General features: G+C 66.4%; 52 protein-coding genes and 4 tRNA genes. 11 read left to right on the plus strand and 45 right to left on the minus strand.

Annotation, left to right across the window (positions count from 1 at the left end):
• Window positions 1-143: 143 nt before the first annotated feature.
• The 18 genes from fusA to rlmB form a co-directional block, all read right to left on the minus strand.
• Window positions 144-2,267 carry an elongation factor G gene (gene fusA / locus KY389_RS10285; protein WP_219830851.1) on the minus strand — a complete coding sequence of 708 codons (2,124 nt, stop codon included), beginning with the start codon at window positions 2,265-2,267 and terminating at the stop codon, window positions 144-146.
• Between the two features lie 18 nt (window positions 2,268-2,285).
• Window positions 2,286-2,756 carry a 30S ribosomal protein S7 gene (gene rpsG / locus KY389_RS10290; protein ID WP_219830852.1) on the minus strand — a complete coding sequence of 157 codons (471 nt, stop codon included), beginning with the start codon at window positions 2,754-2,756 and terminating at the stop codon, window positions 2,286-2,288.
• 12 nt (window positions 2,757-2,768) lie between these two features.
• Entirely contained in the window at window positions 2,769-3,140 is a 372-nt protein-coding gene (gene rpsL / locus KY389_RS10295) for a 30S ribosomal protein S12 (protein WP_022705687.1), read from the minus strand.
• 257 nt (window positions 3,141-3,397) lie between these two features.
• Window positions 3,398-4,213, minus strand: coding sequence for a glycosyltransferase (locus KY389_RS10300; protein WP_219830853.1), 816 nt, complete (start codon window positions 4,211-4,213; stop codon window positions 3,398-3,400).
• Complete coding sequence (locus tag KY389_RS10305) at window positions 4,210-5,148, minus strand: DMT family transporter (protein WP_219830854.1); 939 nt, start codon at window positions 5,146-5,148, stop codon at window positions 4,210-4,212. Before KY389_RS10305 ends, KY389_RS10300 begins: the two co-directional genes overlap by 4 nt.
• Window positions 5,141-5,992 carry a glycosyltransferase gene (locus tag KY389_RS10310; protein ID WP_219830855.1) on the minus strand — a complete coding sequence of 284 codons (852 nt, stop codon included), beginning with the start codon at window positions 5,990-5,992 and terminating at the stop codon, window positions 5,141-5,143. The genes KY389_RS10305 and KY389_RS10310 overlap by 8 nt, the downstream gene beginning before the upstream one ends.
• 163 nt (window positions 5,993-6,155) lie before the next feature.
• Window positions 6,156-10,364 (minus strand): DNA-directed RNA polymerase subunit beta', encoded by a 4,209-nt coding sequence (rpoC, locus tag KY389_RS10315; RefSeq protein ID WP_219830856.1) that lies wholly within the window; start codon window positions 10,362-10,364, stop codon window positions 6,156-6,158.
• A 50-nt stretch (window positions 10,365-10,414) separates the two neighbouring features.
• Complete coding sequence (rpoB, locus tag KY389_RS10320) at window positions 10,415-14,560, minus strand: DNA-directed RNA polymerase subunit beta (protein WP_219830857.1); 4,146 nt, start codon at window positions 14,558-14,560, stop codon at window positions 10,415-10,417.
• Window positions 14,561-14,797: 237 nt separating this feature from the next.
• Window positions 14,798-15,172, minus strand: a complete 375-nt coding sequence (gene rplL / locus KY389_RS10325) for a 50S ribosomal protein L7/L12 (RefSeq protein ID WP_219830858.1) — start codon at window positions 15,170-15,172, stop codon at window positions 14,798-14,800.
• A 65-nt stretch (window positions 15,173-15,237) separates the two neighbouring features.
• The gene (gene rplJ, locus KY389_RS10330) at window positions 15,238-15,753 is read right to left on the minus strand and encodes a 50S ribosomal protein L10 (RefSeq protein WP_219830859.1); all 516 of its coding nucleotides are present in this window, start codon (window positions 15,751-15,753) and stop codon (window positions 15,238-15,240) included.
• A gap of 243 nt (window positions 15,754-15,996) precedes the next feature.
• On the minus strand, window positions 15,997-16,695 hold the full coding sequence (rplA, locus tag KY389_RS10335) for a 50S ribosomal protein L1 (protein WP_219830860.1): 699 nt from the start codon (window positions 16,693-16,695) through the stop codon (window positions 15,997-15,999).
• A gap of 3 nt (window positions 16,696-16,698) precedes the next feature.
• Window positions 16,699-17,151 (minus strand): 50S ribosomal protein L11, encoded by a 453-nt coding sequence (gene rplK / locus KY389_RS10340; protein WP_219830861.1) that lies wholly within the window; start codon window positions 17,149-17,151, stop codon window positions 16,699-16,701.
• Between the two features lie 86 nt (window positions 17,152-17,237).
• Window positions 17,238-17,774, minus strand: a complete 537-nt coding sequence (gene nusG, locus KY389_RS10345) for a transcription termination/antitermination protein NusG (protein WP_219830862.1) — start codon at window positions 17,772-17,774, stop codon at window positions 17,238-17,240.
• A gap of 175 nt (window positions 17,775-17,949) precedes the next feature.
• Window positions 17,950-18,174 carry a preprotein translocase subunit SecE gene (secE, locus tag KY389_RS10350; RefSeq protein ID WP_425517178.1) on the minus strand — a complete coding sequence of 75 codons (225 nt, stop codon included), beginning with the start codon at window positions 18,172-18,174 and terminating at the stop codon, window positions 17,950-17,952.
• 78 nt (window positions 18,175-18,252) lie between these two features.
• Window positions 18,253-18,328, minus strand: a tRNA-Trp gene (locus KY389_RS10355).
• 112 nt (window positions 18,329-18,440) lie between these two features.
• Window positions 18,441-18,866, minus strand: coding sequence for a CoA-binding protein (locus KY389_RS10360; protein ID WP_425517179.1), 426 nt, complete (start codon window positions 18,864-18,866; stop codon window positions 18,441-18,443).
• A gap of 251 nt (window positions 18,867-19,117) precedes the next feature.
• Window positions 19,118-19,540, minus strand: a complete 423-nt coding sequence (locus KY389_RS10365; RefSeq protein ID WP_246588068.1) for a YHS domain-containing (seleno)protein — start codon at window positions 19,538-19,540, stop codon at window positions 19,118-19,120.
• 90 nt (window positions 19,541-19,630) lie between these two features.
• A complete protein-coding gene (gene rlmB, locus KY389_RS10370; protein WP_219830865.1) occupies window positions 19,631-20,431 on the minus strand; it encodes a 23S rRNA (guanosine(2251)-2'-O)-methyltransferase RlmB in 801 nt (266 codons plus the stop codon).
• A 133-nt stretch (window positions 20,432-20,564) separates the two neighbouring features.
• Between rlmB and KY389_RS10375 the strand changes: the two genes are divergently transcribed.
• Window positions 20,565-20,648, plus strand: a tRNA-Tyr gene (locus KY389_RS10375).
• Between the two features lie 144 nt (window positions 20,649-20,792).
• On the plus strand, window positions 20,793-21,788 hold the full coding sequence (locus tag KY389_RS10380; RefSeq protein WP_219830866.1) for a hypothetical protein: 996 nt from the start codon (window positions 20,793-20,795) through the stop codon (window positions 21,786-21,788).
• 563 nt (window positions 21,789-22,351) lie between these two features.
• Here the strand turns inward: KY389_RS10380 and ileS are convergent.
• Together ileS and queF are read right to left on the minus strand one after the other, a co-directional pair.
• Entirely contained in the window at window positions 22,352-25,258 is a 2,907-nt protein-coding gene (gene ileS, locus KY389_RS10385; RefSeq protein WP_219830867.1) for an isoleucine--tRNA ligase, read from the minus strand.
• 144 nt (window positions 25,259-25,402) lie between these two features.
• Window positions 25,403-25,864 (minus strand): preQ(1) synthase, encoded by a 462-nt coding sequence (queF, locus tag KY389_RS10390; protein ID WP_219830868.1) that lies wholly within the window; start codon window positions 25,862-25,864, stop codon window positions 25,403-25,405.
• Between the two features lie 102 nt (window positions 25,865-25,966).
• Between queF and KY389_RS10395 the strand changes: the two genes are divergently transcribed.
• A complete protein-coding gene (locus tag KY389_RS10395) occupies window positions 25,967-26,365 on the plus strand; it encodes a group III truncated hemoglobin (RefSeq protein ID WP_219830869.1) in 399 nt (132 codons plus the stop codon).
• On the opposite strand, the gene KY389_RS10400 is transcribed toward KY389_RS10395, so the two are convergent.
• The 5 genes from KY389_RS10400 to KY389_RS10420 all read right to left on the minus strand — a co-directional run bounded on the left by KY389_RS10400 (window position 26,362) and on the right by KY389_RS10420 (window position 30,562).
• On the minus strand, window positions 26,362-26,994 hold the full coding sequence (locus KY389_RS10400; protein ID WP_219830870.1) for a trimeric intracellular cation channel family protein: 633 nt from the start codon (window positions 26,992-26,994) through the stop codon (window positions 26,362-26,364). The two genes, KY389_RS10395 and KY389_RS10400, sit on opposite strands and share 4 nt — an antisense overlap.
• On the minus strand, window positions 26,991-27,440 hold the full coding sequence (gene rnhA, locus KY389_RS10405; RefSeq protein ID WP_219830871.1) for a ribonuclease HI: 450 nt from the start codon (window positions 27,438-27,440) through the stop codon (window positions 26,991-26,993). Before rnhA ends, KY389_RS10400 begins: the two co-directional genes overlap by 4 nt.
• The gene (locus tag KY389_RS10410) at window positions 27,433-28,038 is read right to left on the minus strand and encodes a glutathione S-transferase family protein (RefSeq protein ID WP_219830872.1); all 606 of its coding nucleotides are present in this window, start codon (window positions 28,036-28,038) and stop codon (window positions 27,433-27,435) included. Before KY389_RS10410 ends, rnhA begins: the two co-directional genes overlap by 8 nt.
• Window positions 28,039-28,095: 57 nt before the next feature.
• Window positions 28,096-29,052 (minus strand): 4-hydroxy-3-methylbut-2-enyl diphosphate reductase, encoded by a 957-nt coding sequence (gene ispH / locus KY389_RS10415; protein ID WP_219830911.1) that lies wholly within the window; start codon window positions 29,050-29,052, stop codon window positions 28,096-28,098.
• A gap of 79 nt (window positions 29,053-29,131) precedes the next feature.
• Window positions 29,132-30,562, minus strand: a complete 1,431-nt coding sequence (locus tag KY389_RS10420; protein WP_219830873.1) for a cobyric acid synthase — start codon at window positions 30,560-30,562, stop codon at window positions 29,132-29,134.
• A gap of 91 nt (window positions 30,563-30,653) precedes the next feature.
• On the opposite strand from KY389_RS10420, the gene secG reads away from it, so the two are divergent.
• Complete coding sequence (gene secG, locus KY389_RS10425) at window positions 30,654-31,139, plus strand: preprotein translocase subunit SecG (protein ID WP_219830874.1); 486 nt, start codon at window positions 30,654-30,656, stop codon at window positions 31,137-31,139.
• Window positions 31,140-31,291: 152 nt separating this feature from the next.
• Window positions 31,292-32,935, plus strand: coding sequence for a CTP synthase (gene pyrG / locus KY389_RS10430; protein ID WP_219830875.1), 1,644 nt, complete (start codon window positions 31,292-31,294; stop codon window positions 32,933-32,935).
• A gap of 243 nt (window positions 32,936-33,178) precedes the next feature.
• On the opposite strand, the gene KY389_RS10435 is transcribed toward pyrG, so the two are convergent.
• The 4 genes from KY389_RS10435 to KY389_RS10450 all read right to left on the minus strand — a co-directional run bounded on the left by KY389_RS10435 (window position 33,179) and on the right by KY389_RS10450 (window position 37,417).
• Window positions 33,179-33,254: transfer RNA gene (locus tag KY389_RS10435), tRNA-Thr, on the minus strand.
• 142 nt (window positions 33,255-33,396) lie between these two features.
• Window positions 33,397-35,235, minus strand: coding sequence for a heme biosynthesis protein HemY (locus tag KY389_RS10440; protein WP_219830876.1), 1,839 nt, complete (start codon window positions 35,233-35,235; stop codon window positions 33,397-33,399).
• Between the two features lie 10 nt (window positions 35,236-35,245).
• Window positions 35,246-36,658 carry an ABC transporter C-terminal domain-containing protein gene (locus tag KY389_RS10445; protein ID WP_219830877.1) on the minus strand — a complete coding sequence of 471 codons (1,413 nt, stop codon included), beginning with the start codon at window positions 36,656-36,658 and terminating at the stop codon, window positions 35,246-35,248.
• 90 nt (window positions 36,659-36,748) lie between these two features.
• A complete protein-coding gene (locus tag KY389_RS10450; protein WP_219830878.1) occupies window positions 36,749-37,417 on the minus strand; it encodes a uroporphyrinogen-III synthase in 669 nt (222 codons plus the stop codon).
• Window positions 37,418-37,481: 64 nt separating this feature from the next.
• Between KY389_RS10450 and tsaD the strand changes: the two genes are divergently transcribed.
• The 4 genes from tsaD to KY389_RS10470 are packed head-to-tail and all read left to right on the plus strand — an operon-like array spanning window position 37,482 to window position 40,178.
• A complete protein-coding gene (gene tsaD / locus KY389_RS10455; protein WP_219830879.1) occupies window positions 37,482-38,549 on the plus strand; it encodes a tRNA (adenosine(37)-N6)-threonylcarbamoyltransferase complex transferase subunit TsaD in 1,068 nt (355 codons plus the stop codon).
• Complete coding sequence (locus tag KY389_RS10460; protein WP_219830880.1) at window positions 38,546-39,484, plus strand: NAD(P)H-dependent glycerol-3-phosphate dehydrogenase; 939 nt, start codon at window positions 38,546-38,548, stop codon at window positions 39,482-39,484. Before tsaD ends, KY389_RS10460 begins: the two co-directional genes overlap by 4 nt.
• Window positions 39,484-39,756 (plus strand): YciI family protein, encoded by a 273-nt coding sequence (locus tag KY389_RS10465; RefSeq protein WP_219830881.1) that lies wholly within the window; start codon window positions 39,484-39,486, stop codon window positions 39,754-39,756. The genes KY389_RS10460 and KY389_RS10465 overlap by 1 nt, the downstream gene beginning before the upstream one ends.
• Entirely contained in the window at window positions 39,756-40,178 is a 423-nt protein-coding gene (locus KY389_RS10470) for an EVE domain-containing protein (protein WP_219830882.1), read from the plus strand. Before KY389_RS10465 ends, KY389_RS10470 begins: the two co-directional genes overlap by 1 nt.
• Window positions 40,179-40,249: 71 nt before the next feature.
• On the opposite strand, the gene ggt is transcribed toward KY389_RS10470, so the two are convergent.
• From ggt to KY389_RS10525, 11 genes are all read right to left on the minus strand, one after another.
• Window positions 40,250-42,052 (minus strand): gamma-glutamyltransferase, encoded by a 1,803-nt coding sequence (ggt, locus tag KY389_RS10475; RefSeq protein ID WP_219830883.1) that lies wholly within the window; start codon window positions 42,050-42,052, stop codon window positions 40,250-40,252.
• Window positions 42,053-42,134: 82 nt separating this feature from the next.
• Window positions 42,135-42,680, minus strand: coding sequence for a DsbE family thiol:disulfide interchange protein (locus KY389_RS10480; protein ID WP_219830884.1), 546 nt, complete (start codon window positions 42,678-42,680; stop codon window positions 42,135-42,137).
• Window positions 42,673-42,825: a heme exporter protein CcmD gene (ccmD, locus tag KY389_RS10485; protein WP_219830885.1), complete on the minus strand. Its 153-nt coding sequence runs from the start codon at window positions 42,823-42,825 to the stop codon at window positions 42,673-42,675. Before ccmD ends, KY389_RS10480 begins: the two co-directional genes overlap by 8 nt.
• The gene (ccmC, locus tag KY389_RS10490; protein WP_219830886.1) at window positions 42,822-43,547 is read right to left on the minus strand and encodes a heme ABC transporter permease CcmC; all 726 of its coding nucleotides are present in this window, start codon (window positions 43,545-43,547) and stop codon (window positions 42,822-42,824) included. Before ccmC ends, ccmD begins: the two co-directional genes overlap by 4 nt.
• Before the next feature lie 42 nt (window positions 43,548-43,589).
• Complete coding sequence (gene ccmB, locus KY389_RS10495; RefSeq protein WP_219830887.1) at window positions 43,590-44,246, minus strand: heme exporter protein CcmB; 657 nt, start codon at window positions 44,244-44,246, stop codon at window positions 43,590-43,592.
• Between the two features lie 13 nt (window positions 44,247-44,259).
• Window positions 44,260-44,889 (minus strand): heme ABC exporter ATP-binding protein CcmA, encoded by a 630-nt coding sequence (ccmA, locus tag KY389_RS10500; protein WP_219830888.1) that lies wholly within the window; start codon window positions 44,887-44,889, stop codon window positions 44,260-44,262.
• The gene (locus KY389_RS10505) at window positions 44,886-45,239 is read right to left on the minus strand and encodes an Mth938-like domain-containing protein (RefSeq protein WP_219830889.1); all 354 of its coding nucleotides are present in this window, start codon (window positions 45,237-45,239) and stop codon (window positions 44,886-44,888) included. Before KY389_RS10505 ends, ccmA begins: the two co-directional genes overlap by 4 nt.
• Complete coding sequence (secF, locus tag KY389_RS10510; RefSeq protein ID WP_219830890.1) at window positions 45,239-46,240, minus strand: protein translocase subunit SecF; 1,002 nt, start codon at window positions 46,238-46,240, stop codon at window positions 45,239-45,241. Before secF ends, KY389_RS10505 begins: the two co-directional genes overlap by 1 nt.
• Before the next feature lies 1 nt (window position 46,241).
• Window positions 46,242-47,906: a protein translocase subunit SecD gene (gene secD / locus KY389_RS10515; RefSeq protein ID WP_219830891.1), complete on the minus strand. Its 1,665-nt coding sequence runs from the start codon at window positions 47,904-47,906 to the stop codon at window positions 46,242-46,244.
• Between the two features lie 17 nt (window positions 47,907-47,923).
• Window positions 47,924-48,256, minus strand: a complete 333-nt coding sequence (yajC, locus tag KY389_RS10520) for a preprotein translocase subunit YajC (protein WP_219830892.1) — start codon at window positions 48,254-48,256, stop codon at window positions 47,924-47,926.
• 157 nt (window positions 48,257-48,413) lie between these two features.
• Entirely contained in the window at window positions 48,414-49,589 is a 1,176-nt protein-coding gene (locus KY389_RS10525; RefSeq protein WP_219830893.1) for a M20 aminoacylase family protein, read from the minus strand.
• 64 nt (window positions 49,590-49,653) lie between these two features.
• Here KY389_RS10525 and mazG point away from each other — a divergent pair, with 64 nt between their 5' ends.
• On the plus strand, window positions 49,654-50,460 hold the full coding sequence (mazG, locus tag KY389_RS10530; protein WP_219830894.1) for a nucleoside triphosphate pyrophosphohydrolase: 807 nt from the start codon (window positions 49,654-49,656) through the stop codon (window positions 50,458-50,460).
• On the opposite strand, the gene KY389_RS10535 is transcribed toward mazG, so the two are convergent.
• The 5 genes from KY389_RS10535 to KY389_RS10555 all read right to left on the minus strand — a co-directional run bounded on the left by KY389_RS10535 (window position 50,457) and on the right by KY389_RS10555 (window position 55,946).
• Window positions 50,457-51,266: a sulfite exporter TauE/SafE family protein gene (locus KY389_RS10535; RefSeq protein WP_219830895.1), complete on the minus strand. Its 810-nt coding sequence runs from the start codon at window positions 51,264-51,266 to the stop codon at window positions 50,457-50,459. The two genes, mazG and KY389_RS10535, sit on opposite strands and share 4 nt — an antisense overlap.
• A 9-nt stretch (window positions 51,267-51,275) precedes the next feature.
• Window positions 51,276-52,283, minus strand: a complete 1,008-nt coding sequence (gene dusA, locus KY389_RS10540) for a tRNA dihydrouridine(20/20a) synthase DusA (protein ID WP_219830896.1) — start codon at window positions 52,281-52,283, stop codon at window positions 51,276-51,278.
• Window positions 52,284-52,860: 577 nt separating this feature from the next.
• Window positions 52,861-54,150 carry a PQQ-dependent sugar dehydrogenase gene (locus tag KY389_RS10545; protein WP_219830897.1) on the minus strand — a complete coding sequence of 430 codons (1,290 nt, stop codon included), beginning with the start codon at window positions 54,148-54,150 and terminating at the stop codon, window positions 52,861-52,863.
• Window positions 54,151-54,354: 204 nt separating this feature from the next.
• Window positions 54,355-54,431, minus strand: a tRNA-Arg gene (locus KY389_RS10550).
• Between the two features lie 90 nt (window positions 54,432-54,521).
• Window positions 54,522-55,946, minus strand: coding sequence for a sensor histidine kinase (locus KY389_RS10555; RefSeq protein WP_219830898.1), 1,425 nt, complete (start codon window positions 55,944-55,946; stop codon window positions 54,522-54,524).
• 296 nt (window positions 55,947-56,242) lie between these two features.
• Here KY389_RS10555 and rpmH point away from each other — a divergent pair, with 296 nt between their 5' ends.
• Complete coding sequence (gene rpmH / locus KY389_RS10560; RefSeq protein ID WP_042247969.1) at window positions 56,243-56,377, plus strand: 50S ribosomal protein L34; 135 nt, start codon at window positions 56,243-56,245, stop codon at window positions 56,375-56,377.
• The last annotated feature ends 47 nt before the right edge of the window (window positions 56,378-56,424 follow it).

Consider the following 56,424-nt stretch of genomic DNA (forward strand, 5'->3'; position numbering starts at 1 on the left):
GTCTTGCCGTGGTCAACGTGACCGATCGTGCCAATGTTGACGTGCGGTTTCGTCCGTTCAAACTTTGCCTTTGCCATGGAATGGCTCCTTGTTCGTCAATGCGTGTGGGTTAGCGGGGCCGAGGCCCCGCTGCAAGGTCAAGATCAGGCGTATTTCTTCTGGATCTCGTCCGAGATGTTCTGCGGCACGGCCTCGTAATGGTCGAACAGCATGGTGAACACCGCGCGACCCGAAGACATCGACCGCAATGTGTTGATGTAGCCGAACATGTTGGCCAGCGGCACGAAAGCGTCGATGACGTTCGCATTGCCGCGGGTGTCCTGTCCCCGGACCATGCCGCGACGGCTGGTCAGATCGCCGATGATCGAGCCCGTATATTCCTCGGGCGTGACCACCTCGACCTTCATGATCGGTTCGAGCAGTTTGGCGCCGGCCTTGCGCAGGCCTTCACGCATGGCCGCACGCGCGGCGATCTCGAAGGCCAGGACCGACGAGTCGACATCGTGGTAGGCGCCGTCCACCAGCGCAACCTTGAAGTCGATCACCGGGAAGCCTGCCAGCGGACCCGAATCCATGACCGACTTGATGCCCTTTTCGACGCCGGGGATGTATTCCTTCGGCACCGCACCGCCCACGATCCTGGACTCGAACGAATAGCCCTCGCCCGGCTCGGTCGGGGTGATCTCCAGCTTCACGCGCGCGAACTGGCCGGTCCCGCCGGTCTGTTTCTTGTGCGTATAATCGATCTCGGCCGGCTGGCTGATGGTCTCGCGATAGGCCACCTGCGGGGCGCCGATATTCGCCTCGACCTTGAATTCACGCCGCATCCGGTCAACGAGAATGTCCAGGTGAAGTTCACCCATACCCTTCATGATCGTCTGCCCCGATTCAAGATCGGTCTCGACGCGGAACGAGGGGTCTTCGGCAGCCAGACGCGCAAGAGCCAGGCCCATCTTCTCCTGGTCGGCTTTCGACTTCGGCTCTACGGCGATCTCGATGACCGGCTCGGGGAAGGTCATCGTTTCCAGAACGACCGGGTTCGACGGATCGCAAAGCGTGTCGCCGGTCGTCGTCTCTTTCAGACCCGCCAGCGCGATGATGTCGCCCGCGAAGGCTTCGTCGATCTCTTCGCGGTTGTTGGAATGCATCATCATCATCCGGCCGACGCGTTCGCGCTTGCCCTTGGTCGAGTTCAGCATCTGATCGCCCTTTTTCAGCACGCCCGAATAGATGCGCGTGAAGGTCAGCGAGCCAACGAAGGGGTCGTTCATGATCTTGAACGCCAGCGCCGAGAAGGGCTGCGCGTCATCGGCGCGACGCTCGATATTGCGGGTCTCGGTCTCGTCACCCGGCGCAAAGCCCATGTAGGCAGGCACATCCAGCGGCGAGGGCAGGAAGTCGATGACCGAGTTCAACAGCGGCTGCACACCCTTGTTCTTGAACGCGGAACCGGCGGTGACGGGGAAGAACGACAGCGACAGCGTGCCTTTGCGGACAAGGCTGCGCAGGGTTTCCTCGTCGGGCTCGTTGCCCTCAAGATAGGCTTCCATCGCAGCATCGTCCTGTTCGACGGCCAGCTCGATCAGTTTCGAGCGCCATTCGTCGGCCAGATCCTTCAGCTCGTCGCGGATGGGCTGACGAATCCAGCTTGCGCCGAGATCCTCGCCCTTCCAGACCCATTCTTCCATCTTGATCAGATCGACGATGCCTTCCAGCTTGTCTTCGGCGCCGATCGGGAGTGCGATCGGGCAGGGAGTGCCGCCGGTGCGATCCTTGATCATCTTGACGCAGTTGAAGAAATCTGCGCCGATCTTGTCCATCTTGTTGACGAAGACGATCCGCGGAACCTTGTAACGATCGGCCTGACGCCACACGGTTTCGGTCTGGGGCTCGACGCCCGCATTGGCGTCCAGCAGGCAGATCGCGCCGTCCAGAACGGCCAGCGAACGCTCGACCTCGATGGTGAAGTCCACGTGACCGGGCGTGTCGATGATGTTGAACCGGAACTTGGCATCCGACGTCCCTTCGGTGGTCGGATCTTCCTGGCGCTGCCAGAACGTGGTGGTCGCGGCAGACGTGATCGTGATGCCGCGCTCCTGCTCTTGCTCCATCCAGTCCATGGTCGCGGCGCCGTCATGCACTTCGCCGATCTTGTGCGACTTGCCGGTGTAATAGAGGATACGCTCGGTCGTCGTCGTTTTCCCGGCATCAATATGGGCCATGATGCCGAAGTTGCGGTAACGCTGCAGCGGATATTCGCGTGCCATGGTCTGAATCCTCTTGCCTTACCAGCGATAGTGGCTGAACGCCTTGTTGGCGTCGGCCATCTTGTGCGTGTCTTCGCGCTTCTTCACGGCAGTGCCGCGGCCGTTGACGGCATCGGCCAGTTCGCCGGCAAGGCGCTCTTCCATCGTGTTCTCGTTGCGCTTGGCCGCGGCGGCGATCAGCCAGCGGATCGCCAATGCCTCGCGACGGGTCGGGCGCACTTCGACGGGAACCTGGTAGGTGGCACCGCCGACCCGGCGCGAACGCACCTCGACCGAGGGCTTCACGTTGTCCAGGGCTTCGTGGAAGACCTCGATCGGCTCGCGCTTGAGACGGGCCTGAACGCGGTCCAGCGCGTTATAGACGATCCGTTCGGCAACCGATTTCTTGCCGTCAACCATCAGGTTGTTCATGAATTTGGTCAGCACGCGATCGCCAAACTTGGCGTCGGGCAGAACTTCGCGCTTTTCAGCGGCGTGACGACGGGACATTGATGCCTCTCCTTACTTCGGACGCTTGGCGCCGTATTTGGAACGACGCTGACGACGATCCTTGACGCCCTGTGTATCCAGCACACCACGCAGGATGTGGTAACGCACACCCGGAAGGTCTTTCACCCGGCCGCCACGGATCAGCACGACGCTGTGTTCCTGCAGGTTGTGCTTCTCGCCCGGGATGTAGGAGATGACCTCGAAGCCATTCGTCAGGCGGACCTTGGCCACCTTCCGCATGGCGGAGTTCGGTTTCTTCGGCGTCGTGGTGTAGACGCGCGTGCAGACGCCGCGCTTCTGCGGGCAGCCCTGAAGGTGCTGCGACTTCGAGCGCTGCACTTTCGGCTGCCGCGGTTTGCGGATCAGCTGTTGGATCGTCGGCATTCGGTTCCCCGTCTTGCTCTGTCAATACTCGCAACCAGCCGGTTGCGCCACTTCTCGACCGCATCCTGCGCGAATCGCAAAATGCCAAACCCGTCCGGCCCATGAAGGGCTGACGGGCATCATTCCAGAGGATCGGGGCTTTGCAGGGCCCGGATCGTGACCGCATTTGGTTCTGGCACCCGGACAGTCGCCTTCCGGGTAGCGGCGCTATATTGGGAATCGTGCAGAGTGTCAACCGCGCGCCCTGCCCCGCCAAGCTAGCGCAGATCGCGCGCCATTTGCCTGAGATCCGAACGCCGCAAGCCGAAGCGTTGGCGCAACTGGCGCCCTTGCTGATCCTCTGGCAGGTTCCAGGGAAGGCCCGGGCCCATCGAGCCGCTATCGCTGTCACAATGGATCGAACGGATGAACATCAAAGGCCGGTTGATCTGGACCCCCGGCATCCATTGCGCCAGCCTGGAATGGTCGTAATGCAGCGCAGTTTCGGGCGCGTCGGGGCGCAGGAAGATCGTCAACGCCACCCCCATATTGTGGCACAGACGCGGTGTCACGCTGATCTGCCCGGCCTCGACCTTCAGCATCAGGCCGCGCCCGTAATCCAGCGACAATCTGCCTTCGGCCTGCCAGAGGCCCTGGACAAGCGCGAAATCCTCGCGCGTGCGGGCGACGTAATCCAGCGCAACGGCGTCGTCGTCGTCATGCCGGAAATGCCCGATCACCTCGGCCGAAGGGTCGATATGGGGCGCAATCGCCGCATGGCAGGCCGCCAGATGTCGTTCCATCGGGGGGACGAGTTCCAGCCGCAGCTGCGGAATCTGTTGGCACAGATCGCGCAGACGCGACAGATAGGGCTCGGGCAGATCCGGTCCGGTCATCACGACCAGCGTGAAATCCGGGTCCGTCTGCGCGCGCCAACCCGGCAGGGCCAGCCGGGTGAACCAATGCCAGCGCCGCTCCAGCCGGGCGGAATCGTAGAGATAGGCCCGCCTTTCATCGTAACTGGAATGTTCGACCTGATAGCCGCGCAGACCCACATAGGAAAAACGGCACAGGCCCAGCATCTGCACCTTCATGCGCGTCGCCCCAATCTGCCTTCGCGCCAGATCGTGTAGATCCCCGCGCCCACAACAAGCGCCGAACCGGCCCAGGTCCAGGCATCCGGCCATTCACCAAAGACCAGCAGCCCCAGGATGATCGCCGCCAGCAGCGAGGTATAGCGAAAGGGCGCCACGGCCGAGATCTCGCCCACCCGCATCGCAGCGACCGCCGTGACATAGCCGACCGACAGGAACAGCCCGGACAGGCCCAGCAGTGCAAGCTGGCGCAGGCTCGGCGCCTGCCATCCCTGGAACAGGCTGAGCACGAGACCCATCGCCGTGACGGCGGCGGCGGCGTAGAAGGCGATCGTCGCCGAGCCGACCTGCGCGCCGAAGTTGCGCGTCACCAGATCGCGCAAGGCGACCAGCAGCATCGCCCCCAGCGCGACCAGCGACCAGATGCCAAAGGCCCCGGTGCCGGGCCGCAGGATCAGCAGCACCCCCGCCATGCCAACCAGCACCGCCGTCAATCTGCGCCAGCCGAGGCTTTCGCCGAAGAACAGCGCCGCCCCCAGCATGACCGCCAGAGGCAGGGCCTGCATGATCGCGGTCAGGTCCCCGATCGCCATGTGCTGCAAGGCGTTCAGGAACAGCACGGTCGAGCCCAGTTCGCCCAGCAGGCGCAGGCCCATCGGGCGGCGGGCCGTGCGGTCGATCCGCAGCCGCAGCCCGCCCTGGCGCTGCGCGAGCAGCGCGATCAGCGCCATCACGACCATCCCGCGCAGCGCGATCACCTGATAGAGCGGCAGGTCTTGCGACACGAGCTTGACCACCGCGTCATTGCAGGTGAACGCCACCATCGAGGCGCACATCAGCGTGGCCCCGCGCAGATTGTCTCCGGGCTTCAACGGCTCGGGGCGGATCGAGGCGGGCCGCACGCGGCGCAGGGGCGAGATGAGGGCCTTAGCCATTCCTGCCCTGCCCCTGCGCTGCGGCCGCCTTGGAGCCCTCGCCAAGCGCGGCAGCCAGCGCCGCGCGGTCCAGCCCGAAACGACGGCCAAGGATGTCGTCGATCTCGGCATCCTCGGCCTTGAGCCGGTTGCGACCGATCAGATGCCCGCCGCTGTCATTGACGTCGTGATGTCCCCTGATCCACATGGGGCGGTCCGGCATGGACAGGGTTGCGACCTTGGCCCAGACCTTGTCGTGCCGGTAGTTCATCGCGGACCGGACCGTGCCGCCGGTGAAATAGAAGCTCTGCGCCAGCCCCCAGTTCGGGGCCATCTCGCGGTGCAGGCGCAGCCCGCCATGCCGCCATTCGGCCACCAGACCGTTGGTGTAGTTTACCACGACAGGATGATGCGGGTTCAGCAATCGCTCGACCAGCCGGAAATCGGCGCGCACGCGGCGAACATAGTCCAGGGCGACCGCATCGTCGTCGTCCATCCGGAACTGCGCCACCACATCGGCCGACAGATCGGTATGGCGCGACAGGGCTTCGCGGCACATGGCGGCCTGACGGTCCGGGGACAATTGCTCCAGCCGGATCTGCGGGACGGCTTCGGCAATGGCGCGCAGGCGGCCGATCCACGGCTCTGGCAGATCAAGGCCGGTCGCCACGACCAGGGTGAAGTTCTGGTCCTGCTGCCAGATCAGAGGAGGAAGGCACAGGTTCTCGAACCAGGTCATCCGGCGCGACATGCGGTGGTCGTCGTAGAGGATGCGCCGGTTCGCGGCGAGATCGGTGCCCGTCGTCTGGAAATCGCCAGACGCCAGCATCGAGAAGCGGCAGAGCCCCAGAACCTGAATGCGCATGACTCCTCCGCCCTTGTGGTGGCGAGTATTGTCAGCGCGGCCCGAGGGTCAAGACGGGACCGCCGCAACGATAACGAGCCCCTTTCCGCCCGGCCGGCGCGCGACGGGGGTCAGCGAAAAAGGCCCGGCGCGGGGCCGGGCCTTTTGGCATATCCTGACGCGATCAGGCTTCGCTGTCGCTGCCAAACCCGGTCTCGGCCGGGGCCGCCAGAGCCGCCGCGGCCTCGGCCTCGGCGCGGCGCGCCTCGATCACCTTGGCATCGCGCTCCGCAGCGATCCGGCGCACACGGTTGGTCGCGCCGCCTGTGCCCGCCGGGATCAGGCGACCCACGATCACATTCTCCTTCAGGCCCACCAGCTTGTCGCGCTTGCCCTGGACGGCAGCCTCGGTCAGCACGCGCGTCGTCTCCTGGAAGGACGCCGCCGAGATGAAGCTGCGCGTCTGCAGCGACGCCTTGGTGATGCCCAGCAGGACCGGTTCGCCCTGGGCAGGACGCCCGCCGCGGGCCTCGACCTTGGCATTCTCCTCGGCGAACTCGTCACGCTCGACATGCTCGCCCTTCAGCAGCGTGGTGTCGCCGCTGTCGAGGATTTCGATCTTCTGCAGCATCTGGCGAACGATCACCTCGATATGCTTGTCGTTGATCTTCACGCCTTGCAGTCGGTAAACGTCCTGCACCTCGTCGATGAGATAATCGGCCAGGGCCTCGATCCCCATGATGCGCAGGATGTCATGCGGCGCCGGGTTGCCGTCCATGATGTAGTCGCCCTTCTGCACGAAGTCGCCTTCCTGCACCGGGATGTGCTTGCCCTTGGGCACCATGTATTCGACCGGCTCGACACCTTCCTCGGTCGGTTCGATGGTGATGCGGCGCTTGTTCTTGTAATCCTTGCCGAAGCGCACATAGCCATCGACCTCGGCGATGATGGCGTGGTCCTTGGGCCGACGAGCCTCGAACAATTCCGCCACGCGGGGCAGACCCCCGGTGATGTCCTTGGTCCGTGCGCCCTCGCGCGGGATCCGCGCGACAACGTCGCCCGCCCTGATTTCCTGCCCATCATCGACGGAAAGGATCGCATCGACCGACATCGGATAGCTGACCGGGTTGCCCTGGTCGTTGCGGACCGGCTCGCCGTTTTCATCCATGATGATGATTTCGGGCTTCAGGTCGCTGCCGCGCGGCGCGGAACGCCAGTCGGTCACGATCTTCTGGGTCATGCCCGTGGCTTCGTCGGTCTCATCGCGGACCGACAGACCCGACAGCAGATCCACGAAGCGCGCGATCCCGGCCTTTTCGGCGATGATCGGCAGGGTATAGGGATCCCATTCGAACAGCTTGAGCCCGCGCGTGACCTTGTCGCCTTCCTTCACGAACAGCTTCGAGCCGTAGAACAGCTTGTGACTGGCGCGCTCTTGCCCCTGCTCGTCAAGGATCCGCAACTGCATGTTGCGCGACATCACGATCTGTTCGCCATTGGCGTTGGTCAGAACGTTCTCGTTGCGGAAGGCAACGGTGCCTTCGTGCGAGGCGCTCTGGAAGGATTGCTGGCCGCCCTGCGCAATGCCGCCGATGTGGAAGGTCCGCATCGTGAGCTGGGTGCCAGGCTCGCCGATGGACTGGGCGGCGATGATGCCGACAGCCTCGCCGATATTGACCAGCGTGCCGCGGGCCAGGTCGCGGCCATAGCAGAGCGCGCAGATCCCGTCCTCGGATTCGCAGGTCAGGGCCGAACGGATGCGCACGCTCTGCACGCCCGCGGCCTCGATGGCGTCGGCCTTGCGTTCGTCGATCAGCTCGTTGGCGCGAACGATAATCTCGTCCGTGCCGGGGACCAGAACGTCCTCGGCCGCCGTTCGGCCCAGAACACGTTCGGCCAGCGGGCTGATCACCTCGCCGTCATTGACCGCCGCCGAAGCGGTGATCGCACGGTCGGTGCCGCAATCATGTTCGCGGATGATGCAGTCCTGCGCCACGTCCACCAGACGCCGCGTCAGATAGCCCGAGTTCGCCGTCTTGAGCGCCGTGTCCGACAGACCCTTGCGGGCGCCGTGGGTCGAGTTGAAGTATTCAAGAACGGTCAGACCCTCCTTGAAGTTCGAGATGATCGGCGTCTCGATGATCTCGCCCGAGGGCTTGGCCATCAGACCACGCATCCCGCCCAACTGCTTCATCTGGTTGACCGAACCGCGAGCGCCGGAATGGGCCATCATGTAAACCGAGTTCGGCTCCATCTCGGCGCCGTTCTCGTCCTTCTTGGTGGCCGAGATCGTCGCCATCATGGCCTCGGTCACGCGGTCGTTGCATTTCGACCAGGCGTCCACGACCTTGTTGTATTTCTCGCCCTGGGTGATGAGACCGTCGAGATATTGCTGCTCGAATTCCTTCACCTGCTCCTGGACTTCCTCGACGATCGACCACTTGTTGTCGGGCACGACCATGTCGTCCTTGCCGAAGCTGATGCCGGCGCGGAAGGCCTCGCGGAAGCCCAGACCCATGATCTGGTCGCAGAAGATGACCGATTCCTTCTGACCGCAATAGCGATAGACGGTGTCGATGACGTTCTGGATGTCCTTCTTGCGCAGCAGGCGGTTGACCAGATCGAAGGGCGCCTTGGCGTTCAACGGCAGCAGGGCACCCAGACGGATGCGGCCCGGCGTCGTCTCGTAGCGCTTGAGCACCTCGTTGCCGTTCTCGTCGATCTGCTTGATGCGCGCGGTGATCTTGGCGTGCAGATGCACCTCACCCGCGGCAAGAGCGTGTTCCACCTCGTCGATATTGGCGAAGGCCATGCCCTCGCCCTTCATGCCCTCGCGCATCATCGTCGTGTAGTAGAGGCCCAGAACCATGTCCTGCGACGGCACGATGATCGGCGCGCCGTTGGCGGGCGACAGCACGTTGTTCGTGGACATCATCAGGACGCGCGCTTCCAGCTGCGCTTCCAGCGACAGCGGCACGTGCACGGCCATCTGGTCGCCGTCGAAATCGGCGTTGAAGGCCGAACAGACCAGCGGGTGAAGCTGGATGGCCTTGCCCTCGATCAGGATCGGCTCGAAGGCCTGGATGCCAAGACGGTGCAGCGTGGGCGCCCGGTTCAGCAGGACCGGATGCTCGCGGATGACCTCGTCCAGGATGTCCCAGACCTCGGGGCGTTCCTTTTCGACCAGCTTCTTGGCCTGCTTGACCGTGCTGGACAGACCCTTTGCCTCAAGCCGCGAATAGATGAACGGCTTGAACAGCTCCAGCGCCATCTTCTTCGGCAGACCGCACTGATGCAGCTTCAGTTCCGGGCCGGTCACGATGACCGAACGGCCCGAGAAGTCCACCCGCTTGCCCAGAAGGTTCTGGCGGAAGCGGCCCTGCTTGCCCTTGAGCATGTCCGACAGCGACTTCAGCGGGCGACGGTTGTTGCCGGTGATGACGCGGCCGCGACGGCCGTTGTCGAACAGCGCATCGACCGATTCCTGCAGCATCCGCTTTTCGTTGCGCACGATGATGTCGGGCGCGCGCAGTTCGATCAGGCGCTTGAGGCGGTTGTTGCGGTTGATGACCCGGCGATAGAGGTCGTTCAGGTCCGAGGTCGCAAACCGGCCGCCATCCAGCGGGACCAGCGGGCGCAGTTCTGGCGGAATGACCGGAATGACCGTCAGCACCATCCATTCCGGACGGTTGCCCGACTCGAGGAACGACTCGACGATCTTCAGGCGCTTGATGATCTTCTTGGGCTTCAGTTCGCCCGTGGCCTCCTTGAGATCCTCGCGCAGTTGCTCGGCCGTGGCCGCCAGGTCGATATTGGCCAGCATTGCGCGGATCGCCTCGGCGCCGATATCCGCCTGGAAGGCGTCGGCGCCATACTGGTCCTGCGCGTCAAGGAATTCTTCCTCGGTCAGAAGCTGGCCATAGGTCAGATCGGTCAGACCCGGCTCGATGACAACGTAGTTCTCGAAATAGAGGATCCGCTCGAGATCGCGCAGCGTCATGTCCAGCATCAGGCCGATGCGCGAGGGCAGCGACTTGAGGAACCAGATATGCGCGACAGGCGCGGCCAGTTCGATATGGCCCATGCGCTCGCGGCGGACCTTTTGCAGCGTGACTTCCACGCCGCATTTCTCGCAGACGAGGCCGCGATACTTCATGCGCTTGTACTTGCCGCACAGGCATTCGTAATCCTTGATCGGGCCGAAGATGCGCGCACAGAACAGGCCGTCACGTTCGGGCTTGAACGTGCGGTAGTTGATGGTCTCGGGCTTCTTCACCTCGCCATAGGACCAGGCGAGGATTTCCTCGGGCGAGGCCAGCGAGATCTTGATTTCGTCGAACTGCCGCGGTTGGGCCAGCGGGTTCAGCGGATTGGTGGCAAGTTCCTGGTTCATTTTTCAATCCTTGAAAGGGGGCAGAGGGGGGTGGAGGAGGGCCTGCGCCCTCACTCCTCTTCCTCCGCATCCAGGAGTTCCATGTTGAGGCCCAGACCCCGGACCTCCTTGACCAGCACGTTGAAGCTTTCGGGGACGCCGGCCTCGAAATTGTCCTCGCCCTTGACGATGGATTCATAGACCTTGGTCCGGCCGGCCACGTCGTCCGACTTGACCGTCAGCATCTCTTGCAGCGTGTAGGCGGCGCCATAGGCTTCCAGCGCCCAGACTTCCATCTCACCCAAGCGCTGACCACCGAACTGCGCCTTGCCGCCCAGAGGCTGCTGGGTGACCAGGCTGTAGGGACCGGTCGAACGCGCGTGCATCTTGTCATCGACAAGGTGGTGCAGCTTGAGGACATATTTCATCCCCACCGTCACCTTGCGCGCGAACTGCTCGCCCGTGCGGCCGTCGAAGACCACCGACTGGCCCGAGGTGTCGAAGCCCGCCCGCATCAGCGCGTCGTTGACGTCCGCCTCCTTGGCCCCGTCAAAGACCGGGGTGGCAATGGGAACGCCCGTCCGCACGGTTTCGGCGTGCTCGCGTAGCGTCTCGTCATCCATGTCCGCGAAGGTTTCGGCATACATTTCGTCGCCGTAACCGTTCCGCATGGCGTCGCGCACAGGGGTCATGTCGCCGCTGCGCCGGTATTCCTCCAGCGCCTCGTCGATCTTGATTCCCAAGCCGCGCGATGCCCACCCCATATGGGTCTCAAGGATCTGCCCGACATTCATCCGCGAGGGCACGCCCAGAGGGTTCAGCACCAGATCGACGGGCGTGCCGTCGGCCAGGAAAGGCATGTCCTCGATCGGCACGACCTTGGAGACGACGCCCTTGTTGCCGTGACGACCCGCCATCTTGTCGCCCGCCTGCAGCTTGCGCTTCACGGCGACAAAGACCTTGACCATCTTCATCACACCCGGCGGCAGGTCGTCGCCCTGACGGACCTTCTCGACCTTGTCCTCGAAGCGCGCTTCCAGCAGCTTCCTCTGGGTGTCGTATTGCTGGTTCAGCGCCTCGACTTCCTTGGCCACATCCTCTTCGGAGACGGCAAGCTGCCACCACTGGCCGCGCGACAGCGTGCCCAGCAGTTCTTCGGTGATCTCGCTGTTCGGCTTGACGCCTTTCGGTCCCTTCACCGCAGTCTTGCCCAGGATCAGCGACTTGAGGCGCGCATAGATGTTGCGGTCCAGGATGGCCTGCTCGTCGTCCCGGTCACGGGCCAGACGCTCGACTTCCTCGCGCTCGATCTGCAGCGCGCGCTCGTCCTTGTCCACGCCGTGGCGGTTGAAGACGCGAACCTCGACGACCGTGCCATAAGCCCCCGGCGGCAGACGCAGCGAAGTGTCGCGCACATCGCTGGCCTTTTCGCCAAAGATGGCACGCAGCAGCTTTTCCTCGGGCGTCATCGGGCTTTCGCCCTTGGGGGTGATCTTGCCCACCAGGATGTCGCCCGGGCCGACCTCGGCGCCGATATAGACGATGCCGGCCTCATCCAGATTGCGCAGCGCCTCTTCGCCCACGTTCGGGATGTCGCGGGTGATCTCTTCCGGCCCCAGCTTGGTGTCGCGGGCCGCAACCTCGTATTCGTCGATATGGATCGAGGTGAACACGTCGTCGCGGTGGATCCGCTCGGAAATCAGGATCGAGTCCTCGTAGTTGTAGCCGTTCCACGGCATGAAGGCCACGACCACGTTCCGGCCGATGGCAAGCTCGCCCTGATCGGTCGAGGGACCATCCGCGATGACCTGACCCTTGACGACCTTTTCGCCCACCTTGACCAGCGGACGCTGGTTGATGGTCGAAGACTGGTTCGATCGCTTGAACTTCCGCAGACGGTAGATGTCCACGCCCGCGTCACCGGCGCCCAGATCCTCGGTCGCGCGCACGACGATCCGCTGCGCGTCTACCTGGTCGATGATGCCGCTGCGGCGTGCCATGATCGCGGCACCCGAGTCGCGGGCGACAATCGCCTCCATGCCGGTGCCGACAAAGGGCGCCTCGGCCCGCAGCAGCGGGACCGCCTGACGCTGCATGTTCGAGCCCATCAGCGCACGGTTGGCATCGTCGTTTTCGAGGAACGGGATCAGTGCTGCGGCCACCGAGACAAGCTGCTTGGGCGAAACGTCGATCAGATCGACGGCATCGACCGGATTCAGCATGAATTCGCCCGCCTGACGGGTCGAGATCAGCTCATCCACGAAGCGGCCTTCGGCGTCCAGTGTCGCGTTGGCCTGCGCCACCGTGTGGCGCATTTCCTCGGTCGCGGACATATAGACGACCTCATCGGTCACCCTGCCATCGACCACCTTGCGGTAGGGGGTCTCGATGAAGCCATATTTGTTCACGCGGGCATAGGTGGCCAGCGAGTTGATCAGGCCGATATTCTGCCCTTCCGGCGTCTCGATCGGGCACATCCGTCCGTAATGGGTCGGGTGCACGTCGCGGACCTCGAAGCCCGCGCGCTCGCGCGTCAGACCGCCCGGCCCAAGCGCCGAGAGGCGGCGCTTGTGCGTCACCTCGGACAGCGGGTTGGTCTGGTCCATGAACTGGGACAGCTGGCTCGAACCGAAGAATTCGCGCACGGCGGCCGCCGCGGGTTTGGCGTTGATCAGGTCCTGCGGCATGACGGTGTCGATCTCGACGCCCGACATGCGCTCGCGGATGGCGCGTTCCATGCGCAGCAGGCCGACGCGATACTGGTTTTCCATCAGTTCGCCGACCGAGCGCACCCGGCGGTTGCCCAGGTGGTCGATATCGTCGATCTCGCCCTTGCCGTCACGCAGTTCCACAAGGCCCCGGATACAGGCCACGATATCCTCGTGGCGCAGGGTGCGCTGCGTATCGGGCGCATCCAGGTCAAGCCGCATGTTCATCTTGACCCGACCCACGGCCGACAGATCGTAACGCTCGGCATCGAAGAACAGGCTGTCGAACAGGGCCTGCGCGGCTTCGACGGTGGGCGGCTCGCCCGGGCGCATGACGCGATAGATGTCCATCAGCGCGCCATCGCGGTTCATGTTCTTGTCGGCCGCCATCGTGTTGCGGATATAGGGGCCGACATTGACATGGTCGATGTCCAGAACCGGAACCTCGGTGATGCCGTTATCCAGCAGCACCTTCAGCAGGCCGCCCGACAGGTCGCCGTCCTTGTTGAATTCGGCGGTGATCTCATCACCGGCCTCGGCGTAGATAAAGCCGGTCTGATCGTTCACGATGTCCTTGGCGATGAAGCGGCCGACAATGCGGTCGAAGGGCAGCAGCAGGTTCACCTGCTCGCCCGAATCCAGCAGCTTCTTGACCAGACGCGGCGTCACCTTGTCGCCCGCCTTGGTGATCACCTCGCCGGTATCGGCATTGACCAGGTCAAAGGCCGGACGGGTGCCGCGCACGCGCTCGGGGAAGAAGCGCGTGACCCAGCCCTGCTCGCGCCCCGCGCGGCGCAGGGAGTAGTTCACCGTCTGATAGAAGGCATCCATGATGCCTTCCTGGTCCATGCCCAGGGCATAGAGCAGGGTCGTCACCGGAAGCTTGCGGCGGCGGTCGATGCGCGCAAAGACCAGATCCTTGGCGTCGAACTCGAAGTCCAGCCACGAGCCGCGATAGGGGATGATCCGGCAGGCGAACAGCAACTTGCCCGAGCTGTGCGTCTTGCCGCGGTCATGGTCGAAGAACACGCCGGGCGAACGGTGCATCTGGCTGACGACGACCCGTTCGGTGCCGTTCACGATGAAGGTGCCGTTCTGGGTCATCAGGGGCATGTCGCCCATATAGACATCCTGCTCCTTGATGTCCTTGACCGATTTGGCGCCGGTATTCTCATCCACATCGAAAACGATCAGACGCAGCGTGACCTTCAGCGGCGCGGCATAGGTCATGTCGCGTTGCTGGCATTCGTCCACGTCGTATTTCGGCTTTTCCAGCTCGTATTTCACGAATTCCAGAACTGCGGTCTCGTTGAAGTCCTTGATCGGAAAGACCGACTGGAAGACACCCTGGATGCCCTCTCCGTCGTGGTGGCCCGTGCCCTCGCCCGAGTTCAGGAACAGGTCATACGAGGATTTCTGAACCTCGATGAGGTTCGGCATCTCGAGAACTTCGCGGATATTGCCATAATAGCGCCGGATGCGCTTCTGGCCGACATAGGACTGCGCCATGGGGTCTTGTCACCTTTCGTCTTCGCGCGGCCGGGTCGGGGCCCCCGGAACGCGCCTACGAATGCAGGGTTGAGGTTCCATTCGTGCCGCGCGTCCCACCGCGAAGCTCCCGAACCTCGAACATGCCCTGAAGGGAGGTCTGTGCGCCAGACCGACCTTCAAGACAGGTTCGGCAGGGACCGGGAAATCCCGGACCCTGCCCATTTCATGCGATCTCAGCGACCGGCCAAGGGCCGATTACTTCAGTTCGACCTTGGCGCCGGCGTCTTCCAGCTTTTTCTTGAAGTCTTCGGCCTCGGCCTTCGACACGCCCTCTTTCACCTTGCCACCGGCTTCGACCAGGTCCTTGGCTTCTTTCAGGCCCAGACCGGTGATGCCGCGCACTTCCTTGATCACGTTGATCTTGTTGGCGCCGGCGTCCACCAGAACGACGTCGAATTCGGTCTTTTCTTCGGCCGCTTCACCAGCGCCCGCGGCGGGGCCGGCAACCATGACGGCGCCGCCAGCGGCGGGCTCGATGCCATATTCATCCTTCAGGATGGTCTTCAGTTCCTGGGCTTCCAGCAGGGTCAGGCCCACGATTTCTTCGGCGAGTTTCTTCAGATCAGCCATTTTTCCGTTCTTTCCAGTTAGTGTTCCAACATCGGGTCATCGACCGCACGAAGGAATGGGGTTGCTTACGCAGCCTCGCGCTCTTCCAGAGTCGTGAGGATGCTCGCGATGTTCGAGGCAGGCGCGCCAATGGCGCCGGCGATGTTGCTGGCAGGCGCACCGATGCAGGACACGATCTGAGCGATAAGCTCTTCACGCGACGGCATCGAGGCGACGGCTTTCACACCGGCCGGATCCAGAGCCTGATCACCCATTGCACCGCCCAGGATCACGAACTTGTCGTTGTCCTTGGCGTATTTGTCGGCGATCCGGGCGGCAGCCACGGGATCTTCCGAATAGGTGAGCACGGTCATGCCCGTCAGGTAGTCGGCGATGCTGGCGCAAGGCTTACCTTTCAGGGCGATCTTGGCGAGCTTGTTCTTGGCAACGCGAACCGAACCACCCGCTTCGCGCATCCGCGCGCGGAGGTCCTGCATCTGTGCAACCGTCATGCCTTCGTAGTGGGCAACCACCACGACGCCAGAGCTTTCAAAGATCTGGCCGAGTTCTTCGACCACCTGTTCTTTTTGTGCTCTATCCACGGTTTCACTCCAAGTAGGGGGTATCCCCCCGGCTCTCACTTTTCCCACGGCCGGGGCCGCAGGTCGGGTCCGCTAGGGCAAGATCACCCGAAGGGCCGCAGCGCGGTCTTCGGAAAAATGCTTCCCCATCTCGGGAAGGATATTAAGCGGGTCTCCCCACACCCTCCGTCTCGGACAGGACGGGGCGACTGGCGCCCCGCCATCCCCGGCCACCCGCAAGGACGGCCAGGAAATTCTTCGGACTCAGGCCTGGGTCGCGGACGCAATGTCCACCGACACGCCCGGCCCCATGGTCGAGCTGATCGAAACCTTCTTCATGTAGGTTCCTTTCGCACCCGAGGGCTTGGCCTTCTGGACCGCATCGACAAAGGCGCGCAGGTTCTGCGCCAGCTTGTCCTCGTCGAACGAGACCTTGCCGATGCCGGCGTGAACGACGCCTGCCTTTTCGGCCTTGAACTGGACTTCGCCACCCTTGGCGGCTTCGACGGCGGCTTTCACATCCATCGTCACCGTGCCGACCTTGGGGTTCGGCATCAGGTTGCGCGGCCCGAGGATCTTGCCCAGACGGCCCACCAGCGGCATCATGTCGGGGGTCGCGATGCAGCGATCGAACTCGATCTTGCCGGACTGGATGGTTTCCAGCAGATCTTCGGCGCCGACGATATCGGCACCGGCGGCCTTTGCTTCGTCAGCCTTGGGACCACGGGCGAAAACGGCGACGCGGACATCCTTTCCGGTGCCGGCGGGCAGCGTGACGACGCCGCGGACCATCTGATCGGCATGGCGCGGATCGACGCCAAGGTTCAGTGCGATCTCGACGGTCTCGTCAAACCTGGCCGAGGCGGTGGATTTCACCAGCTTGACGGCCTCTTCGACGCTGAGGTTGGCCTTGCCTTGAAACGCGGCGCGGGCGGCGGCTTTCTTCTTGGACATCTTTGCCATGACTTAGCCTTTCACCTCGATGCCGATCGAACGGGCAGAGCCGACAATGATCTTCATGGCCGCTTCGATGTCGTTCGCGGACAGATCCTTCATCTTCATCTCGGCGATTTCACGCACCTGCTTGACGGTGACAGTGCCCGCGACGGCACGGCCCGGCTTTTCGGAGCCCTTGGCGCGGTTGCGCTTGCCCACAGGCTTCAGACCAGCCGCCTTCTTCAGAAGGAAGGACGCCGGGGGGGTCTTCGTCTCGAATGTGAACGACTTATCGGCGTAATAGGTGATCACCACAGGAACGGGCGAGCCCTGCTCCATATCCTGCGTCTTGGCGTTGAACGCCTTGCAGAATTCCATGATGTTAATGCCGCGCTGACCCAAGGCCGGGCCGACGGGAGGCGACGGGTTTGCCTGACCCGCCTTGATTTGCAGCTTGAGGCTGCCCACAACTTTCTTGGCCATCTGGCCTACTCCTTCATCATCAAGCCCGCGAACGGGGCCGATTTAGCGGTGCGGCCGCGCCCGTGGGGCGAACCTCCCGCAGCCAATCACGAGATCTTGCTGACCTGCGTGAATTCCAGCTCGACCGGCGTCGGCCGGCCGAAGATCGAAACCGTCACCTTGACGCGCGACGAGATCTCGTCCACCTCCTCGACCATGCCCGAGAAGCCCTCGAACGGGCCGTCGGTCACGTTGACCTTTTCGCCCACGTCGAAGCGGATCAGGCTGCGCGGCGCCGCGGCCTCGCCCGTGCCCGATCTCTTCAGCATCGCGTTCACTTCGTCGTCGCGCATCGGCATGGGCTTGCCATGAGCGCCAAGGAAGCCCGTCACACGGTTGATCGAATTGACCAGGTGATAGGTGCGGTCCGACATCTCCATGTGAACCAGCACATAGCCGGGCATGAATCGGCGCTCGGACGTGACCTTCTTGCCGCGCCGGATCTCGATCACTTCTTCGGTCGGGACAAGAACCTCGTCGATCTGATCCTCGAGACCCTTTTCGGCGACGGCCTGGCGAATCGCCTCTGCGACCTTCTTCTCGAAGTTCGACAGGACGCTGACCGAATACCAACGCTTTGCCATGTCTCGATCGACCCCTGTTCGTGTTCCGGGAATCGCGCCCGGACGACGCCAACCCGCTGAATTCCAAAGATGTCCGTCAAAATCGAAATCGGCGCGCACGCGGATTGGATGCACGCCGGTCGATGGACAATGCGGGGCTATTAACGCCCTCGCCCAGCGAATGCAACCCCTGGCATCAGCCGCTGATCAGTCGCAGACCCTGCGTCAGCCCGGTGCGGATCGCCAGATCGACAAGGAAGAAGAACAGACTGGTCAGCGAGGCGAAGATAAAGACCATGATTGTGGTCGTCACAACCTCGCGACGCGTCGGCCAGGTGATCTTGGCGGCCTCGGCGCGGACCTGATTGATGAACTGGACGGGATTGGCCACGGCTGAGGCTCCTTGTTTGCTGGGCATCATCTAGCGGGGAAAGGCTCGGCTTTCAAGCCGAGGCCGGGCGATTGCACAGCGCCAGGGCCAGCGATGCCGTAAAGAACCTGGCAGGGGCAGGGGGACTCGAACCCACGACCCTCGGTTTTGGAGACCGATGCTCTACCAACTGAGCTATACCCCTGTGGTCGCGCATGATTAGAAGCTCGCCGCCGCGGCGTCAAGCGGATAACAGCAGCGGCGTTCAGCATCGCCAGGCGACGCATCGCGCGCGCCCCGCCCCGAGGCAGTCCGGATCAGGCGTGCCGCGGGAACTCGATCTTGGGGCAGCGGTCCTGCACCACGGTCACGCCAGCACGACGCGCCCGATCGGCGGCCGCGTCATCGCGGACGCCGAGCTGCGTCCAGATCACCGACAGCCTGGGCAAATGGGCCAGCGCCTCATCCACGATGGAACCGACCGCCTCGGAACGGCGGAAGATATCCACCATCTGCACGCCGGCATCGGCAGGGATCGCGGACAGCGACGGATAGACCGTCTCACCCAGGATCACCCGCCCCGCATGGCCCGGATTGACGGGGATCACACGGTAGCCCTGCGCCTGGAGGAACCGGGCCACACCCCAGCTGGGCCGCTCTTGGTTGGGCGACAACCCGACCATTGCGATCACCCTGACCTCGCGGGCGATGCGGGCAATCTCTTCGTCTTCGGTCATCGACATTTCCATGGGTTCCTCCTGCCCATACATCCGAAGGTTGAGCCGACGCTGCCACAGAAAAAGCGCCCGGTCCAGAATCTGGCCGGGCGCAAGTGCGGAACGAGGGACAGTGATCCGAACATGACCGTTCCGAGGCCATGTTCTAAGATGCAAATGTGCATCACCCCCCGGATGTTCCAGTGAAATCACGAAAAGGTGAATTGAATCGAGCCAAGCTCAGTTTCCGTCCCATGCCGCATTGAATCGAGCCAAGCTCAGTTTCCGTCCCATGCCGCACGGGCGCGGGCGATGATCTCGGCCGGGGCCTCGCGCAGGCGACGCTCGGCCGAGGCAGAGCTCAACAGGTAGAGATTGCCGCCAATGACGGCAAAATGACGCGGATCGCCCCGCTCGCGCCGCCCTTCGGACAGGGCAACGGGGCAGTAACCGTCCAGCGCGGGGGCAAAGGCCCAGGGATCGGCCTCGAATCGGGCGCGATTCTCTTCCGACGAAAAATGCCACAATTCGCCCTTCCACAGGGTCGCGATGTCGCTGCGTCCGGGAACGGCCTGCCCTGCCTGAAGCGTTCCGACAGGGTCATGCCCGCCCAGGGCCCAGGTCTGGGCAAGGGACGGGCTGGCCAGCAGGATGCCGGACAGGGCAAGGGGAATCAGCTTGGGCATCGTGGCTCGGGTCATGGTGGCTGCCGCTCATTTGGCAGGACGATCCGCGAATCTCAACGGAGGGGTGCGCCATGTCGCAGCGTTGTGATGCCCTGGGACAGGCTTTCAGCGTCCTGCCGCATAGAGCGCGACGGCCGCGGCGTTGCTGACGTTCAGCGATCCGAAATCAGCGGCAAAGGGTATCCGGGCGATATGGTCGCAGGTCTTGGCGGTCAATTCACGCATACCCGGCCCCTCGGCGCCCATCACCAGACACAGCGCGCGCCCCCGCAGCGTTTCCAGCAGATCGGGCAACGGCACCTCGCCCGTCCCGTCAAGGCCGACCAGGATGAAGCCCATGTTCTTCAGCTGCACCAGGGCCTCGGCCAGATTCGGGACGCGCAGATAGGGCTGGCGTTCCAGCGCGCCCGAGGCGGTCTTGGCCAACGCGCCGGTCTCGGGCGCGGAATGGCGAGCGGGGGCAATGACGGCGCGAGCACCGAACACCTCGGCCGATCGCAAGATCGCGCCGATATTGTGTGGGTCGGTCACGCGGTCCAGCGCCACCAGCAGCGGGCGCGATTCGCCCGGCGCCTGCCGCAGCGCGACTTCGGACAGGCTGCCCCAATGCAGCGGCTTGACCTCCAGCGCGGCGCCCTGATGGACGCTTTCGGGCGCCAGCGGCACGGCCTTGTCGAAGACCCGCGCATCGGTGATCTCGGGCGTCATGCCATGCAGATCGCCCAACCGGGCCAGCGCATTGGCGGTCACCACCAGACGCAGCTTCTGGCGCGCGGGATTGGCCAGCGCATCGCGCACCGCATGAAGGCCGAACAGCCAGACCGTCTCGGCCGCGGCGGCGCGGCGGGCGCGCTCTTTCTCGATCACCCAAGAGGGTTTCCGGCTCTTGCGGGTCTTGTCGTTCATCGCGGGCTCCTTTGTCCCTGCCTGAATGCGCCGCAGGGGAATTTCGCGCAACCCCCCGAGGCCCGCGCCGGAAATGCGCTTGACGCCCCCGGCGCGGGCCGCTAATCACCGCCCCACGCCGAAAGCGTTCGGCGGGCGACGTGCTGCAAGGTGCGGCAGCGGACTGTAACTCCGCCGGGGAGACCCATGCCTGGTTCGATTCCAGGGTCGCCCACCATTTTTCCTCCCTACCCTTTTCTCATCGTGGTATCGCTCCGAAGGGCGCCGACTTTCCGCAGCACGCCCGCCTTCCTGGGCTTCCGCCCCGAGGCCCCGGGGCCTATCCTGCGTGCGGTGTCACCAACCGCCGAGTTACCGCAGCATGAAGCAGTCAGTTCACGCGAACATTCTGGCCATCACCCAGTCCGGGCGGCTTGAATTCGAGGCGATCATCCTCATGGCCAGCCTTCGCCGGGCCTCGCCGGACTGGTGCGGGCGTGCGATTCTGGCCGAGCCGCGCCCCGAAGGCGCATGGGCTGGCCACCAGACGACCCTGTCGGATGCCGGTCGCGCGATCCTGACGGATCTGGGCGCCGAGATCCTGCCCTTTACCGCGACCACATTCGGCGCGGCCTATCCGCAGGGCAACAAGATCGAGGCGCTGCCGCTGCTGCCACCGCACGAGCCATTCCTGTTTCTGGACACCGACACGCTGATCACCGGCCCGCTGGACGCCATCAAGGCGGATTTCAGCCGCCCCGCGGCCTCGATGCGGCGCGAGGGAACCTGGCCGCAGCCCCCGCTTTACGGCCCGGGCTATGGCGCGATCTGGAAGTCGATCTATGACCGCTTCGGGCTGGATTTCGACTCCAGCCTGGATCTGACCCAGCCGGACGAGCATTGGGAACGCTATCTCTATTTCAACGCCGGCTGGTTCGTCGGCAATGACCCGGTCGAATTCGGACGCCGCTATCTGGAATGGGCGCGCGCGCTGCGCGACGACCCGCATGACGAACTGGCCTGCCAGGTGATGGACCCCTGGCTGGATCAGGTCGTGCTGCCCCTGGTGATCCACAGCTTCGGCGGCGGCAGGCCGGGCGCCGATCTGGCCGGGCTGGATGGCGAGATTACCTTTCACTATCGCAAGCTGCCGCTGCTCTATGCGCTTGGCACCGAGACACAGATCGCCCAACTCGAGGAAGCGGTCGCCGACAAGGCGATCCGCCGCCACCTGCGCGAATGGGAACCCGCCCGCAAGCTGATCTATCAGCGGAAGGGGCGCGAAAAGGTGCGCCCCCTTTTCGAGGGGCGACCCCTTCCGCGCCAGGAACGCGCGATCCGCAACCAGATCCGCGCCAAGGGCTGGTGGCTGGTCTAGCGGTCCTCGTCCGCCTCCTGCAAGGACGGTGCCCAGATGGTCACGTCGCCCTTGGGGACACTTTGTCGATCCGGCCAATTCCACGGGGCTGGCAATCGCGCAGCTCCAGCGCGCCCTCGCAATCGCGCACCGTCTCGGCCCGCAAGTCGCCGATCGGCCGCAAGTCGCCGATCGGCGCGCGGGTGACGGGCCCGCTTGCAGCGCCATGGCGACGGCCATCTGGGCCAGCCTCTGCCCGCGCAAGACCGCCAGAGCGTTCAACCCGCTCAGAGCCCGTTCATGTCATCGCTCGCCAGTCGGGGACAATGGCCTGCCCCGTGCAGCATGGGCCTCCTGCGGGATACCGCGCACAGACCAGCCCGTCAGATCCCCTGCACCAGAGACGCGAGGCAGCACTGGCCGCCCCCACCCTCAGGCATATTCGGCCACCGGCACCGTTCCATCCGGCAGTTCGGTATCTTGCCGCCGGGCTGGCGGATCGCGCAGGATGGCCGCCGCCTGCCGGGTCCGAAGAGCCGCAGCCGGGCAACCCGCGCGGGCAGGCTCGCGCGGGTTGTCGCCATTCATCCAAGGACCGAGTCGCAGCGCGCGCAGGTGCCGGGATGCCTGTGGCTGCCCACATCCGGCAGGATCTTCCAACAGCGCTGGCATTTCTGACCCTCGGCCATCTCGAAGACCACGCCGATGCCCGGGGTCTCGGCCATGCGGAAGGCCTCGGCCGGGGCGGGATCGGCGGTCAGCACCAGATCCGAGGTGATGCAGACATCCGCGAAGGCTACCGATTTCAGCGCGGCCAGCATGGCCGCATCCTCGACATGGACGACCGGCGCGGCCTCGAGGCTGGCGCCGATGGTCTTGTCGGAGCGCTTGACCTCCAGCGCGGCGGTCACGACACGGCGGGCGCGGCGGACATGGTCCCATTTCGCAGCCAGGGGTTCGTTCAGCCAATCCGCCGGGGTCTGGGCGAAGTCATGCAGATGCACGCTGTCATCCTCGGACGGGAAACGCGACAGCCAGACATCCTCCATCGTGAAGGGCAGGATCGGCGCCAGCCAGGTCACAAGGCGATGGAACAGCAGGTCCAGCACCGTCCGCGCCGCCCGGCGGCGCTCGCTGTTCAACCCATCGCAATACAGCGCGTCCTTGCGGATATCGAAATAGAAGGCCGACAGATCGACGGTGCAGAACTGGAACAGCGTCTGGAAGACGCCCTGGAAATCGAAGGCCGCATAGCCCTTGCGGACCTGGTGATCCAGCTGCGCCAGACGGTGCAGCACCCATTGTTCCAGCTCGGGCATCTGCGCGGGTTCGATACGTTCGGCCTCGGACCAGTCAGCCAGCGAACCCAGCAGGAAGCGCAGCGTGTTGCGCAACCGGCGATAGCTGTCGGCGGTGCCCTTGAGGATCTCGGGGCCGATGCGCTGATCGGCAGTATAATCCGCCTGCGCCACCCACAAGCGCAGGATATCGGCGCCGTATTGTTCGACCACCTCGGCCGGCACGATGGTATTGCCAAGCGATTTGGACATCTTCATGCCCTTCTCGTCCAGCGTGAAGCCATGCGTGACCACATTGCGATAGGGCGCACGACCCCTGGTCGCGCTGGCTTGCAACAGCGAGGACTGGAACCAGCCGCGATGCTGGTCGGTGCCCTCCAGATAGACATCGGCGATGCCGTCGGGCGCGCCATCCTCGCGGTCGCGCAGCACGAAACTGTGGGTCGAACCGCTATCGAACCACACATCCAGAACGTCCATCACCTGTTCATAGGCTTCGGGATCCACAATGCCGTCGAGAATCCGCGCCTTGAAGCCCGCGCTGTACCAGACATCGGCGCCATTCGCCTCGAAGGCCTCGACGATACGCTGGTTCACTCGCGCGTCGCGCAACAGGAAATCGTCATCGGTGGGGCTGGCCCCCTTCTTCACGAAGCAGGTCAACGGCACGCCCCAGGCCCGCTGGCGCGACAGGACCCAATCGGGCCGGTTCTCGACCATGGCATGGATACGATTGCGCCCGGACTGGGGCCACCATTTCACCAGCTTGTCGATGCTGTTCAGCGCCCGCCTGCGGATCGTGTCGCCATATTGGCCCAAGCCGTCATCCAACGGCTTGTCGATGGCCGCGAACCATTGCGGCGTGTTGCGATAGATCAGCGGCGCCTTGGACCGCCAGCTATGCGGATAAGAGTGCTTGATCTTGCCCTTGGCCAGCAGCGCCCCCGCCCAGGCCAGTTGCTTGATCACGCTGACATTCGCGGGGCCGTCCTTGCCATCGGGCGCGATGATCGCTTGCCCCCCGAAGATGGGCAGATCCTTGCGATAGCTTCCATCCGGTTCGACATTATAGGTCATCGGCAGATTAAAGCGCAGCCCCAGCTGATAGTCGTCATCGCCATGGCTGGGCGCGGTATGCACAAAGCCCGTCCCCGCCTCGTCGGTGACATGATCGCCGGGCAGCATGGGCACGTCGTAATCCCACTCGCCCGCGCCCCCCTCGACCCCGCGCAGGGGATGGGCCAGGATCAGCCCCTCCAGATCGGCGGCGGTCACATCGGCCACCCGGCTGAAGCCCGTGATCCTGGCCTGTGCCATGACGCCCTCGGCCAGCGCATCGGCCAGCACCAGACGCTCGCCGACCGCAGCGTTAGAGCCCTCGGCCACGCCATCGACCTGATAGAGGCCATAGGCGATCACAGGATTGAAGGCGACGGCCCGGTTCTGCGGAATGGTCCACGGCGTCGTGGTCCAGATCACCACCGCCGCGGATTTCTCCGTTGCAAAAATACCCGCTCCGCTGACCACCCCGAACCGCACCCAGATCGTGTGGCTGGTATGGTCGTGATACTCGACCTCGGCCTCGGCCAGGGCGGTCTTTTCCACGGGCGACCACATCACGGGCTTCGACCCCTGATAGAGCGAGCCGTTCATCACCAGCTTCATGAACTCGGCCGCGATCACGGCCTCGGCATGGAAATCCATCGTCAGATAGGGCCGGTCCCAGGCCCCGGTCACGCCAAGACGCTTGAACTCCTCGCGCTGGATGCCCACCCATTCATCGGCGAAACGACGGCATTCCTGACGGAACTCGACCAGATCGACCGCGTCCTTGTCGCGGCCCTCCTTGCGGTATTTCTCCTCGATCTTCCATTCGATGGGCAGGCCGTGACAATCCCAGCCTGGAACATAGCGCGCGTCATAGCCCATCATCTGATGCGACCGCACCACGATGTCCTTGATCGTCTTGTTCAGCGCGTGACCGATATGCAGATGGCCGTTCGCATAGGGCGGGCCGTCATGCAGCACGAAGGGCCTGCGCCCCGCCGCGGTCGCGCGCAGCCGGTCATAGACGCCGATGCGCGCCCACCGCTTTAGCCATTCGGGCTCGCGGGCGGGCAGGCCCGCGCGCATGGGAAAGTCGGTGCGGGGCAGAAAGACGGTGTCGCGGTAATCGGGGGTCGCATCGCTCATGGGGGCGGTCCTTTGTCGGTCGTTCGGGCACAGGCAAACCCGGCGGCGCGAAACCTCACGCCGCCGGGCTGCTAATTCGGATGCCGAACGCCCTGAAAATCATGAACCCTCTATAGAAACGGACCCGCCGCGCCGCAAGCCGCCTCAGCCGCGCCCGCGATAGGTCGGCACACCCTGATCGGGCAGCCACAGGCCCGCAGGCGCGGCCCCCGTCTGCCAGAAGACATCGATCGGCATGCCGCCGCGCGGATACCAGTATCCGCCGATGCGCAGCCATTGCGGCTCCAGCAGGTCGGCGATGCGGCGCCCGATGCCCACGGTGCAATCCTCATGGAAGGCGCCGTGATTGCGGAAACTGCCCAGAAACAGCTTCAGCGATTTCGATTCCACCAGCCAGTCGCCGGGGACATAGTCGATCACCAGATGCGCGAAATCGGGCTGGCCGGTCAGCGGGCAGAGGCTGGTGAATTCGGGCTGGGTGAAGCGCACGGCATAGCTCTGGCCGGGCTGGGGGTTGGGGACACGCTCCAGCACGGCCTCGTCGGGGTGCTGCGGCAGGGTGGTGGCGCTGCCCAGCTGGGTCAGCGCGTCGGTGTAATGGGCCATGGGATGCTCCTGTTTTGTCCGGGTGGGCTGCGACCGGGTGCGCCCGCATAGCGCCGCGCGGCCCCCCTTGCAACCGCCCCGCCGCCGGTCCATCTGGCCCGGATGGAGCCGCGTTTCGACATCACCGAACCCGAAATCGCCCGCACGGTTGCCGTCTTCTACGCCGCCGTGCGCCGGCACGAGGTGCTGGGCCCGATCTTTGCCGAACATGTCGGCGACTGGCCCGCGCATGAAGCCCGCATCACCGCCTTCTGGGCAGGCGCGATCCTGAACAAGGCGGGCTATAACGGCAGCCCGATGCGCGCGCATCTGTCGGCGGGCAATGTCCGCCCCGAACATTTCGAGATCTGGCTGGCGCTGTTCGACGAGGCCCTGCGCCGCACCCTGCCCCCCTGGTCCGCGCGGGCATGGTCGCAGCTGGCGCATCGGATCGGCCAGGGGCTGCGCGGCGGAGTCCAGAACATGCGGCCGGGCCGCGAAGGCCCCCCGGTCCTGCGCTAGCGCCGCGGCGGGCGCGGCCGATAGAGCGGCAGCGCCCAGCCAAAGGCCAGGCTGCCCGCCCGCAGCACCCAGACCACCACCGCACCGGCGATCAACGCCTCGGCCCGGTCCAGCCCCAGCCAGACCAGCACCACCGCGGCCACCGCACCGCCGAAGGCCGCGGTCAGATACAGCTCGCCCTGCTTGAAGACCAGCGGCACCTCGTTGCCCACCACATCGCGCATCAGCCCGCCGAAAGTGCCGGTGGCGATGCCCATGATGACCACGATGACCGGGGGCGATCCCATCTCCATCGCCACGCCCGCGCCTGCCGCCACCGCCACGGCCAAGGCCACGCTGTCCAGCCAGACCAGCCAGCGCTGGCGGCTCTCCAGCAGATGCGCGGTCCAGAACACGACCAGCGCCGCCCCCGCCGCCAGCAGCACATAGGAGGGGTTGGCCACCCAGAACACCGCCTCGCGGTTCAGGATCAGGTCGCGCAGCGTCCCGCCCCCCACCGCCGTCAGCGCCGCCATGAAGACGAAGCCCACAGGGTCCAGCTGCGCCCGGCTGGCCACCAGCGCCCCGGTCAGCGCAAAGATCAGCACCGATCCGTAATCCAGCACCGTGACCAGCGCATCCAGCGTCATTTGAAGGGCGCCATCCCGGCGCGCGCCAGCTCATCGGCGCGCTCGTTCTCGGCATGGCCCGCATGACCCTTGATCCAGCGCCACTCGACCTGGTGCACGGCCTGAGCAGCGTCCAGCCGCTGCCACAAATCGACATTCCTGACAGGCTTCTTGTCAGCCGTCTTCCAACCGTTGCGCTTCCAGCCGTGGATCCACTGCGTTACGCCGTTCCTGACGTAATTGCTGTCGGTCACGATCACGATCTTGCTGGGCCGGGTCAGCGCCTCAAGCGCGCTGATCGCGGCCATCAGTTCCATGCGGTTGTTGGTGGTTTGCGCCTCGCCCCCCTGCAGCTCGCGCTCCTTGACCACGGTCGCGCCGTCCAGCGCACGCATCAGCACGCCCCATCCCCCGGGGCCGGGATTGCCACTGCAGGCGCCGTCGGTCCAGGCATAGAGATCAGTCATCCAGCCCCACATATCCCGGCAAACCAGCAACCCGGTCCAGCCATGCCCCGATCGCGGGGAAACGCTCCATCGCGAACCCGCCCCGGCGGCCTGCGCTGTGCGTATAGGCATAAAGACAGATATCGGCCAGGCTCGGCCCCGCGCCCACCAGCCAGTCGCGCCCGTCCAGATGCGCCTCCATCACCCCCAACAGCCGATGCCCCGCCTCCAGCAGCGCCGCCATCCGCTGGGGCGTGGCCTCGGCGGCGCGATGCGGATAGCAGGCCAGCGCACCCCGGACGGCGATCACGCCCTCATGCTGGTTCTGCTCCCAGAACATCCAGCCCATCATCCGCGCCCGGTCCAGCGGATCCTCGGGCCAGAACGGCCCGCCTTCGCCCAGCCAGCACAGGATTGCATTCGATTCCGGCAGCAACGCCCCCTCCGGCAATTCCAGGACCGGAGCCTTACCAAAGGGCAGCCGCCCCTCGCGATGCGCGGCCTCCAAAGCCGGACTTCCATATTCGACATCGACGCGCGGACAGTCCCGTCCGGTCAGCGCCAGCAGCAGCCGCACCTTGTAGCTGTTGCCTGACGAAGGCATTGAATAGAGCCGCACCCCAGAACCTCTTCTTCGTTGTCCCAATACCCCGGGGGTCCGGGGGCTGGCCCCCGGTCAGGCGGTCTCGCGCAGCACGCGCGGCACCTTGAACTCGACCCGCTCGACGGCCGTCTCGACCACATTGATCGTCACGTCATAGCGATCCCGAAACGCGTCGATAACCTCGTCGATCAGCACCTCGGGCGCGCTGGCCCCCGCGGTCACGCCAATGCTGGCGATACCGTCCAGCGCGCGCCAGTCGATCTCGGCCGCGCGCATCACCAGTTGCGCATAGCCGCAGCCGGCGGCCCGCCCTACCTCGACCAGCCGCTTGGAGTTGCTGGAATTCTCGGCTCCGATCACCAGAAGCGCCTCGACATGTGGCGCCACCGCCTTGACCGCAGCCTGGCGGTTTGTCGTGGCATAGCAGATATCTTCCTTCGCCGGTCCGACGATGGCCGGAAACCGTGCCTGCAAAGCCTCGACCACGGCAGCCGTGTCATCGACCGACAGGGTGGTCTGCGTGATGAAAGCCAGACGCTCGGGGTCGCGGACCTCGATGCGGGCGACATCGGCGACATCCTCGACCAGGATGACCTCGCCCTCGGGCAACTGCCCCATCGTTCCAATCACTTCCGGGTGTCCCGCATGTCCGATCATCACCATCTGCAACCCGGCGGCGTGGTGGCGTTCGGCCTCGATATGGACCTTGCTGACCAGCGGGCAGGTCGCATCCACATAAAGCATCTGACGGCGCTGCGCCTCGGCCGGCACCGCCTTGGGCACGCCATGGGCCGAGAAGATCACCGGCCGGTCATCGGGGCATTCGTCAAGCTCCTCAACGAAAACAGCACCTTGTTCGCGGAGCTGATCGACCACGAACTTGTTGTGGACGATCTCGTGGCGGACATAGACCGGGGCGCCCCATTTCTGCAGCGCCATCTCGACGATCTTGATCGCGCGGTCCACGCCCGCGCAAAAGCCGCGCGGCGCGGCGAGGTAGAGCTTCAGGGGCGGCTTTGCATGTTCCATGCCCATCAGGTAGCGCGCCTGCCCGGTTTCGTCCAGCACCACAAGGTCACAAGCCCTGCACCGCGCGCCGCGTTGACGCTCAGCGCGCGACAGCCAGAAGGCCGGCCACATCCAGATGCGTCTCGAGATGGTCGGCCAGATCGTTCAGCGTGGCCTCGACCCCCGCCCCATAGCCCGGCTGCGAGGACGCCCCCAGACGCGCCAGAAAGGCCGCGCGGAACCCGTCATCCTGGAAAAGCCCGTGCAGATAGCTGCCCATCGCCCGCCCGTCAGGGCTGATCGCGCCGTCCGGTTCGGGGATATGGGCGAAAGGCCGCGCGCAATCGGGGCCACGGGTCCGGCCCATATGGATCTCGTAGCCCAAAACCATCTGACCGAGCGCGGTGCCCGCCGCACGGGTCATGCGCTTGTCGGGCGCCATCACCGTCGTCACGTCCAGAAGGCCCAGCCCCTCGACCTGACCCGCCTGCCCGTCAGCGCCCGAGGGATCGTCGATCAGGCGGCCCAGCATCTGGTAGCCGCCGCAAATGCCCAGCACATGCCCGCCCCGGCGATGATGGGCGGCAAGGTCGATATCCCAGCCCTGCGCGCGCAGAAAGGCCAGATCGCCCAATGTCGATTTCGTGCCGGGCAGGATCACCAGATCGGCATCGCCCGGAATGGCCCGGCCCGGCGGCAGCATGGTCAACCGCACGCCCGGTTCTGCCGCCAGAGGGTCCAGATCGTCGAAGTTCGCGATGCGCGACAGGGTCAGGCAGACGACATGCAGCCCCTCGCCCCGCCCGCCGCGCAGGTCCATCGCGTCCTCGGCGGGCAGGCGATGGGCGCCCGGAAACCACGGCAGGACACCGAAGCCGGGCCAGCCGGTCCGCGCCTCGATCATCCGGTAGCCGTCATCGAAAAGGCGCGGATCGCCCCGGAACTTGTTGATCAGGAAGCCGCGGATCATGGCGGCGTCCTCGGGGTCGATCACGGCCTGCGTGCCGACGATCTGGGCGATCACGCCGCCCCGGTCGATGTCGCCCGCCAGCACGACCGGCACGCCGGCGGCGCGGGCGAATCCCATATTGGCGATGTCGCGGGGGCGCAGGTTCACCTCGGCGGGGCTGCCCGCGCCCTCGACGATGACAAGATCGTGCGCGGCGGACAGGCGGGCGAAGCTGTCCAGAACGCCCCCCAGCAGGCGGGGCTTCAGCGCCTGATAATCGCGCGCCTCGGCCCGGGCGATGGCGCGGCCCTGCAGGATCACCTGCGCGCCGCGATCGGTCTCGGGCTTCAGCAGGACGGGGTTCATGTCGGCCTGCGGCTCGATCCCCGCAGCCAGCGCCTGAAGGGCCTGGGCGCGCCCGATCTCGGCCCCATCCGGGGTGACGGCTGCGTTGTTGGACATGTTCTGCGGCTTGAAGGGGGCGACACGGATGCCGCGCCTGCGGGCCGCGCGGCAGAGCCCCGCCACCAGCAGCGATTTGCCGACATTCGAGCCGGTGCCCTGGATCATCAATGCCGTCATGTCACGCCTCGCTGGTCCGGGGACAGTCTTGCTTGCCATCACCCCGACAGGTGACTAGATAGGCGCGTCCGCAAATGAAAGGCCGAAAGCCGTGGAAAACGTCATCCTGACCGTCCATCTGATCCTTGCCGTGCTGTTGACCGGGGTCGTCCTGCTGCAACGCTCGGAAGGGGGCGGTCTCGGCATGGGCGGCGGCGGTGGTGGCGTCATGTCGGGCCGTCAGGCCGCGAATGCTCTGACGCGGATGACCTGGATCCTGGGCGTGGCGATCTTCTGCACCTCGCTGGCGCTGACGGTGATCGCGGCGCGTCAGGCCTCGACCGGGTCGATCATGGACCAGATCGGCGTGACCGGGGGCGACCAGCCCGCCACGCCGGCCGTGCCGAACATGCCGCTTTATACGCCCCCGCCTGCGACGGGCGGCAACCCGCTGACCCCGCCCGCGCCGGACGCACCCGAGGCGGCGGCACCCGAGGCGGCGGCGCCCGATGTGGTCGCGCCGGCCGCGCCCGAAGCGGCGCCCGAGGCGGCGCCCGGCAATGCAGGCGATGCGGTGGCGCCGCCTCCGGCAAACTGAACCGACACAACGACTTGGGGGCGGCCTGAGCCGTCCCACATGAACTTGGGGTCCGTTGCGGCCACGGGGCGAATCGGCTATTGTCCAAATCCCGTGATACCGGTTGTGCGCAACGGCCAGCAGACAGACGAATTGCAGATCACGGGGGCCTCATGGCGCGTTATATCTTCATCACCGGCGGCGTTGTGTCCTCGCTTGGCAAGGGCCTTGCCTCAGCGGCGTTGGGGGCGCTGCTGCAGGCGCGCGGCTTCACCGTCAGGCTGCGCAAGCTCGACCCCTATCTGAACGTCGATCCCGGCACGATGAGCCCGTTCGAGCACGGAGAGGTCTTTGTCACCGATGACGGCGCCGAAACGGATCTGGATCTGGGGCATTACGAGCGGTTCACCGGCGTCGCGGCGCGGCGCACCGACAGCATCAGCAGCGGGCGCGTCTATTCCAACGTGCTGGAGAAAGAGCGACGGGGCGAATATCTGGGCAAGACGATCCAGGTGATCCCCCACGTGACCAACGAGATCAAGGACTTCCTGGCCATCGGCGAGGACGAGGTCGATTTCATGCTCTGCGAGATCGGCGGCACGGTCGGCGATATCGAGGGCCTGCCCTTCTTCGAGGCAATCCGGCAATTCATCCACGAGCGTCCGCGCGGCGAATGCATCCTGATGCATCTGACGCTGTTGCCCTATCTGGCGGCCTCGGGCGAGCTGAAGACCAAGCCCACGCAGCATTCGGTCAAGGAATTGCAGTCGATCGGCCTTGCCCCCGACGTGCTGGTCTGCCGGTCCGAACATCCCATCCCGGAAAAGGAACGCGCCAAGATCGCGCTGTTCTGCAATGTCCGCCCAGATGCCGTGATCCCGGCCTATGACCTGAAGTCGATCTACGAGGCGCCCCTGGCCTATCACCGCGCGGGGCTGGACCGGGCGGTGCTGGACGCGTTCCAGATCAGCCCGGCGCCGCGCCCCGACCTCTCGAAATGGGAGGATGTGATGGACCGGCTGGAGAATGCCGAGGGCGAGGTGCGGATCGCTGTCGTGGGGAAATACACCCAACTGGAGGACGCCTACAAATCCATCGCCGAGGCGCTGACCCATGGCGGGATGGCCAACCGGGTCCGCGTGCGGGCCGACTGGGTGGACAGCGAGAAGCTGGAGGGCGAGGGCGCGCATCTTCTGGACGGCTATCACGGCATCATCGTGCCGGGCGGTTTCGGCGAGCGCGGGACCGAGGGCATGGTGGCCGCCGCGCGTTACGCGCGCGAGAAGAAGGTGCCCTATCTGGGCATCTGCCTAGGGATGCAGATGGCCGTGATCGAGGCCGCGCGGAACCTGGCCGAGATGCCCGATGCGGGGTCGGAGGAATTCGACCACGAGGCCGGACAGACGCGCTTTACCCCAGTTGTCTATCACCTCAAGGAATGGGTGCAGGGGAACTATACTGTCAAGCGCAAGCCTGATGACGACAAGGGGGGCACGATGCGATTGGGGGCCTATACGGCAGTGCTGTCGCAGGGCTCACGCATCTCGGAGGTTTATGGCGGCGCGACCGAAATCGAGGACCGCCACCGTCACCGCTACGAGGTGGACGCCGCCTATCGCGAGCGGTTGGAAGCAGCCGGGCTGCGGTTCTCGGGCATGTCGCCCGATGGAAAACTGCCCGAAGTGATCGAATATCCCGACCATCCCTGGTTCATCGGCGTGCAGTCGCATCCCGAGCTGAAATCGAAGCCCTTCGAGCCCGCGCCGCTATTCGCGGGCTTCGTGCGGGCCGCCATGGAGCAAGGGCGACTGGTCTGATCTGTCTGCGTTCCGCGAACGCCGGGGGCGCTTCGCCCCCCGACCTGAGGATATTTGGACCAGGGCAAAGACCAGGCGCGCCCTGCCCCACGGGGCGGGGCGTTTTGCCATTGACCATGCGGCCGGGACGGCTTGCACGTTCGGCGCGCGGCCGAGCCGCTCTGACAGGATCGTCGATCTGGTGGAGGATCGCGCGGCGTTCGGGGCTGCGCCTTGAAGTCTGTCTCACCTTCCGGGGGAAAGTGGTGCCGCTGAAGGGACTCGAACCCCCGACCCCATCATTACGAATGACGTGCTCTACCAGCTGAGCTACAGCGGCATCCAGACTGTGGAGGGCGGATTAGCACCTTCGGTGGCGGGGGGGAAGGGGGCGCGGGCGGATTTTTTCGTCTTGCGGTCGTTTCGGGGCGCACGGGTCGCCGCGCCCCGGTCGGGGGCGCGGCGGGTGGTGGCATGGACGGTCAAGGGCGGGTCTTGCCCTCGGTCCAGTCGGCCTCTTCCGGGGGTTCCACGTCGGGGCGGACCATGCGGGGCTCGGGCTCGGGCTCGGGCTTCGGCGCCGGTTCGACCAGGGGTTCGGCGGCAGGTCGGGCGGTGGGCTCGTCGGCGGGCTCCGGGGCTTGCGCGGTCGCGGGAGGCGTTTCGGGGATCACCAGCGGCGGGGCGTCGCGGGCGGGAGAGGCCTCGGCCTTGCCGGTGAGGTCGGGGACGGGGCCCGATCCGGCGGAGGGTTCGGTGATCGTGCGGGCCGGTTCGTAATCGTCGTAATCCGATTCGCGCGGCACCATGCCCGGTGCGACCCGGGGCACGTTGCGCGACGCGGGGGCCGGGCCGGGTTCGGCACGCGGCGCCGTGCCCTGCGGCGCCCGGGAGGGCGCCACCGGCGCCGCCGGCTTTTCCGGGGCCGGCGCGGAGGCGCCAACCAGAAGCGGCAGCATCTCGGCTCCGGCCGCCGAGGCGGGGGCCGGGCTGGCGCGCGGGCCGTCCGGTTCGCGCCAGGTCAGCGTATCGAAGCCATTGCAGCTGTCGCAAACCGGCGCCCATTCGGGCATCACGTTGTGACATTTGTCGCAGCACCATTGCGGGCCGCGCGAGGCAGTCAGCGCGCGGGTCAGCCAGCCGCGCACGACGCTGTCATCGGCCCCTTCGCCCCGTTCGATCGCCGCCATGATCGACAGCGTCCGGACGGTCGGATGTTTCGTCGCCAGGTCGCCGAGCGCGCGCCGGGCGCCGGGGAAATCCTCGGCAGCAAGCAACAACTCCGCCTGAAGCAGGCGCGTTTCCTCATGGTCGGGATTCTTGCGGATCAGCGCTTCGAAACGGCGCAGCCGGGCCTGGCGCGATTCGTCGGGGGCGATTTCGGCATAGGCGGCGGCGATGTCGGGATGGGGCCGCACGCTCCATGTCTTTTCCAGGATGCGCGATGCGTTGCGGTAATCCTTTTGCGCGATATAGCTGCGCGCGGCCAGGACCGCCGCCGGGATCAGGTCGGGAGAGGCCTTGGCGGCCGAAATTGCAGCCTCGCGGGCGCTGATGGAATTGCCCTTGGCCAGAACCTCGGATGCCTCTTGCAGGGCAAGGACCGCGTCGCGGCGCAGCGCCACATCCTTGGGAAGATCGCCTTGGGCCTTCTTGTCCCTGAGGGTGCGGCGCGCGCCCTTCCAGTCATGCTCGCGCGTTTGAAGTTCGAGCAGCGTGTCCTGCACCTCCTTGTGGCGGGGTTTCAGCGCATAGGCCTTTTGCGCCAGCAGCAACGCCTTATGGGTGTCGCCTTCGGCCAGTTTCTGGCGCATCAGGCCGCGGATCCCGACGAAGCGGGTGCGGTCGTCTCCCAGAAGCTCGCGATAGACGGCGATGGCCTTCTGGCGGTCGCCCGCTGTTTCCGCCGCCTGCGCGGCCAGAAGGTTCGTCAGATGCGGTTGGTTCAGATAGCGCGCGGCCTTGGCAGCCTTGTCCTGCGCCAGCTTGCCCTCGCCCGATGCGACGGCCAGCATCCCTTCGGCAAAGGCGGCATAGCCCTTGCGTTCGCGCGATCGGGCAAAATAGCGGTTGATCGCGGTCTCGTCGCCCGCGAGAAAGCGCAAGAAGGCGAGAAACAGGCCCAGAAGGCGGATCACCAGCCAGGCCAGGATGGCCAGGATCGCCAACGCCACCACGGCCTTGACCGGGGTCAGCACATATTCGACGCCGCCATATTCGATCCGCAGCAATTGCCCGGTTTCCGACAGCCAGGTGGCACCGAAGGCCAGCGCCAGCACGACGGCGAAGAAGAACAGGATTTTCAAAAAGGACAACAGCATCGGGCGGGCCTCAGTTCTGGTCCGGGGACAGGTCGGACAGGGCCGCCTGCGCGTTGGCGTGGGCCTCGGCCTCGGCGCGCCATTCAGCCATGGCGGGTGCGGCAAGGGCGGGTTGGGGCAGGGCCGCGATCTCGGCCAGGGCTTCGGCGACGCGGCCTGCCTGAAGCGCGGCATCGGCGCGCGACAGGATCGCGTCCGGGTCCGTGCCCTCGCGCGGCGTGACCGAACGCGCACCCGTCTGCGCGCGCAGGAAGTTCGTCACCAGATTGCCCTGACCTTCCGCGCTGGCGGCGGCCAGGCTGGCGCGCAGGGCCGCGCGGGCGGCTTCGGGGAAGCCGGCCTGAAGCTGGGCCAGGCTGGGGATGGGCGCTGCCAGCGCCTCGGGCGTCTCGAGCCCGGCGGCCGTCAGGGCATCGCGGGCCTGATCGGGGGTGATCCCTTCGTCCAGCGCGGCCTGAAGGGCGGCGATGGCGGCGACGGCCTCGGCGCGGCGGGTGCTTTCGGCGGCAGCCTGCTGGAGGGCGTCGGCCTCGGCCTGCGCGGCGGCCAGGCGTTGTTCGGCCTCGGCGGCAGCCTGTTCGATCCTGGTCTGCAGGGCGGTGGCAGCTTCGGTGTCGAAGGCCGGGCGGGCGGCCAGTTCCTCAAGCCGTGCCTGCTGTTCCTCAAGCCGCGCCTGCTGTTCCTCCAGACGCGCCTCAAGCGCGGCCAGCGCCTGAGGGTTGGCGCCTTCGGGCGCGTCGGGCTGCTGGGCCAGGGCCTGTTCCAGCGCGTCGAGCCGCGCAGACAGATCCGGCTGGCCCGCGGCCTGTTCCAGCGCGTCGAGCCGCGCCGCCAGATCGGCAGGCAGATCGACGGGCGCGGCTTCCGGGGCAGGCGCTTCGGCCAGCGCATCCAGCGCGGCCTGGCGGGCGGCCTCGCGGGCGGCGGCCTCGGCGGCGGCCTCGGCGGCGGCGATCAGGGCGGCCTCGTCGATGGGCGGCGGGGCCTCGGCCGGCGGGGCAGAGGCGGCGGGCACGGCAGCCGTGACGGGGCGCCATTCGGGGGGCAGATGCGGCAGCGCCCAGATGGCGGCGGCGGCACCCAGACCGGCGGCGACCGCGCCGCCAAGCGCCAGCGGCAGGAAGCCACCACGACGCGGGGCGGAGTCCGTGACAGGTCGCGGCGCAGCGCCGGTTGCGGGTGGGGTGGAGGCGGCGGCCTCGGTTCGCGCGGACCGGGACGGAGCGTCGCTGCGCGGGCTGGCAGCCGGTAGTCCGGTCGAGCCGTCGCCCACGAGGCTGGATTCGATGGGCCGGATCTCTCCGGGTTGGCCGGCCTGGGCGGGCTTGCCCGCGCCGATCTCGGTCGAGGCGATCACGCCGGGCTTGGCGGGCTGGGGCCGCGCGCCGGGCGCGGCTTCCTCGGTTTTCTGATTGGTCGTCACGTCTTGTCCCCGTATGGTGGCAGGGCGGCAGCCCTGGGCGGCGCGCCCCACGCAGCCTAGTCGTGAGAGTGCCGTTGCTCAACCCGCCCGCTATCCGCTTTGTTCCGCCCGTGCGATCTGCGTGATTGCGGCGACCAGCGCGGATGCTTCGGGTCGGGAGGCCACCACGGTCCGGGCGGCGGGGGCGCCAAAGGCTGCCAAGGCGGCATCGCTGATCGCCACCACCCAGAGCGGCGCGACCGCCCCCGCGACCGCCTGAGCCAGAAGCCGGGCAGAGCGCGGCGAAAAAAGCGGCAGCACCACCGGGGCGGGGCGCGACAACAGCTCCAACGCCTGGGGCGTCAGCGGCTGCGGCAACTGGTCATAGACCACCACGCCCGGCACCGGCAGGCGGCGCGCCAGATGGCGGCCATGCGGATGGATCAGCGGTCTATCCGCTGTGGCGATCAGGGGCAGCAGGCTTTCGGCAAAGCCGTCCCCCTCGCGCACGTCGAACCCGGCGGCGCGGGCCAGTTCGCCGGTGCGCGGCCCCACGCACAGCGCCAGCCGCCCCCGCCCCGGCCCGGCGCTGGCCACAGCATGGCCCGAGGTAAAAACCAGCCCCGGCGCGGCCTGCAGGATGGCGGCGTCATGAGGGACGGGCTCGATCCGCAGGATGGGCGCGATGACGGCTGGCCAATCGGGCAGCATTGCCGCGATGCGCTGCGAATCGGGCAGCGGTCGAGTCAGAAGCAGCGTGGCGTGCGGCGCGGTCGGCATTGGCACTTTCCTTCGCCGATGCTAGGCCCGACATCGGTAATCAAGAGGGCGGCTCTGGGCAAGCATGGATGATCTGATCTTTCTGGGCATCGAGAGCAGTTGCGACGACACCGCCGCCGCCATCGTGACGGGCGATCGCCGCATCCTGTCGAATGTTGTTGCCTCGCAGACCGAGCTACATGCCGATTTCGGCGGCGTGGTGCCGGAAATCGCCGCCCGCGCCCATGCCGAACGGCTGGATCTGGTCGTCGAACAGGCGCTGGCGCAGGCGGGGCTGGGTCTGGGCGACCTGAGCGGGGTGGCCGTGACGGCCGGGCCGGGGCTGATCGGGGGGGTGATGGCGGGCGTGATGTGCGCCAAGGGCATCGCCGCGGGGGCGGGCCTGCCGCTGGTGGGCGTGAACCACCTGGCGGGCCATGCGCTGACGCCGCGCCTGACCGACGGGGTGGATTTCCCCTATCTGATGCTGCTGGTCTCGGGCGGGCATTGCCAGTTCCTGATGGCCCATGGCCCCGAGGATTTCACCCGGCTTGGCGGCACGATCGACGACGCGCCGGGCGAGGCCTTCGACAAGCTGGCCAAGCTAATGGCCCTGCCCCAGCCCGGCGGCCCCCATGTCGAGGCCGAGGCGGCGCTTGGCGATCCGCACCGCTTCGACCTGCCCCGCCCGCTGCTGGACCGACAGGGCTGCGATCTCAGTTTCTCGGGGCTCAAGACGGCGGCGCTGCGCCAGCGCGACGCGCTGATCGCCGAGGCGGGCGGCTTGCGCGCGGCTGACCGGCGCGATCTCTGCGCCGCCTTCCAGCGCGCCGTGACCGAGGTGCTGGCCGAAAAGTCGCGCCGGGCGCTTGCGGAAAGCGGCGCGCCGCTTCTGGCCGTGGCGGGCGGCGTGGCTGCGAATGGGCCGATCCGCGCGGCCCTGCAAGAGGTCGCGGCGCGCGCGGGGGCGGGCTTTCTGGCACCTCCGCTGCGGCTTTGCACCGACAATGGCGCGATGATCGCCTGGGCGGGGATCGAGCTTTACCGCGCCGGGCGGCGCGACGGGATGGATCTGTCGGCGCGCCCGCGCTGGCCGCTGGATCAGGGGGCCGTGCCGATGCTGGGCGGCGGCAGGAAAGGGGCCAAGGCATGATTTCGGTTCTGGGTGCAGGCGCTTTCGGCACGGCACTGGCCGTAGCGCTGGCCGAACGCGGTGCGGTGACGCTGTGGGGGCGCGCGATCGGCTGGCGCGGCGAGAACCCGCGCCTGCCCGGCGTCACCCTGCCCGAGGCGGTGGAGGCGACCGAGGATCTGGCCCGCGCGCTGCGGGCCGATGTGGTGCTGCTGGCCCTGCCCGCGCAGGCGCTTGGCGGGTTTCTGGACCGCCACGGTGCGGATCTGGCAGGCAAGCGGCTGGTCAGCACGGCCAAGGGCATCGACCTTGCGACGCTGCGCGGCCCTTCGGCGCTGATCGCGGCGCGTGCGCCGGGGGCGGTGGTCGCGGTGCTGACCGGGCCGTCCTTCGCCGCCGACATCGCGCGCGGCCTGCCCACCGCGCTGACGCTGGCCTGCACCGACGCGCTGGCGGGCCGCGCCCTGCAAGAGACGTTGTCCACACGCACGCTGCGGCTTTACCGCACGACCGATGTGATTGGTGCCGAACTGGGCGGGGCGCTGAAGAACGTCATCGCCATCGCGGCGGGGGCGGTGATCGGCGCGGGTCTGGGCGACAGCGCGCGCGCCGCGATCATCACCCGCGGCTTTGCCGAGATGACGCGACTGGCGGCCCATCTGGGCGCCCAGCCCGAGACGCTCACCGGGCTTTCGGGGCTGGGCGATCTGACGCTGACCTGCACCTCAAGCCAGTCGCGCAATTTCCGCTTTGGCGCGGCGCTTGGCGCGGGCGAGGAGTTCGATACCGCAACCACGGTCGAGGGCGCCGCGACCGCGCAGGCCCTGGCCCGCATGGCCGCGGCCGAGGGGCTGGACCTGCCGATCAGCGCCATGGTCGCACGGCTTGCGACCGGCGCGATTTCCGTCGAGAACGCCATGACCTATCTGCTCAGCCGACCCCTGAAGGAGGAATGATGCCCCTTTTCGCCGTGATCTGCCGGGACAAGCCCGGCGCCCTGCCCATCCGCCTGGCCACCCGCGAGGCGCATCTGGCCCATATCCGGGACACCGGCATCGTCGCCCAGGCCGGTCCGCTGATCGAGGCGGGCGAGATGGCCGGATCGCTGGTGATCCTCGATTGTGCGGACCGCGCCGCCGCCGAGGCCTGGGCCGAGGCCGACCCCTACCGCGACGCGGGCCTTTTCGATCACGTCGAGATCGTCGAATGGAAGAAGGTGATCGGCTGATGGCCTACTGGCTCTTCAAGTCCGAACCCGATGTCTTTGGCTGGGACGACCTGGTCGCCAAGGGCGATGCGGGCGAGGAATGGGACGGGGTGCGCAACTATCAGGCGCGCAACATGATGCGGGCGATGAAGGTCGGCGATCTGGGCCTGTTCTATCACAGCAATATCGGCAAGGAGGCCGTGGGCATCTGCGAAGTCATCGCCGAGGCCCATCCCGACAGCACCTCGGACGATCCGAAATGGGAATGCGTGGATGTGCGCGCGGTCCGCAAGCTGCCGCGCCCCGTCAGCCTCGAGGAAGCCAAGGCCGATCCGCGCCTGAAGGACATGGTGCTGGTCAACAACACGCGCCTGTCCGTCCAGCCCGTGACCGAGGCCGAATGGGCCGTCTTCATGGAGCTTTCGGGCGACAAGGGCGCGTGACGGGGGGCGTGACGGTATCACGCCCCGGAAAAATCATTCCGGGGCCGTGATCGCAACAGGGCGCGGCGCGCTCAGCCGCCGATCGCGATGCCCTCGCGGCGGGGATCGGCGCCGCCCTCAAGCCCCTCGGGGGTGATGACGATGCCCTGCAGGCCCGAGGTCAGCGCGGTTTCGTTCAGCTCGAACCCCATCGCGGCCAGACCCTCGGTCAACGCCGCCGGCAGGCCGGGCTCGACATCCATCGGGCCGAAGCGGTTGACGATGTTCGGCGCGGCCACGGCCTGCTGGATGTCCATGCCCCAATCGAGATGCGCGATGATCGCGCGGGCGACATAGCCGATGATGCGGCTGCCGCCGGGCGAGCCGATCACCATGACCGGCGCGCCGTCGCGCAGCACGATGGTCGGCGCCATCGAGGACCGGGGCCGCTTGCCCGGCGCGATGGCATTGGCGATGGGCCAGCCCGCCGCGTCATGCGTCTCGAAGCTGAAATCGGTCAGCTCGTTGTTCAGCAGGAACCCCGCCGCCATCACGCGCGAGCCGAAGCCGTTCTCGATGGTCGTGGTCATGGACAGCGCATTCCCGTCACCATCCACGATCGAGATATGCGAGGTCGATGGCAGTTCCAGCGCGTTGTCCTGCCCCCATAGCATGGCGTGACTCCAGCCGGGATTGCCGGGCGCGACCTCGGGCAGGCTGTCATCGCCCGCCAGAAGGGCCGCGCGTTCGGACAGATAGGCCGGGTCGATCAGCCCCTCGGTCGGCATGGGCACGAAATCGCTGTCGGCCATGTAGCGGCCCCGATCCGCGAAGGCCAGCCGCGAGGCGTCCCCGATCAGGCGCCAGGCCTCGGGGCTGTCGGAGCCCATCCCGGCCAGGTCATGGCCGCTCAGCATCCCCAGGATCTGCCCCACAGTCAGCGCCCCCGACGAAGGCGGCCCCATCCCGCAGACATCATGGGCGCGATATTCGACGCAGATCGCCGGGCGCTCGACCACGCGGTAGATGGCCAGATCCTCAAGAGACAGAAGGCCGGGATTGTCCTCGGCCCCCGTGACCGCATCGACGATCTCCTGCGCGATGCGGCCCGTGTAGAAAGCGTCGGCGCCGCCTTCGGCCAGGGCGCGCAGCGTGTCGGCATAGGCGGGGTTGGTCAGCGTGGCACCCTCGGCCACGGGCTGGCCTTCGGGGAAAAAGTAATCCGCCGTCGCCGGATAGCGCGACAGCGCGTCGCCCTCGGCCGCGACCAGCGCGGCAAGGCGGGGCGAGACGGAAAAGCCCTCATCCGCCAGCCGGATACCCTCCTCGAACAGACTGGCCCAATCGGCGCGGCCCCATTTCTGATGCGCGACCTCCAGCAGGCGCGGCGTGCCGGGCGTGCCGACGGAACGGCCACCCACGACCGCCTCCATGAAGGCCAGAGGCTCGCCCTCGTCATTCTGGAACAGGGTCGGCGTGGCGCGCAGGGGCGCGGTCTCGCGGCCGTCCAGCGTCGTCACCTCGCCGGTCTCTGCGTCATACCAGACGAGAAAGGCGCCCCCGCCAAGACCCGAGCTTTGCGGCTCGACCAAGCCCAGCACGACCTGCACGGCGACCATCGCATCAGCGGCATTGCCGCCTTCGCGCAGGACGCGCGCGCCTGCCTCGACCGCCAGCGGATGCGCGGCGCTGACCATCCAGTCGGCCCCGCGCGCCACCCGGCCGGCAGCCTTGTCGGCCAGGGCCTCCTGCGCGGCCTCGGTCAGGGGGCCGAAGCCGCGGGCCGTCACTTCGGTGCCCGAGGCGCCCTCGGGAATGACGGCATCCGTCGCCTGCTGCGCCGCCGCCATGCCCGCACCGCCCAGAAGCAGCGCCAGAACCAGAACCTGTCTCATCCTCGCCCCCATGAGATTGCAGTCAGAGCAATCCTGAAGGCCGGGACGGCGCTTTACAACCCCCGGTTTCGCGGGTGGCGTGTTACTGCGCCTCGGCGGCCAGGGCGCGGTCCAGTTCGGGGCGGAATCGGGTCTGATAATCGGCGCCCACGATGGGGCCGGCAAAGCGGTAGAGGATGCGGCCATTGCCATCGAGAATGAAGGTCTCGGGCGGGGCGGTCACGCCCCAGTCGATGGCAGTGCGGCCGCGCGGGTCGTCTCCGATGGCGTGATAAGGGTCGCCGCCCTCGGCCAGAAAAGCCAGCGCATTATCGGGATTGTCGCGCAGCGCGACGCCATAGACCGGGATTTCCTGCGACAATTCCATCAGGACCGGATGTTCGACCCGACAGGGAGGGCACCAGCTGGCCCAGAAATTCACCAGCTTGACACCCGGTTCGCGCAGCATCGCATCGGTCAGCTGCACCTTGTCGGGCAGGGTCTGGGCGGGCACGGCGGGCGCCTCGCGTCCCGCCAGTGCCGAAGGATTCTCGCCGACATTCTCGCGGTTCATGCCCCAGAGAAACATCGCGGCCAGCCCGGCGAAGATCGCGGGAGGCAGCACGACAAGCGGCGAGAGCCTAGCCATCCTTCTTCCCTCTTTCGTGGTCCTCCAGCGCCCGGCGGGCGCGGGCATTGGCGACAAGCGTCTGCCAGATCAGCCCCGCCAGCAGCGCCAGCGATACGCCATAGGATGCCAGCACGGCAAATGCGTATTTCCCCAGGTCGATCATGCGCGCATCTCACGGGCTTGCAGGGCGGCAAGGCGCCGTCTGCGGATTTCGGTGCGCGTGCGGATGATCAGCAGCGCCAGGAACAGCAGGCCGAAGCCCACCATCGCGGTATAGAGCGGGTAGCGATAGACATGGCTCATCCGCTCGCCCGACTGGACGGACAGACTGGCCCCTTGATGCAGACCCTGATTCCAGAACAGCACCGCATAGCGCGACAGAAGCGCAAAGACCGATCCGACAAGGCACAGCACTCCGGTCAGATCGGCCGCGCTGTCGGGATCCTCGATCGCGGCCCAAAGCGCGATATAGCCGATATAGAACAGGAACAGGATCAGGAACGAGGTCAGCCGCGGATCCCATTCCCACCAGGTTCCCCACATCGGCTGCCCCCACAGCGCCCCGGTCGCCAGCGCGATCAGCGTCATCACCGCGCCGATGGGGGCGGCGGCCTTGGCGGCCAGTGCGCTGACATGGTGGCGGCGGATGATCCAGACGAGGGACGCGACCAGCATCATCACCCAGATATTGATGGCCATCATCGCGGCGGGCACATGCAGGAACACGATCTTGACGGTCGAGCCCTGCCGGAAATCGTCCGGCGTCAGAAAGCCCCAGACCACGCCCGTGACCGAGAACAGCACCGCCCCGCCCACGACCCAGGGCAGCAGCCTGTCGGTCATGCGCATGAACCGGACGGGATTGGCGTATTCCCAGATCGACATGGACTTTCCCCTAACCAAGGCGGGGTTGCGGCTCAAGCCCGCTCACCGCAGATTGACCCTCAGCGCGGCGGCTGCGGCGAAAGGTATCAGCGCCAGGACCGCCAGCGTGATCCCGGCCTGAAAGACAAGCGGCGTGACGATGGCCGCGCCCTCGGCGCCGCGGCGGGTGATCTCGGCCCCGAAGATCAGCGTAGGGATATAGAGCGGCAGCACCAAGAGCGACAAAAGCAGCCCCCCCCGGCGCAGGCCCACCGTCAGCGCCGCCCCGAAGGCGCCCAGCATCGACAGGGCTGGCGTGCCGATCAGCAGCGACAGGACCAGCCAGGGCATGGCGGCGGGCGGCAATTGCAGCAGCACCCCGAAGAGCGGCGCGGCCAGGACCAGCGGCAGGCCGGTGGTGATCCAATGGGCAAGCGCCTTGATTGCGACCGCGCCTTCCAGCGGCATCGGCGCGGTGGCCAGCAGGTCGAGGCTGCCATCCTCGTGATCCAGCGCGAAGATGCGGTCCAGCGACAGAAGGCAGGCCAGAAGCGCGCCGACCCACAGGATGCCGGGCGCAACCGGCGCCAGTGCCGCACGGTCGGGGCCGACCCCGAACGGGACCAGCGCCGACAGGATCAGGAAGAAGGCCACGCCAAGGCCGAATCCCCCGCCCGCGCGCACGGCCAGCCGCAGGTCGCGGGTCAGCAGCGCCAGCATGACGGACCCCCGATCATGCGAAAGCCTCGTTGAAGCTGGCGGGACGGATCGCCGCGCCCGGCTGGGCGCGATGGGGGGTGAGGTCCAGAACCCGCGCCTCGGACAGGCCAAGGTCGATATGGGTGGCCATCAGCGCCGCCCCGCCAAGCGCCAGATGCGCGCGGATCACCACGCCAAAGGCCGTGACCGAGGCCGCGTCCAGCGACACGGTGGGCTCGTCCAGCACCCAGAGCGGGCGGCCCGTGACCAGCAGCCGCGCCAGACCCAGACGGCGTTTTTGCCCCGCCGACAGCGCGCCCGCCGGGCGATCGGCCAGAGCGATCAGGTCCATCGCAGCCAGGGCGGGCTCGATCGGCCTGCCGCCGAAAATACGCGACCAGAAGGTCAGGTTCTCGGCCACCGACAGGGTCGGCTTCAGGCCGTCGGCATGGGCGGCATAGGCGACGCTGTCCTCGGCCGCGTCGATCCGGCCCGCGACCGGGGCCTGAAGCCCCGCGATGCAGCGCAGAAGCGTCGTCTTGCCGATGCCGTTCGGGCCGCGCAGGATCAGTGCCTCGCCCGCGTCCAGCGTGAAGCTGACGCCCTCGACCGCCCGCAGCCCGCCGCGCGAGACGGTCAGGTCATGGACGGCCAGATGCCTCACAGCGGCAGAAGCGCGCAGGCGACGCGGCGGCCTTCGGAACGCGTGACGTTGTAGGTGCGCGCGGCGTTGGGCGAGGGCATGGCCTCGGCGCGGATGCCCGCCTGGCCCAGACGGTCGAAGAGGCCGCGCGGCGGATAGGCGGGCTGGGCGCCTGTGCCCAGAAACAGCACATCGACGCGGCCTGCCAGCGCCAGCAGCGCAGCCTCATCGCCCAAGCCGCCCCAAGGCTGGCCCTGATCGCCCTCGACCAGGACCGGGCCGCGGATCACTTGCCCTGCGACGCGGAAAAAGCCCGGGCCGTATCCCTGAATGATGGCGTCGCCGCTGAAATCGCTGGGACTGAGGGCCATCAGACCTCCTCGGCGCCTTCAAAGGGCGATTTCACGCGTTTCTTGCGGCCTTCCTGGGTTTCGGGATCATCCTTGTTCCAGTTGCGCTTGACGCCCAGCCACAGCACGAAGTTCTTGGCGACGTAGATCGAGGAATAGGTGCCGATCAGGATGCCGAAGGTGATCGCAAAGACAAAGCCCCGGATCACGTCGCCGCCCAGGACCAGAAGCGCGATCAGCGCCAGAAGCGTGGTGCCCGAGGTCATGACCGTGCGCGACAGAGTCTCGTTCACGGACAGGTTCATCACCTCGCGCAGGGCACGCTTCTTGTATTTCATCAGGTTCTCGCGCAGGCGGTCGAACACGACGACGGTGTCGTTGATCGAATAGCCCACAATGGTCAAGAGCGCCGCCACCGTCGCCAGATCGAAGCGGATCTGGAACAGCGCGAAGACGCCCATCGTGATCAGCACGTCATGGACCAGCGACACGATGGCCCCGACCGAGAACTGCCATTCGAAGCGCAGCCAGATGTAGATCGAGATCGCCACCAGCGCCGCGAGGACCGCGTAGATCGCGGTGCGGATCAGCTCGCCCGAGACCTTGGGACCAACCGATTCGACCGACGGGAAGGTGATCGAGGGATCGACCTGCTGCAACGCGGCCTCGATGGCGCGGATCGTCTCGGGCGAGACGGATTCGACGCCGTCCTGCGCGCTGATGCGGACCTGAGCCACATGCTGGTCGGCGCGGAAGCCCGGATCGAAGACCTGCGTGATGGACACGTCACCCAGATCCATCCCCGACAATGCCGCGCGATAGGCGGCGACATCGACGGGCTGGGTCGCCTCGGTCCGGATGGTGGTGCCGCCGCGGAAGTCGATGCCGAAATTCAGCCCGTTCACGAACAGCACGATGACCGAGGCGATCATCATCAGCGCCGACAGGCCGAAGGTCAGCTTCTGCCAGCGGAAAAAGTCGATGCGCGTGTCCGAGGGGACCAGTTTCAGACGGAAGCCCATGTTACACCTCGATCGTTTTCGGGCGCGCGCGCTCGAACCACATGATGGTCAGAAGGCGCGTGACGAACAGCGCCGTGAAGACCGACGTGATGATCCCCAGGCTGAGCGTCACCGCGAAGCCCTTGACCGGACCCGAGCCCAGCACGAACAGGATCGCCGCGACGATCAGGGTGGTGATGTTGGCGTCCACGATGGCCGACATCGCCTTTTCATAGCCCAGTTCGATGGCGCGGGCGGGGCCTTTGGCGGTCCGCAATTCCTCGCGGATGCGCTCGAACACCAGCACATTGGCATCGACCGCCATGCCGATGGTCAGAACGATCCCTGCAATGCCCGGCAGGGTCAGCGTCGCCCCGATGACCGAGAGCAGCGCGAACAGGATCGCCATGTTCACGGCCAGCGCGACCGAGGCAAAGACCCCGAAGATGCCGTAGGACATGATGACCAGAACGATCACCGCCAGAAAGCCAACGGTGGCCGCGACCTTGCCCGCGTCGATGCTGTCCTGCCCCAGTTCGGGGCCGACCGTGCGTTCCTCGAGGAAGGTCAGTTCCGCCGGCAGCGCGCCCGCGCGCAGCAGGATCGCCAGTTGGCTGGCCTGTTCAAAGTTCATCGAGCCCGAGATCTGCCCCGACCCGGTGGTAATGGCCGAGCGGATGACCGGGGCCGAGATGACCTCGTTATCCAGAACGATGGCGAAGGGCTGGCCGATATTGGCCGAGGTATAGGCCCCGAAGGCGCGCGCGCCGGTCGGGTTGAAGCGGAAATTGACCGAGGGTTGGCCATTCTCGTCCGTGCCGGGCATGGCATCGACCAGATCGTCCCCGGTGACGACGGGGCTGTCCTCGAGGATGTAGTAGAGGCCCGGATTGTCCAGCGAGGGCGCGATGATCTGACCCACGCCCGGCACGGTTTCGGGGTCCGAGGTCGTTCCGAGGACCGGGTTGAAGGTCAGCTGCGCCGTGGTGCCGATCAGCGCCTTCAGCTCGTCGGCCGAACCGATGCCCGGCACCTGGATCAGGATACGGTCCTCGCCCTGACGCATGATCGTCGGCTCGCGGGTGCCGACCTCATCGACACGGCGGCGGATGATCTCCAGCGATTGCTGGATGGTGCGGTCGTCGGTCATCGCCTTTTCGGCGTCCGACAACTGGATCCGCATGACCGCCCCTTCCGAGGCGATGGCCAGCGATTGCTGGCCCGCGCCGGTCAGCGTGGTGACGGGCGTCGAAAAGCCGCGCGCAATCTCCAGCGCACGGGCCATCTGGTCGGGATTGCCGATCTCGATGGCCAGGACGCCGTCGGGCGCCTCGACCCGGCGGATCGCGCCGATCGTCTCGCGTTCGGCGGCCAGCGCCCGGCGCAGTTCCGGCCAGAGCGCATCGACGCGGCTCTTGTGGACCTGCTCGACCTGAACCTCGGCCAGAAGATGCGCGCCGCCGCGCAGATCGAGCCCCAGATTGACCAGGCTGGAGGGCAACCAGTTCGGCCAGCCTTCCACCGCCGCCTGCAATTCCGGCGTGGTGACGCCGGTCGCCTCGATCCGGGCCTTGGCATCATTATGCGCCTCGACGCGGGCGTAAAAGGCGTTGGGCATCGCGTAAAGCAGCCCGAGAAGGCAGATCCCGAGGATCAGGATGCGCTTCCAGCGGTCGATCTGAAGCATTTTGGCTTGAGCCTTTTTCAGGAATTCGCGGTGACAGGCTCGGTCTTGTTGACGACCTGCGCGATGGTGCTGCGCACGACGCGGATGCGGACGCCCTGCGCGATCTCGACCTCGAGTTCATCGTCGCGCACGCTGGTCACCTTGCCCAGAACCCCCCCCTGAGTGACGACGTGATCGCCCTTTTTCAGCGCGCCGACCATCTCGCGATGCGCGCGCAGGCGTTTCTGCTGCGGGCGGATCATCAGGAAATACATGATCAGGAAGATCAGGATCAGCGGGATGAACTGCGCGAAGGCGGCTCCGGCACCGGGGCTGCCGGCGGCCTGGGCATAGGCGGGGGTCACGAACATGCACGATCCTTTCGTCTGTCGGGACAGCGCCCCGATGGCGACGCCCCTGTCTGGATTGGCGCGCAACCTATCCGCGCCGCCCGCCCTTGGCAAGAAAGCGCCACCCCGCGCCGGGACAAGGCCCGCAAACGGCTTCGTGAACGCCCGTCAGCCGAAGTCAGCCATCTTCGGGGTGCAGCGGCTGTCCGCGTTCCACCAGACGCGCGAAGAAACTGGCCCCGACCGGGGACACGGCGTCATTGAAGTCATAACCGGGATTGTGCACGCCCGGCCCCTCGCCCTGGCCCAGGAACAAATAGCAGCCAGGGCGGGCATTCAGCATGTAGCTGAAATCCTCGGCCCCCATCTCGCGCCCGGCCTCGGCATCGACGCGCGCCTCTCCGGCGATCTCGCGCGCGATCTCGGCGGCGAATTCGGTCTGTTCGGCGTCGTTCACGGTGGCGGGATAGCCCTGCTGGTAATCGAGGAGGATCTCGACCTCGTGCGCCATGCCCGCGCCATCGCAGATCTGCGTCATGCGGCGACGCACCATGTCGCGCACATGCGGCGCGAAGGTCCGCACCGTGCCGCAGATCCAGGCCGTATCCGGCACCACATTGTCGGCGCTGCCGGTATGGATCTGCGTGACCGAGACGACAAGATCCTCCAGCGCGTGGTGGTTGCGGCTGGTGATGGTCTGGATGGCCTGCACGACCGCCACGGCGGCGACGACCGGATCGGCGGTCAGATGCGGCAGCGCGCCATGCCCGCCCCGGCCCTTGATGTGGATGTCGAAGCGGTCCACCGCCGCCATGATCGGGCCAGGCCTGGTCTGGAACGTGCCCTCGGGCTGGCCGGGATTGTTGTGCAGCGCAAAGACGCGGGCGATGTCGAAGCGGTCCATGATCCCCTCCTGGACCATGGCGTCGCCGCCGCCGCCATCCTCCTCGGCGGGCTGGAAGATCAGCGCAACCCGGCCCGCGAAATTGCGCGTCTCGGCCAGATAGCGCGCGGCACCCAGCAGCATCGTGGTGTGGCCGTCATGGCCGCAGCCATGCATCCGCCCCGGCACGGTCGAGGCCCATTCGGCGCCCGTCGTCTCGTCCATGGGCAGGGCGTCCATGTCGGCACGCAGCCCGATGGTCGGGCCAGGGGCCTGCCCGTTGATGATCGCAACGATACCGGTCCGGGCGATCCCTTCGTAAAGCTCATCCACGCCGAATTCGCGCAGGCGTTCGGCCACGAAGGCCGCGGTCTGGTGGCAGTCGAAGCCCAGTTCCGGGTGCTGGTGCAGGTGGCGCCGCCAGGCGGCCATGTCGGGGGCGAAATCGGCAATGCGGTTCAGGACGGGCATGTGGACTTGCGCCTTTCTGTATGGCAGTCGGGGGGCCATTGTCCTCTTGCCGATGGGAATTGCAATGGCCGCCGCTCGTGACCCCGAAGCCGAGATCACCCGCCTCTTGGGCATCATGGCCGCCCTGCGCGACCCGCAGACCGGCTGTCCCTGGGATATCGAGCAGGATTTCGCCTCGATCGCGCCCTACACGATCGAAGAGGCGCACGAGGTCGAGGACGCGATCCAGCGTCAGGCCTGGGACGAGCTGCCCGGAGAACTGGGCGATCTGCTGCTTCAGGTCGTCTTTCACGCCCAGATGGCGCATGAGGCCGGAATGTTCGACTTCGCCGATTGCGCAGCCGCGATCAGCGACAAGCTGATCTTTCGTCACCCGCATGTCTTCGGAGATGAATCCCGCGACAAGTCGGCCGAGCAGCAGGTCAGGGACTGGGAGGCGATCAAGGCCGCCGAGCGCGCCGGCAAGGCCGAAGGCGGCACGCTGGACGGGGTCGCGCTTGGCCTGCCGGCGCTGACGCGGGCGCTGAAGCTGCAGAACCGCGCCGCGCGGGTGGGCTTCGACTGGCCCGATGCGGGCGACGTGCTGGAGAAGATCGCCGAGGAAGCCGCCGAACTGGTCGAGGCGCGCGACAGGCTTGGACCCGAGGCGATGGAGGAGGAATTCGGCGATCTTCTGTTTGCGATGGCGAACCTTGCGCGGCATCTCAAGGTCGATCCCGAAGCCGCCCTGCGCCGCGCCAATGCCAAGTTCACCCGCCGCTTTCAGGCAATCGAGGCCGCCCTTGCCAGGACCGGCCGCCGCCCCGAGGATAGCGACCTGGCCGAGATGGACCGGCTGTGGCAAGAGGCCAAGGCCGCCGAACGGACCTAGCCCATCAGCGCCTTTCGCAGCATGTTCAGGCCGACCAGCAGCAGAAAGATCGCGAAATAGCGTTTCAGCCGCCTGGCATCAGTGCGATGCGCCAGCGCCGCGCCCATCGGCGCCGTGATCAGCGTCATCGCGATGGTCAGGAAGAACGCGGGCAGGTTCACTGATCCAAGCGTGTAGGGCAGCGCATTGCCGGTGGGCATGAACAGGAACAGCGCCACCGACGGCACCGCGATCAGCACGCCAAAGCCCGCCGCCGTGGCCACCGCGCGGTGGATCGGGCGGCCGTGCAGCGTCATCAGCGGCACGCCGATGCTGCCGCCGCCGATCCCCAGCAGCACCGATACGAAACCCGTGAAAGGCGAAAGGATCCAGCGCCACAGACCCCCGGGCATCTCGTCGGCCAGCCGCCAATGGGGGCGCGACACCGCCATGTAGAGCGCGATGACCGCGATCAGGACGCCAAAGATGATCTGCAGCGTTTCGGTCCGCAGCGCGCCCACGGTCAGCGCGCCAAACCCCGCGCCAAGGGCGATGCCCGGCGCCCAGCTGCGCAGGATGTCCCAATCGACCGCGCCCTTGCGCTGATGGGCCATCACGGACCGCGCCGAGGTCACGATGATCGTCGCCAGCGACGTGGCCAGCGCGATCTGCATCACACCCGCACCGCCAAAGCCCGCCAGCGTGAAGACGTAGAAATAGGCCGGGACCAGCACGATGCCGCCCCCAACCCCCAGTAGGCCGGCCAGGATGCCCGCAAAGGCTCCGGTCGCGGCAAGGCCGATGACGGCCGGGATCAGTTCGCTCATGGTGACTGCCTAGCCCGGCATTGCGGCGGATGCCAGCGCCTCGTTGCCGGCCGCCTGAACCTGAGCCAGGGCGGCGTCATAGACCTCGATCCCGCCCTTCGCCGCACCCTCGGAAAGCGTGCGTTTCCAGCCACGCGCGCCGGGCCGCCCGTGGAACAGGCCCAGCATGTGGCGGGCGAAGTGGTGCAGCCGCCCCCCCTGACTTAGATGCTCGGTGATGATCGGCCGCATCGCCTGCGCGGCCTCGACCGGGTCGGCAAAGGGCGGCGCCGCGCCCCACAGCGCATCTGCTGCGCCAAGGATCGCCCAGGGCTGGTGATAGGCCGCGCGTCCTACCATGACGCCGTCCATGATCCTCAACTGGTCGCGCACCATGTCCATATCCGCGATGCCGCCGTTGATCGACAGGTGCATGTCGGGAAAAGCGCGCTTCATCGCATGGACCAGATCATAATCCAGCGGCGGCACCTCGCGGTTCTCGCGCGGGCTGAGGCCCTTCAGCCAGGCCTTGCGGGCATGAATCGTCATGCGCCTGATCCCCGCCGCGCGCATCGTGGCCACGAAGCCGGGCAGCACTTCGCCCGGATCCTGGTCATCGACGCCGATGCGACATTTGACCGTGACCTCGACCGGGCTGACGGCCTGCATCGCCGCGACACATTCGGCCACAAGTTGCGGCGCCTTCATCAGGACCGCGCCGAAACAGCCCGATTGCACACGATCACTGGGGCAGCCGACATTCAGGTTGATCTCGTCATAGCCCCAATCCGCGGCAATGCGGGTCGCCTGGCGCAGTTCGGCCGGGTCGGACCCGCCCAGTTGCAGCGCGACCGGATGTTCGGCCGCGTCGTGATCCAGAAGCCGCGCGCGGTCGCCATGGATGACCGCCGCTGCCGTCACCATCTCGGTATAAAGTAGCGCTCGGCGTGACAACAGGCGGTGAAACCGGCGGCAGGCGCTGTCGGTCCAGTCCATCATGGGCGCCACGGATAGCCTGTATGATTGCTTGTCGGTCATGATCCTGCTTCCATGATCCCGCAGGCCGCCTGATCCCGTTCAGCGACCTGGGTCACCATCCTATAGCCGATCCCTGCGCCGCAGGGAAACCGCCGCGCCAGAACAACGCGGCGACGCCGGGACGCGACCGGCCGCACAGAAGCCTCGGAACCGGGAAAAACCCCTGGCAGGTCCTTGGCAGCCCGCCTTGGCTCTGCAATATCCGCCCGCCCGCACTCTGACCGTATCGGACCTCGGGCGGGGCCGCACAGGGCATGTCGGTCGCTGGAGACCAGGCCGGAACGCCTCTGACCCATCGAAACCACGTCTGGCGACAGGGGGATGTGACGCGGGTCAGCCTCCTTGCCGCCGCCCTGACGCCGCGGAGGGGCAAGCGCCTGCCATTCGCACGGAAACATCGTCCCTGCACAGGCCAACAGGCCGCCCCTGCCCCAGGGTCAGGGTCCGCACAAGCGATCCCGGATCAGCTTGCGCAGCCCGACGATCATGCGCAGAAGCGACAGGCCCCAAACGACAGCCGCCCCGCCATCCCGGTCGGCGGCGGTCATGACCGCGCCCTGTCCCGACGGACCTCCGATCAGGCCGCCGTCACCCGCCAGATCACGTCGCCCACGTCATCGGCCATCAGCAGCGACCGCCCATCGGCGCCGACGGCCACGCCCACTGGCCGGCCAAAGGCCAGCTTCTCGTCATCGGACAGGAAGCCTGTCAGGATGTCGCGTGGCGGGCCGCTCGGAGCGCCCCCTTCGAAAGGCACGAAGATCAGCTTGTAGCCGCTGAGCTTCGAGCGGTTCCACGATCCATGCTGGCCGATCACCATGCCCGCGCCGAAACCGGGCAGCGTGCCCTCGGGCATCCAGCACAACCCCAGCGAGGCGGTGTGACCGCCAAGGGCGTAATCGGGCCGGATCGCGCGGGCCACCATCTCTGGATCCTGCGGCACGCGGTCATCGACAATGTCGCCCCAATAGCAATAGGGCCAGCCATAGAAGCCGCCGTCCTGAACCGAGGTCAGGTAATCGGGCGGCGTCTCGTCGCCCAGACCGTCGCGCTCGTTCACGACCGTCCACAGCGCGCCGGTCGACGGTTCCCATGCCATGCCGACCGGGTTGCGCAGGCCGGATGCGAAGATGCGCGCATCGCCCGTCTCGAGGTCCAGTTCCCAGATCGCGGCGCGACCTTCCTCGACCTCGATCCCTTCATCGGCGATGTTGCTCAGCGAACCGACGCCGGCATAGAGCTTGCGCCCATCGGGCGAGGCCAGCAGGCTACGGGTCCAATGGCCATGTGGCTTGAACGAGACCAGTCGCCGCCCTTCGCCCTGCAACGCCGTTTCGCCGGGTTTGTAATCGAAGGCCAGAACGCCATCGGTGTTGCCCAGATAGAACCGATCGCCCACCAGGGCCATGCCGAAGGGCTGGTTCTGGTTCTGCACGAAGGGGGTGCGGAACTCGGCCACGCCATCATGATCTGAGTCGCGCAGCAGCGTCACGCGATTGGCACTGGTGCCGATGGCGCGGGCGCGGCGCATCACGGCCTGCGCGGCATGATCCATCAGCGTTTTCGGCGGGCCGGGCTGTTCCTTGGATTCGGCCACCAGCACATCCCCATTGGGCAGAACCTCGATCCAGCGGGGATGGTCCAGCCCGGTGGCAAAGGCGTTGACGCGCAACCCCGGCGCAGCCGTCGGCACATGCCCATCGACCCAGCCATGCGCTGCTGGCATCTTCAGCGTCATGATGCCCTGCTTGCGCGGCGCGGGGATCTGCGGGCGCGGGCCCATGGCCGGCTGATCCGGCGCGCCCACGCGCCGCATCAGCGCGACGGCACCGCCCACGGCGACGGCGGCCTTGGCAAGAAACTGCATTCCCTTCCTCCCTGTTGTCCGATGCTGGCAGAGACAATCCAGACCAGCAGCAGAAGCCGCAGGCCAACAACGCCTGACCAGCCGAGTGGTTCAGCGCATGGCATCCCTTGCGCGCATGGCGCGGCGACAGCGTCGCAAAGGCCGCACGCTGCCTTGCAGAAGCAGCTCTTCTCGAGACAGGCCGGCGATGGTCTGGATGGAGAATGGCGGACCCGGAGCGATTCGAACGCCCGACCCCCAGATTCGTAGTCTGGTGCTCTATCCAGCTGAGCTACGGGTCCGTCTTGAGGCGGTCAACTAACCGTCACGTCCAAGGAGTGCAAGGGCAAAAAACCACAAAAGGCATCCCGGCTGAAAAAAAGCGCCCGGGGTCAGCCGGTCGGCGCCAGTTCGGCACGCAGAGGCAGGACCGCCATGTCGCGCGGGATGAGGATACAGAACTGGCTGCCCTCTTCGTCGCTGCGGATCAGTTCCAGCCGTCCGCCATGGCCGCGCACCAGATCGGCCGCGATGCTGAGACCAAGGCCCGTGCCGCCCTTTCGCGCACCGCCGGTGAAGGGCTGGAACAGGTATTCGCGCGCCTTGCTGGGCAGTCCTGGCCCGGTATCGCCGACCCTGATCCACCACTCGCTGTCGTTCTCGCCTGCGCCGATCTCGACCGTGCCGGGCCGCCCCGTGCCTTCGATCGCCTGCCGCGCGTTGCGGGCAAGGTTCGACAACACACGGTAAAGCTGGTCGCGGTCTGCGCGGATGGTCAGGCTGGGCGGAACATCGGTCAGGAACTCGACCGCGCCGGCGGCCTCTCCGGCGAGGCTCTCGGCCTCGACCACTTCGGCGACCAGCTTCGCCAGGTTGAAGCGCGACAGAGTGGGCGAAGGTTCCTCGGCCTTGCCGAAGGCCAGCGTCGTCTCGCACAGGTTCACCGCGCGGGTGATCGAATTCACCAGCTTGGGCGCGGCACGGCGCACCTTGGGGTCGGCGCTGTCCTCCAGCCGGTCGGCAAAGATCTGCGCCGTGGTCAGGATATTGCGCAGATCGTGGCTGATCTTGGCAACCGCCTGCCCCAGCTGGGCCATCCTTTCCTTCTGCTTCAGCGACGAAGTGACGGTCTTCTGCATGGACTGCAGCGCAGTCTCGGCCTCGTGCAGTTCGACCAGCCGGGCGTCGGGGGTGATGATGTGGCGCGCATCCTCGGGCGCCCTGGCATAGGCCGACATGTGGCTGATCACCCGCCGGATCGGCACCAGGATCAGACGCTGCGCCGCGATGAACAGAAGCGCCGCCGTCAGGATCGAGAAGGCGGCCGACACGACCAGCAGCCGCAGCGCGTAGTCGATCATCGCCTCGCGCAGCGGGGCGGTCTCCATCGTGATCTCGATCAGCTGTCCGGCCTGATTGACCGGCGCGCCGATCACCCGGATAACGCGGTTGTCGCGCCGCAACAGCGTCGCCAGCGCGTCGTCGATGGATTGCACTACACCGTCATCGCGCAGGTCATAGGTGGCGGCAACCGGACCAGGAATGGGCGAGGACAGAACAAGCTGGCGGATATCGTTACGCCGCAGGACGACGTTGAAGACGCCCGCATTCCGAAGCAGCTCGGCTTCCAGGTCTGCGGCCAGCGATTCGTCGGTCGCCAGCAGCGCAAGGCTGGCGATCTGCGCCCGTTCAAGCCGCGAATCCAGATAGTCCAGCCGGAAAGCGGCCAGCGAGGGCAACAGGATGAAAAGCTCGGCCAGGATGACGAACATCATCGTCAGCAAAGCGAATCGGCCAGAGATCGTGTTCAGTCGCATGTGTTGGGGTTATGTTGTGAGGCCGCGCTGTTGTCAGCCAGCGGTTCGGGCAATCCTGTTCAAACGAATGTGATGTTGCCACGGTTCCCTGTCACCTCCCGAAGGATGCAGAACGTCGAAATGTGACCGGCGCGAACGGATCAGGGCTGTCCTGCCACGCGGCAGACTCGGGTTGACGAGGCGCGTCATCTGCATTAGTTGGCGGGTTTCAAATGACCGGCGCGTTTGCGCGGGGTGTCGGTATGCACCGTCTCCCGTCCCCGCGTCACCCGCAAGATACGACCCGGAGACCGACCATGAAGCGCACTTTCCAACCCTCGAACCTCGTTCGTGCGCGCCGTCACGGCTTTCGCGCCCGCATGGCCACCAAAGGCGGCCGCCTGGTGCTGAACCGCCGCCGTGCCAAGGGCCGCAAGCGCCTGTCGGCCTGACATCGCGCCTGGCGGGATGACCCGCCACAACAAGGCTGTCGAGATGC

This window comes from Paracoccus bogoriensis (assembly GCF_019431455.1).
Lineage (GTDB): Bacteria > Pseudomonadota > Alphaproteobacteria > Rhodobacterales > Rhodobacteraceae > Paracoccus > Paracoccus bogoriensis.

Bases quoted from the DNA above. Each gene is read 5' to 3' on its own strand.
- queF (WP_219830868.1), bottom strand. From the start codon at position 25,864: ATGGCCCATTACACCGACGCGCTGACCCAGCTGGGCAGCGCCACCACC.
- secF (WP_219830890.1), bottom strand. From the start codon at position 46,240: ATGGGCTTCCGTCTGAAACTGGTCCCCTCGGACACGCGCATCGACTTT.
- dusA (WP_219830896.1), bottom strand. From the start codon at position 52,283: ATGACCGACAAGCAATCATACAGGCTATCCGTGGCGCCCATGATGGAC.
- rnhA (WP_219830871.1), bottom strand. From the start codon at position 27,440: ATGACTGATCTCTATGCCTGGACCGACGGCGCCTGCAGTGGCAATCCC.
- ccmB (WP_219830887.1), bottom strand. From the start codon at position 44,246: ATGCTGGCGCTGCTGACCCGCGACCTGCGGCTGGCCGTGCGCGCGGGC.
- rpoC (WP_219830856.1), bottom strand. From the start codon at position 10,364: ATGAACCAGGAACTTGCCACCAATCCGCTGAACCCGCTGGCCCAACCG.
- ispH (WP_219830911.1), bottom strand. From the start codon at position 29,052: ATGGAACATGCAAAGCCGCCCCTGAAGCTCTACCTCGCCGCGCCGCGC.
- KY389_RS10380 (WP_219830866.1), top strand. From the start codon at position 20,793: ATGAAGCAGTCAGTTCACGCGAACATTCTGGCCATCACCCAGTCCGGG.
- KY389_RS10525 (WP_219830893.1), bottom strand. From the start codon at position 49,589: ATGCCCGTCCTGAACCGCATTGCCGATTTCGCCCCCGACATGGCCGCC.
- rlmB (WP_219830865.1), bottom strand. From the start codon at position 20,431: ATGAACGACAAGACCCGCAAGAGCCGGAAACCCTCTTGGGTGATCGAG.
- rpsL (WP_022705687.1), bottom strand. From the start codon at position 3,140: ATGCCGACGATCCAACAGCTGATCCGCAAACCGCGGCAGCCGAAAGTG.
- rpsG (WP_219830852.1), bottom strand. From the start codon at position 2,756: ATGTCCCGTCGTCACGCCGCTGAAAAGCGCGAAGTTCTGCCCGACGCC.
- KY389_RS10480 (WP_219830884.1), bottom strand. From the start codon at position 42,680: ATGGCTAGGCTCTCGCCGCTTGTCGTGCTGCCTCCCGCGATCTTCGCC.
- ccmD (WP_219830885.1), bottom strand. From the start codon at position 42,825: ATGATCGACCTGGGGAAATACGCATTTGCCGTGCTGGCATCCTATGGC.
- rplA (WP_219830860.1), bottom strand. From the start codon at position 16,695: ATGGCAAAGATGTCCAAGAAGAAAGCCGCCGCCCGCGCCGCGTTTCAA.
- mazG (WP_219830894.1), top strand. From the start codon at position 49,654: ATGGCCGCCGCTCGTGACCCCGAAGCCGAGATCACCCGCCTCTTGGGC.
- rplK (WP_219830861.1), bottom strand. From the start codon at position 17,151: ATGGCCAAGAAAGTTGTGGGCAGCCTCAAGCTGCAAATCAAGGCGGGT.
- KY389_RS10420 (WP_219830873.1), bottom strand. From the start codon at position 30,562: ATGACGGCATTGATGATCCAGGGCACCGGCTCGAATGTCGGCAAATCG.
- yajC (WP_219830892.1), bottom strand. From the start codon at position 48,256: ATGTTCGTGACCCCCGCCTATGCCCAGGCCGCCGGCAGCCCCGGTGCC.
- KY389_RS10440 (WP_219830876.1), bottom strand. From the start codon at position 35,235: ATGCTGTTGTCCTTTTTGAAAATCCTGTTCTTCTTCGCCGTCGTGCTG.
- KY389_RS10395 (WP_219830869.1), top strand. From the start codon at position 25,967: ATGGAGCCGCGTTTCGACATCACCGAACCCGAAATCGCCCGCACGGTT.
- ggt (WP_219830883.1), bottom strand. From the start codon at position 42,052: ATGAGACAGGTTCTGGTTCTGGCGCTGCTTCTGGGCGGTGCGGGCATG.
- nusG (WP_219830862.1), bottom strand. From the start codon at position 17,774: ATGGCAAAGCGTTGGTATTCGGTCAGCGTCCTGTCGAACTTCGAGAAG.
- KY389_RS10460 (WP_219830880.1), top strand. From the start codon at position 38,546: ATGATTTCGGTTCTGGGTGCAGGCGCTTTCGGCACGGCACTGGCCGTA.
- KY389_RS10310 (WP_219830855.1), bottom strand. From the start codon at position 5,992: ATGCGCATTCAGGTTCTGGGGCTCTGCCGCTTCTCGATGCTGGCGTCT.
- KY389_RS10360 (WP_425517179.1), bottom strand. From the start codon at position 18,866: ATGTCGATGACCGAAGACGAAGAGATTGCCCGCATCGCCCGCGAGGTC.
- KY389_RS10465 (WP_219830881.1), top strand. From the start codon at position 39,484: ATGCCCCTTTTCGCCGTGATCTGCCGGGACAAGCCCGGCGCCCTGCCC.
- rpmH (WP_042247969.1), top strand. From the start codon at position 56,243: ATGAAGCGCACTTTCCAACCCTCGAACCTCGTTCGTGCGCGCCGTCAC.
- KY389_RS10545 (WP_219830897.1), bottom strand. From the start codon at position 54,150: ATGCAGTTTCTTGCCAAGGCCGCCGTCGCCGTGGGCGGTGCCGTCGCG.
- fusA (WP_219830851.1), bottom strand. From the start codon at position 2,267: ATGGCACGCGAATATCCGCTGCAGCGTTACCGCAACTTCGGCATCATG.
- tsaD (WP_219830879.1), top strand. From the start codon at position 37,482: ATGGATGATCTGATCTTTCTGGGCATCGAGAGCAGTTGCGACGACACC.
- KY389_RS10305 (WP_219830854.1), bottom strand. From the start codon at position 5,148: ATGGCTAAGGCCCTCATCTCGCCCCTGCGCCGCGTGCGGCCCGCCTCG.
- KY389_RS10535 (WP_219830895.1), bottom strand. From the start codon at position 51,266: ATGAGCGAACTGATCCCGGCCGTCATCGGCCTTGCCGCGACCGGAGCC.
- KY389_RS10450 (WP_219830878.1), bottom strand. From the start codon at position 37,417: ATGCCGACCGCGCCGCACGCCACGCTGCTTCTGACTCGACCGCTGCCC.
- rpoB (WP_219830857.1), bottom strand. From the start codon at position 14,560: ATGGCGCAGTCCTATGTCGGCCAGAAGCGCATCCGGCGCTATTATGGC.
- KY389_RS10555 (WP_219830898.1), bottom strand. From the start codon at position 55,946: ATGCGACTGAACACGATCTCTGGCCGATTCGCTTTGCTGACGATGATG.
- KY389_RS10470 (WP_219830882.1), top strand. From the start codon at position 39,756: ATGGCCTACTGGCTCTTCAAGTCCGAACCCGATGTCTTTGGCTGGGAC.
- secD (WP_219830891.1), bottom strand. From the start codon at position 47,906: ATGCTTCAGATCGACCGCTGGAAGCGCATCCTGATCCTCGGGATCTGC.
- ccmC (WP_219830886.1), bottom strand. From the start codon at position 43,547: ATGTCGATCTGGGAATACGCCAATCCCGTCCGGTTCATGCGCATGACC.
- ileS (WP_219830867.1), bottom strand. From the start codon at position 25,258: ATGAGCGATGCGACCCCCGATTACCGCGACACCGTCTTTCTGCCCCGC.
- KY389_RS10365 (WP_246588068.1), bottom strand. From the start codon at position 19,540: ATGACCCGAGCCACGATGCCCAAGCTGATTCCCCTTGCCCTGTCCGGC.
- KY389_RS10300 (WP_219830853.1), bottom strand. From the start codon at position 4,213: ATGAAGGTGCAGATGCTGGGCCTGTGCCGTTTTTCCTATGTGGGTCTG.
- rplL (WP_219830858.1), bottom strand. From the start codon at position 15,172: ATGGCTGATCTGAAGAAACTCGCCGAAGAAATCGTGGGCCTGACCCTG.
- pyrG (WP_219830875.1), top strand. From the start codon at position 31,292: ATGGCGCGTTATATCTTCATCACCGGCGGCGTTGTGTCCTCGCTTGGC.
- secE (WP_425517178.1), bottom strand. From the start codon at position 18,174: ATGATGCCCAGCAAACAAGGAGCCTCAGCCGTGGCCAATCCCGTCCAG.
- KY389_RS10400 (WP_219830870.1), bottom strand. From the start codon at position 26,994: ATGACGCTGGATGCGCTGGTCACGGTGCTGGATTACGGATCGGTGCTG.
- KY389_RS10505 (WP_219830889.1), bottom strand. From the start codon at position 45,239: ATGGCCCTCAGTCCCAGCGATTTCAGCGGCGACGCCATCATTCAGGGA.